This is a genomic window from Blautia sp. SF-50 (assembly GCF_900101315.1).
GTDB classification, from domain to species: Bacteria; Bacillota; Clostridia; order Lachnospirales; family Lachnospiraceae; genus Blautia_A; species Blautia_A fusiformis.
In genome coordinates this window covers 57,672-115,342 of sequence record NZ_FMUW01000001.1, presented here as the reverse complement: position 1 = coordinate 115,342, position 57,671 = coordinate 57,672, and the positions used below count along the sequence as shown (strand labels likewise).

Below are 57,671 nucleotides of genomic sequence, written 5' to 3'. Positions count from 1 at the left end.
TCAAAGTGGAGAGGGATATTCTCGTACAGAGTTTCGAGAAAGCGAAAGAGTTCATGCGAACACAGAAAAAGCAGATACAGACACTGGAAGAAGAGAAACAGATGATCTTATCCGACAGGCAGAGATTGCGAGAAGAAGTTCGGAAATCAACCGTAGAAATTCAGCGTCTGACAACCGAACTGTCCGAAACGCAGAAACTGAATCAATCGCTTCAGCAGAGCAACGACGATCTGAGAAACAGAAATGGATTAATGAGCAGGAGCGAGCAAGAGCAGCTCGAAGAAGAAATAAGAGACGTTCGGGACCAGAACTCTAAATTACAGATACAGGTGAATAAATCATCTGTTGAAGCGGTAGATGAAGCACAGAAGAAACAGAAAGAAGCAGAGAAAAAGATGGAGCAGGTAGAATCCAAAGCCCGTGACGAAAAGAAACGTGCTGAGCTGGAAATCCGTAAAGCGAAAAAAGAAGTAAAGGACAGAATGGAAAGTATGAAGTCTATAGAATATTTCTGGGGAATGGGATATATTACGGTAATCCTGTTTGCAATCATACAAAATGGTGCTTTTCAGAATGATTTCATAGATTTTTTCAGTATTCCCTTTACGTGGTATGTTCGATTTTGTGAATGGCTGATATATCCGACCTATGATAATGGATTTAACCAGAAAATAGCATATACTGGTGGAGAAGCGTGGGTTATTCGGTTTCTGGCAATCGTAGCTGTGCTTTTTATATTGGTGATTGTGATGGTAATGATTGTGGAAACAATAAAACAATACAAAAAAATGTGGGACGAAATTTCACAGATGTTTTTGATTGGAAGCCTTTCAGGGATAGCAGTGCTTGGAGATGTAATCAGAGGGTATCTACCTGTGAATTTGATCCTGTTATTTGTGTTTGTCAATATGGGAATCATGCTACTCAGAATGTATCTCCGAAAGAAACTTGATTATATGTAAGTTGTCATTTTAATGACCAGTCGAGGGGATGGGGTGCTAAACGGATGTTCAGTGAACATCCATTTAGCACTGACTGAAGTGGAACGTAGAAGATGAAAGCTCCATCAAGTTGCTGACAGCCAAATTTGCAGATGTGGATAGATGCAGAGAGTTCATTGCCAATACAATTTCTCTGAAGTGATAGCAGATAACAGGTCAGCAGGTCTTTCTAAAAAATAATCTGCTTTTATGTGCTTATTATGACTGCCCCATACTGCCAAAGCAAAATCAATTCCTGCATCTTCCGCACATTTACTGTCATATTTGCTGTCTCCAATATAAAGCACTTTACTATGGTCTGTTTTTGATAATTCCACATATTTCAAAATCGGTGCGGCATTGGGTTTATGTTCCTGTGTATCGTCTGCACATATGATTGTTTTAAAATAATGACTGATACCAAACGGACAAAAATCATGTGTAAATTCTTCCCTTGTCTTTGATGTGACAATCCCCATTTTATAATCCAGGCTTAGAAGATTTTTCAATAATTCAATGATTCCGTCAAATACTTTAATGGTATTTGTATAGTTACGCATATTTTTATCCCATAATTCTATCGCATAGGAAGTGTCTTTTATCTCAAGTTTTTTCAAAGCGTTTGTTCCTGTAATACCTAACGCAAATCTTAGTTCAGAACATGGTATCTTTCTCCCGGACAATTCCTTTATAGTTTCCTGTAAAGAATGTAATACAGCATATTCCGTATCAATCAGAGTACCGTCAATGTCAAAAACAATATGCTTATACTTCATGCTGCCACCTTTCCCTGCCTGTATCAAAATAACGTATTACCCTGCATGGATTCCCTACTGCAACACAATTAGGAGGGACAGGGCAGGTAACTACGCTTCCAGCCCCTATCACGCTGTTTTCTCCTATAGTGACTCCGGGAAGAAGAATACAGCCGCCGCCAATCCAGACGTTGTTTTCTATCTCTATCGGACGTGCATAGGTTCTGAAAAATGTTGTCTGACGTTCCATCCAATCCGGCACAAGCCTTTCCTGTGGCAAGACAGGATGTGAAGATGTATATATCTGCACATTTGACGCAATCAATACCCTGTCACCAATTCGGATAGTTTTGTTATCCACAAAGGTACAATTCATATTGATTATCACATCATTTCCCAAAAATATATTTTTTCCATAGTCACAATGAAAAGGCGTGTCGATTAACACGTTTTCTCCTATTCCACCCAACAGCTCCCGAAGAATAGAAGTGCGTTTTTCTATATCTCCATAATCAGAAAAATAATATTCCCTTGTTAATTCCCTTGTGCGGGCAATCTGCTTTAACGTATCGCTGTCTGCAGTTTCCAAAAAATCACTGGATTCGTAATACACAATATTCATCCTTAACGAAAACTGTTTTCCACAATACCCGGAAGCAGAGAATAGATAGAACAGCCGATCTGATTTTCAAACTGTTCTTTAATCTCTAAAATCCTTTTCCACCTGTCTATTGTCGCCGTGTGAACACCGTACCGTATTGTCACATCTACAAATCTCTTTTCCAAAAGACAGAATCCCGTCGGCATAGCCAATGCGTCACATAATTGTACAAGATGGTCATAATCATCATATACCGCATTTGCAACAAATTCTTTCATAAACAGGTAATCCTCATCACTAACATCAAACACACCGATAGATGTGGCAATATCCTGAATCATAAATGCGTGGGATATACATATTTGTGCAGCTTTTTCCCATCCGCGCTCCATACAGTACCGATAGCCGTCTATCAGATGCCTTTCCGAACTCACTCCGGCATAGCGGCCAATATCATGCAATAACCCGAAAATATATGCCTGTTCAGAAGATAAATCTTTACAATGTGATGCAATGTTTTTACAGGCTTCGGCTACAAACCGGGAATGATCTGCCCATGCTCCCGGATTGGATTCTGACGCTTCCCTTAATGCCAATTCTGCGGTTTGAAGGTTCAACTCCATTTTTAACTCCTTTCAAAAGGGCGGGGCCGAAAAATAAAACGCCCGGCCCTTTATAATGAAATATTTGCAGACAAATCAGCAATCCCCTGCATAGTACGAAACAATGTTCATATAGTCCGTTGGATTCGGAATTTCTAAAATAAGACACAGACAGTTTTTGTTTTGGAAGTATTGTCGCCACAAACTGTCCTGTATCTTTTCTTCCCCATTAATGTTTTGTTTTTTACCGTTCGGGCAGAGCATATATACTTTGCCAATGCAGGCATTGACAGTATCTAAAAAATTTTTCATGTTCAGAATGTTTAGTTTTATCACTTTGCGTTCACCTCCTGTAAATTGCTGATTTACTTTACAGGTATCATTATAATGCAAAAGACATAGGAAAAATATTTCTTTTCCGCCATTACATATCACTATTCTGCCATTTTTTTCTATATTCTGTAGGTGAACAATATGCATATTCCCGAAAAACTTTTCCAAAATAACTGCTGCTCACTAAACCGCACTCATGGCTGATAACGGTAATAGGTTCCTGCCCCTTTGCCAACATCTGACAGGCAATTTGTAGACGATAAGTTGTTATATACTCTACGGGTGTCATGTGTAGACAGTCATGGAACACTCTATAACACTCCCTTTCGCTTAGATATGCTGCCGCAGCAAGTTCCGGAATAGATATTTTTTCTCTGTAATGTTCATGAATGTATATCATCATCAACTTTATTTTATCGTTGCTTTTGTTATGTTCCCCTTTCTTTTCACGCATAGAGCAAGATAGTTCAAAAAGCATGAGCCATATTTCAGTTAGGGCTTCCCGCAGTTTTATTTCATATCCAAATTCATCACTGGATAAACGAAATGAGGCAGCAAGCAATTTCAAAATTCTTTCTTCTTCTGCATTGCCCGGAAAAAGCGGGATTACCTCAATCTGCGGGGCTGTTATGACAGGCGCAATATATTTTTGTTCAATCCTGCTTCCCTGTTCTCCGGCAAGTAAGGAAACATCGAAAATATGAAGTAGCTGTATATTCTTTTCTCTCTGCGATATTGCTTTTGTCATATGGAGTACATTGGGATTTATCATGCCGCCGCTTCCAGCCGGAAACAATATTTTTCCTCCTGGCGTATCATATTCAATGCTGCCGCTTTCCATATAAAAAAGTTCCACTGTCCTGTGCCAGTGCCACGGTACATAACCCCCTATATACTTGTCAAGTTCTGCCCTCGAAGCGATATAGGGAAAATCTTTTTCAAAATCTGGAAGCAATTCTTCCTTGCTTCCGGTATAAAATTCAATGCTATGGATATTTTTCATGTCTGTTCACCTGTACATCTGGGATTTTGTATCTACTTTATAGGTTAAATATACGGAAATCCATTTTAAATTTTCGGTTTGTAGTTTTAAAAGTTTTTTCGCCATTGTTTCTTAGGTTCATATTTTCCACAATCATCACAGGTATACGGCCAGTTGATTTTCCATTCAAAATATTCATCTCTGGTAATCACACCGGATTTCAGTTCATCCATTCGAACCACCCATTCTTTTAGAAAATCATTCAGAACTCCATAATCAAACCACATACAGACAGGAGCATGAGCCGGCCAGCTATCATTGTCGTGATAGTAAACGGAAGTGTCTGCTACTTCATTGCATTTTTCACCAGGAAATTTCCGAGGAAGAAACAGATGCAGGGCAGATGGATTAAATTCATCCAGCCAGAAAAGCAGTTCCATCATTTCGGAAGCGTCACGTCCAGCGGTATCATAGAGGGTATAAGGATTAACATCAAGAGCCTTAGCCATTTTATCAACCAGATCTTTTTTTGGAACACGAACACCTTTTTCATATTGTACAATTCTATGCTGATCGGTCAGTCCGATCTTCTCTGACAGTTCTTTTTGTGTCATTTTCCGGAATGTCCGGATTTTTTTTAGTTTCAGATTAAAATTCATAAAGTCACCTCTGCATTAGTCCTGATAAACATCCATAGAAGATAGTAAAATCAAGAAATGAATAACTATTTGTCCATATTATAACACAAGATAGCAGAAAATCAATAAAAAAGAGTACAAAAAAGAACCTAAAACGCATGAAGTGCTATTGACATTAGCAGTAACTGGGGATATAATGGCATTAAATCGGAGTAGGTACAAAAATGTATACTTACAAAAACTTTTGATTGTTGAACCTTGAAAATTAAATGAGCTGTATGGGTGCCTTTCGGGGCTTAAAGGTAACACAGGATTCCACCGCTGTATCAGAGAGTAGTATGTGGAAACCGAAGATACTCCGGCAACGGCTGGTATGCCCCCGAAGAAGCTGCCAGTATTCAGAAAGATTTCTGATAGAGGTCAATTGTAACGTTGACACCGCCATATACAAATGGAAGCCAACACGCTGAACGGAATGGAAAATCATCGTAAGAAATCCAAATAAAAAGTAGATGTACTGACAACGGACATAACCGCTGTCTGGGAGGTGATGCAGAAGAATACGGAGGAAAGGAGGTAGGTGCATCATGAGAAAAACAACAGAGTATAAGGCTGAGGACCGTCTGACGGTAGATATTGAAGGATTAATGGCAATGTTATCCTGCGGAGAAGTAACTGCAAAGAAAATTGCAGATTATGCAGAAGCAAGAGTGATTATTGGAAGACGTGTTCTTTATAACGTGGATAAGATAAAAAAATATATTGATGCAATGGCAGTGTAATGAAAGATGAGAGGATAAAATACAACAACTTTCCTTCGGAATGAAAAGTAAAAAAGGGAAAAATTCCTGTAAACAAGGCAGATAAAAATTAGCATTTTGCAGGAATTTACCCTTGGAAATCATAAAATATTATGTTAATCTGTGAGCAGATATCAGACAGTAAATGACTGATACCGACAGGACAAAAATCATTCCGAATAACGAAAAATGAAGTGAAAGGAATGATTGATATGGCAAGAAAAGATAATAAAGGCAGAAATTTAAAAACAGGTGAATACCAGCGCCCGGATGGACGTTATGAGTATCGCTACAAGGATGAAATTACCGGAAAGCGTAATTCGGTTTATGCAGCTGATCTGGCGAGTCTGCGAGAAATGGAAAAGAAGATCAATAAGGATATGGAGGATCTGCTTATTACAGACGCATCAGTCAAGAAGCTGACTGTAAATACGTTGTTTGAGCGATACATGGCAACAAAGAATATCAAGGAAAGAACGAAAAAGAATTATATCTGTATGTGGGACTACCGGATACGAAATACTTTGGGAAACATTCGTGTTGTAGATTTTAAGACATCTCACGTAAGGATGTTCTTTTCCGCATTGTCAGATGAAGGACTGGCACACAGTACGATCAAAGGTCTTTATGGCTTATTGAATCCCAGTTTTGAACTGGCAGTGGAAGATGGGATTATCCGTAAGAATCCGGTAACAGGAACACTTGGAGATTACGGGGCTCCGGCAAAGGAGAAAGAAGCACTGACACTGGAACAGCAGGAAAAACTTCTGAAGTTTGTTGAACAGAGTAATGTGTATAAGCCTCATCTTCCAATGATGCAGGTTATGTTTGGGGCTTGCCTGAGAGTGAGTGAAACCATCGGCTTAACCTGGTCGGATGTGGATATGAAGAACCGAGAGATCCATGTAGGTGGACAGCTTGTGTATTATGAAGGTGATGAAGGGTATTGTTTCCATGATTCAGAAACCAAAACGGATGCAGGAATCAGAGACATTCCTATGACACAGATGGTATATGATGCGTTCCGTGAACAGAGAGAGCTGAACCTGATGCTTGGTTTACAGAGTAATGTGGAGATTGGTGGACGCAGTGGATTCATCTTCAATACAAAGCATGGACGTCCGATCATGCCGGCGGGAGTGAACAGCTTTCTGAAAAATATTGTCAATGCCTATAATAAGAAAGAAGGCAAACTGGCAGAAGAAGAGAAGCGAGAGCCGGAGCTGATGCCGCCTATTTCATCGCATACTCTTCGTCATACGGGATGTACCAGACTGGGTGAGAATAATGTCAATCCCAAAGTTATGCAGTATGTGATGGGGTGCTGGATGTCCGGTGGACATCCGTTTAGCACCGACCGCAGCGGAGCGAAGAACATTCGGATGCACAGATCACAATGAATGTCTACAATCATATTGCAGAGAAGTCTCATGTGGAGAACGAGATGTCTAAAATGAACCTGCCGGAAACCGTACCTGCTGTGGTATAAACCAGAAGCCGTTGTCGTAAAATGTGGTAAGAAAATCAGACGAATATATTTTTCCAAGAATTTGTCGTAAAAATGTGGTCAAATCAAGAAAATCGAGTGCGAAAGCAAGTGAAAAATCCCTGTGAAGCCCGTAAAATCAGGGCTTCACAAAATAATTAGCACTCACCTCTTGACAGTGCTAACAAATAGTGTTATAGTTCTCCTAGAACAAGAAAAAAGCACAGCATTTCCGGTATGCGAATATTGGAAATGCTTTTCATAGAATAGGAGGAAAGCCTATGAATATCAGTAAATTTACACAGAAATCCGTACAGGCTGTCCAGGATCTTGAAAAGATTGCTTATGAATATGGCAATCAGGAGATCGAAGAGGAACACCTTCTGTATGCTTTGCTGACACAGGAGGACAGCCTGATCCTCAAGCTGATCGAGAAGATGGAAATACAGAAGGAATATTTTATTGACACAGTTAAGAGGGCGCTGGATGCCAGAGTTAAGGTTTCCGGTGGAGAGCTTCGATTTGGTCAGTATCTGAACAAGGCACTGGTCAGTGCAGAGGACGAAGCGAAGGCTATGGGAGATGAGTATGTATCGGTTGAGCATCTGTTTCTTTCCATGCTGAAGAATCCAAGCCCGAGCATGAAGAAGCTATTCAATGAATTCGGAATCACCAGAGAGCGTTTTCTTCAGGCATTATCTACAGTCAGGGGAAACCAGAGAGTTGTCAGTGACAACCCGGAGGCAACCTATGATACCCTGAATAAATACGGTGAGGATCTTGTGGAGAAGGCGAAGAATCAAAAGCTTGATCCGGTGATCGGCCGTGATATGGAGATCCGGAATATTATCCGTATCCTTTCTCGTAAGACCAAGAACAACCCGGTTCTCATCGGTGAGCCTGGCGTTGGTAAAACAGCAGCCATCGAGGGACTGGCACAGCGTATTGTGGCAGGAGATGTACCGGAAGGTCTTAAGAATAAGAAGATTTTTGCCCTGGATATGGGTGCGCTGGTTGCAGGTGCCAAGTATCGTGGTGAGTTTGAGGAACGTCTGAAAGCGGTACTTGAGGAAGTGAAGAAGAGTGAAGGACAGATCATTCTGTTTATCGATGAGCTTCATCTGATCGTGGGTGCAGGTAAGACAGATGGCGCCATGGACGCAGGAAACATGCTGAAGCCTATGCTTGCCAGAGGTGAGCTGCACTGTATCGGTGCAACAACTCTGGATGAGTACCGACAGTACATTGAGAAGGATGCTGCACTTGCCCGTCGTTTCCAGCCGGTTATGGTAAATGAGCCGACAGTGGAAGACACCATTTCCATTCTCCGTGGCCTGAAGGAAAGATATGAGGTATTTCACGGTGTTAAGATCACAGACAGTGCTCTGGTTGCAGCTGCCACACTTTCACACAGATACATTACAGACCGTTTTCTTCCGGATAAGGCCATCGACCTTGTTGATGAAGCCTGTGCGCTGATTAAGACGGAGCTGGATTCCATGCCGACAGAGCTGGATGAGCAGAGACGTAAGATCATGCAGCTGGAGATTGAAGAGTCTGCCCTGAAAAAAGAAACTGACAACTTAAGTAAAGAGCGTCTGGCTGATCTGCAGAAAGAACTTGCAGAGCTGAGAGATACTTTTAATACTCAGAAAGCTCAGTGGGATAATGAGAAGCATTCCGTAGAGAAGCTTCAGAAATTACGTGAGCAGATCGAGGATATCAATAAACAGATCCAGAAAGCAAAACAGAATTACGATCTGGAGAAAGCAGCAGAGCTGCAGTATGGCGAGCTGCCGAAGCTTCAGCAGCAGCTGGAGATTGAGGAAAAGCAGGTTAAGGAGAGTGACAGAAGCCTGGTACATGAGGCTGTCACAGATGATGAGATTGCTCGTATCATTTCCAGATGGACCGGTATTCCGGTAACCAAGCTGACAGAAGGCGAGAGAACCAAGCTGCTGGGCCTTGAGGATGAGCTGCACAAACGTGTAGTAGGACAGGATGAGGGTGTTCGTCTTGTAACAGATGCGATCCTTCGTTCCAAAGCCGGAATCAAGGATCCCACAAAGCCAATCGGTTCCTTCCTGTTCCTCGGACCAACCGGTGTTGGTAAAACAGAGCTTGCCAAGACTCTGGCTGCCACACTGTTTGACGATGAGCAGAATATGGTCCGTATCGATATGAGTGAATACATGGAGAAATATTCCGTGTCCCGTCTGATCGGAGCGCCTCCAGGATATGTCGGATATGAGGAAGGCGGACAGCTGACAGAGGCCGTTCGAAGAAAACCGTACAGTGTTGTTCTTTTTGATGAGATCGAGAAGGCTCACCCGGATGTATTCAATGTACTTCTGCAGGTACTGGACGATGGACGTATCACGGATTCACAGGGACGTACGGTTGATTTTAAGAATACGATCCTGATCATGACTTCCAACATTGGTTCTCCGTACCTTCTTGACGGTATCGACGAGAAGGGAGATATCAAACCGGAGGCACAGGAACAGGTTATGAATGATCTTCGTGGTCATTTCCGCCCGGAATTTCTGAACCGTCTGGATGAGATCATCATGTTCAAGCCGCTGACCAAGGATAATGTAGGTAAGATCGTAGATCTTATGGTCAAAGAGCTCAGCGACCGTCTGGCTGACCAGGAGCTTTCTCTGGAGCTTACAGATGCTGCCAAACAGATGGTAGTGGATAACGGTTATGATCCTGTTTACGGCGCACGTCCTCTGAAGCGTTATCTCCAGAATTATGTGGAGACACTGACAGCAAAGAAGATCCTTTCCGGTGATGTACATGCCGGAGATACCATTGTGCTGGATGTGAAGGACGGAGCGTTTACCGTCAGCACGAAGTAAAAAATAACTCCATAAAGTTATGATAGATTGACAAGGAAAAGAACTGTCGGTTCTGATAGAAATTCATTTCAGGATGAAAATCGGAACCAAGCAGTTCTTTTTTTGGACAAGGAATGGAATATTTTTATCAGATACTGAAGAAATAAAAAATCCTGAAAAATTTTTTACTGGCTCTTGACAAAAAATAAAATTGGTAAGATAGTAAATCTGATATTTCAGATCAGACAGCTATCCAGCAGCATCTGGGATATTGGATAAATATCAGACAAAAGGATGGAAACAGATTATGATACCAAAGGACCCGGTAATGCTTTTAAGTTACGTAAATACACAGCTGCGGGATTTTTACAGATCCCTGGATGCCTTCTGTGAGGACAGAGGACTTAACAGGAAAGAACTGGAGGATAAGCTTGACATGATCGATTATGCTTATGATCCGGCTGTGAATCAGTTTGTATAAGAAAATCAGGAACAGAAAGAAGTACCCGTTTCGAATAAAAAAAACGAAGCGGGTATTTTTTTGTGGAAAAATAGGAAAAACAGCAGAAAATAAATTAGTTTAACAAATTAATTAATAGATTTCAGGTGGAAATTAAAGAAGCTGTAAATCTTAAAAAAGTGTAAAATCCACAAAAATCAATTGCATTTTTTGTGCAGATGTATATTATATATAGTTAGCCGACTAATTAAAAAAGAAGATCACTGCTTCGTATATCATTAACAAAGAGCAGGTGTCTGATCGGATGAGAGAGGAGTGACAGCGTGTTTTGTAAGGAGGAAGATGAGAAAGAAAGGCAGAGCAGTTTTTTATCTCTGTTTATGAAGGTAGACCGTCATTTTATGACGAAATGCTTTGGTCAGATGCAGGAGCTTGGGATTTATCCGGGACAGATCCCGGTTCTGGGGCTTGTGTCCGGAAGGGATGGCCTGAGTCAGCGGGAAATTGCAAAGATCCTGCATATCAAGCCGCCTACGGTAAATGTATCGATACAGAGACTGGAGAAAGCAGGCTTTCTTTATAAGAAACCGGATGAAAAGGATCAGCGTGTGACCAGGATCTACATGACAGAAAAGGGAAAGGAAATCAAGGCAAAAGCACTGGAACGGATCCATAAAAATGAGGCCGTGATGATGGAAGGCTTCAGTGAGGCGGAACAGTGCCTGCTTCGGAGATTTCTGGAGCAGATCCTTGTAAATATCGAAAAGATCCAGCCGGAGGAAGCCATAGAAAAGCTTCAGCCGGAGGACATGACAGAAAGGAAGGAACAGAAACGTGATTAAACTGATGAAATATCTGAAACGATCTGCAGGTTACATCGTACTCATCATTGCGCTTCTTTTTCTTCAGGCATACTGTGATCTGTCTCTGCCGAATTACACATCAAATATCATTAATGTGGGAATTCAGCAGAACGGTATTGAAGACAGTGTTCCTGAGAAGATCAGAAAGACGTCTATGGACAGTCTGAAGCTGTTTATGGAAGAGGATGATGCGAAAACTGTGGATGGATTTTATGAGGAAGAGGGAGATGATCTGGTATTAAAGGATAAAATCTCCAAAGAAGACAGAGAAGAACTCAACGATATCTTCGGCAAACCGATGGTGATCGTTTCTACTCTGACGTCCGACAGTGAGGAATCAAAGGCAGCTCTTGCAAAAATGGGAATCCCGGAAGGGACGGATCCACTGGCGGCTCTTTCTCAGATGCCGGCAGAGGCTTTGGCTGCTATGAAGGACCAGGTCGGAGAAAAGATCGACAAGATGCAGGAATCCATCATCACACAGGCAGGTGTTTCCTATGTTCGTGTAGAATATGAAGCTATGGGTGAAGATGTGGATGCCATACAGATGGATTACATGAAAGCAACAGGTATCCGCATGGTGCTGATGGCACTGGTCACCATGATGGCTGCAGTATGTGTGGTATTTCTTTCATCCAGAGTTGCTGCATCTATGGGACATGATCTCCGTGGGCTGGTTTATAACAAAGTCATAGGTTTTTCCAGCAGAGAGTACCATAAGTTTTCAACAGCATCCCTGATCACACGATGCACGAACGATATCCAGCAGATCCAGCAGGTAATGGCTATGATGTTCCGTATCGTGCTTTACGCGCCGATCCTTGGAATCGGTGGTGTGATCCGCGTGCTTCAGAGAGATTCCTCCATGACATGGATCCTTGGGGTGGCCATTGTACTGATCATGGCATTTATGGCAATGCTGTTCAGGATCGCAATGCCGAAATTTACAGCCCTGCAGACCATGGTAGATAAGCTGAACCTGGTAACAAGAGAAATCCTTACCGGTATTCCGGTTATCCGTGCATTCAGCCGGGAGAAACACGAGGAGGAGCGTTTTGAGGATGCAAATATCACTCTGACGAAGACAAACCTCTTTGTAAACCGTTGTATGACATTTATGATGCCGGTGATGATGCTGATCATGAACGCAGTTTCCGTACTGACCATCTACAGCGGTTCTTATGCAGTAGACAGCGGAAGCATGCAGGTTGGTGATGTTATGGCGTTTATCCAGTATGCAATGCAGATCATCATGTCATTTTTGATGATCACAGCAATGTCTATCATGCTGCCGAGAGCAAATGTATCTGCACGCCGTATCAACGAGGTGCTTGAGACAGAAGTCAGTGTCCAGGATCCGGAGGATCCGGTACAGCCTTCCCAGGATGTGAAGGGGACTGTAGAATTTGATCATGTAAGCTTCGCATATCCGGAGGCAGGAGAGAATGTTATCACAGACATTTCCTTCAAGGCAGAAAAAGGTGAGACAGTAGCGATCATCGGAAGTACAGGAAGCGGTAAGAGTACACTGATCAATCTGATCCCGCGTTTCTATGATGCAACAGAAGGATCTGTGAAAGTGGATGGCGTGGATGTCCGGAAAATGACACAGAAGGATGTCCGTGACAGGATCGGTTATGTTCCGCAGAAGGGTGTACTTTTCTCAGGAACCATTGATTCCAATATCCGTTACGGAAAGACAGAGATTTCGGAAGATGCAGTGAAAAAAGCAGCAGAGGTTGCACAGGCTACGGAGTTTATCGACACCAAGCCGGAGCGATATAAGACTCCGATCGCACAGGGAGGAAGCAATGTTTCCGGTGGACAGAAGCAGAGGCTTTCCATTGCCAGAGCTATCGCAAAAGATCCGGAGATCTTTATCTTTGATGACAGCTTTTCCGCACTGGATTTCAAAACAGACAGCACACTTCGAAAAGCGCTGAAAGAACATACAAAAGAAGCAACAACCATTATCGTGGCACAGCGTATCAGTACGATCTTAAATGCAGATAAGATCCTTGTACTGGATGATGGACATATGGCAGGGATCGGAAGCCATAAGGAGCTGATGAAGTCCTGCGAGGTATATCGCCAGATTGCCATGAGTCAGTTATCAGAGGAGGAATTGGCATGAGTCAGCAGAGAAGAAGAGGTCCGATGGGCGGACACGGAATGCAGCCAACAGAGAAGGCCAAGGACTTCAAAGACTCCATGAAAAAGCTCTTTGGCTATATGGGCAGATATAAATTTCGTTTTATCCTGATGTTTATCTTTGCAGTGGCAGGTACAGCGTTTAATATTGCAGGCCCGAAGATACTTGGAAAAGCTACCACAGAGCTGTTCAATGGTCTGGTTGCTAAGGTAAACGGTACAGGCGGTATTGATTTCGGTAAGATCGGAATGATCCTTCTGTGGACTTTGGGACTGTATGTGGCAAGTGCATGCTTTTCCCTGATCCAGGGATTTGTCATGACGGGGATCTCCAATGATGTTACATACAATCTCCGAAAGGATATTTCAAAGAAGATCAACCGTCTGCCAATGAATTATTTCGAGAGCAGAACAAACGGTGAGATCCTTTCCAGGGTGACAAATGATGTGGATACCCTGCAGATGAGCATCAACCAGAGCATGACACAGCTGATCACATCCGTAACAACACTGATCGGTGTATTTATCATGATGCTTTCCATCAACGTGTGGATGACACTGGCAGCAGTGCTGATCCTGCCGGTTTCCATGCTTATCATTAATAAAGTGATGAAACACTCCCAGAAATATTTCCAGGCACAGCAGGAGTATCTGGGAAAAGTAAATGGTCAGGTTGAGGAAAATTTCGGCGGCCATGATGTGGTAAGAGTATTCAACAAAGAGCAGGATGCGCTGAAGGAATTTGAGCATGACAACCAGAAGCTTTATGAGTCTGCATGGAAGTCACAGTTCTTTTCCGGAATGATGATGCCGATCATGCAGTTTGTGGGAAATCTGGGATATGTGATGGTGGCACTTCTCGGAGGGATTTTTGCCATCAAAGGAACTATCGAGGTTGGAGATATCCAGTCCTTCTTCCAGTATATCCGTAACTTTACACAGCCGATCCAGCAGATCGCCCAGGTTACAAACCTTCTGCAGTCCTCGGCGGCAGCTTCTGAGCGGGTATTTGAATTTCTTGAGGAGCCGGAGGAAGAACTTCAGCCGGAGAACCCGGATTCCATTGAGGGACTGGAAGGAAATGTACAGTTTGAGCATGTGAAATTCGGTTATAATCCGGATAAGATCATTGTAAATGATTTTTCCGCAGATGTGCATGACGGTCAGAAGATCGCCATTGTAGGACCTACAGGTGCAGGAAAAACGACGATCGTAAAGCTGCTGATGCGTTTTTATGATGTAAATGGCGGAAGCATCAAGGTTGACGGACATGATATCCGGAACTTCAACCGCAGCAATCTCCGTGAGATGTTCGGAATGGTGCTGCAGGACACCTGGCTGTTTTCTGGAACTATTATGGAAAATATCCGCTACGGAAGACTGGACGCAACGGATGAAGAGGTGATCGCAGCAGCAAAAGCGGCCCATATCCATAACTTTATCATGCAGCAGCCCGGCGGCTATCAGATGGTCCTGGATGAGGAAACCAGTAATGTTTCTCAGGGGCAGAAGCAGCTGCTTACCATTGCAAGAGCAATTCTGGCAGACAATAAGATCCTGATCCTGGATGAGGCCACATCTTCCGTTGATACAAGAACAGAAATGCAGATCCAGAAGGCTATGGATAACCTGATGAAGGGCAGAACCAGCTTTGTTATCGCCCACAGACTTTCTACCATTAAGGATGCAGATCTGATTCTTGTCATGAAGGACGGAGATATCATTGAGCAGGGAAATCATGAAGAGCTCCTGGCACGGAAGGGCTTCTATGCGGATCTGTATAACAGTCAGTTTGAACAAAAACAGGCATAATCCTGTTTTTGTTCATGAGGAAGTAGCGAAGCGGATTCCGAATGTCTGCTTTGCTGAAAGAGGCACAGGCATAAGATAACCTGAGTATTGGGCAGGATTACAGCACCGGAAATGTACTTCCATCCGAAAAACGGATCGGCCACGTTTCCGGTGCTTTTTTTGCGGATTTTTTCAGGTTAATGTGGTGAATAAATATTGTATAATTCATATAAAAATGATGGGAATAATAATATAAATTATATGAAAATAGCACAAAATCGTAAGAAAGTACAGTCTGTTCGGAAGAATAAAGAGGAATTCCATGATTCATACAGTATAATAGGATATATCGAGTGTGTGGAAAAACTACAAACTGGAAAATGCGGAATGTTAAAGAGAAGAGAGGTATTTTTATTATGAAACAGAAAGCAATGGATATGAAACTTGTAGTAAAACCGTTGGTTGGATGTCTGACACATACACATTTCTGGGAGGGACCATGTCGTGCCGGACATAAAGAGGATATGACTGTTGAAGCTGAGACAAAAGCAGCTGATGAGGCATTCAAAAATTCAGTTAAGGGATTACAAGGGGTTATTGATGAGGTAGAATTCACGGAGCCTGTGGATGTCCGCTATAATGAGTCTTTTGTTGTAGATAAAGACCTTTTTGCAAAAATCGGAGAGGATGTTGATGAGATCGATTGCTTCCTCTGCATGGGATGGAGAATTCCTAAGCTTGAGCGTTTCGGAAAGCCGGTCGTTATCTGGCAGAACGGAAACGAAGGAATTGATTTTGCAGCATACTGCCGTTCCATCGGAGTAGAGGCATATGTATGTATGGATCTTCAGGATGTGAATGAGATCATGCATATTCTCTGGGTAAGAAAAGCAGTTCGCAATACAAGGGCGCTTGTACTGACAGCAGGATCTCAGCCTACATTCGGAATTCAGAGTCTGATCCGCGATCCGGAGATCCTTCGTCAGCGTTACGGAGTTGAAGTGGTGAAGCTTCCATTTACATCCATTTTCAAATATATGGATGAGATCACAGATGAGGAAGCAAAGCCGATTGCAGATAAGATCATTGCTGGATCTACTGATACACAGGTAAACACAGACTGGTTTATCAATGACGTGAAATATTATCTGGCTGCCAAAAAGATGATGGATATTTATGACTGCAACGCTTTCTCAACCGCATGTCATGAGCTCTGTACAACAGAAATCCCGCAAAACCGTAAATTCACACCATGTATGTGCCATTCCATCATGAAAGACGAGGGAATTCCAAGCGGATGTGAGGAAGATCTTAATGCACTGATGGCCATGCTGATCATGCAGTATGCCGGAAAACGTCCGGCATTCATGGGTAACCCGAACCACGAGACAGACGAGCTTCTCCGCATCCACCATGCAGTACCGGCTCTTCAGATGAACGGTTATGGAACAAAACCGCTGGCATACAAACTCTGGGCATTCACAGGCCAGGGATTCGGTGGAAAACTGCAGGTTGACTTCACAGAGAACGATGATGATTATATCACACTTGGACGTTTCAATCCGGCAGGCGATACCATGTGCATCAAGAAAGGCAAGGTTATCCGTTCTGAATATGCAGATACATACTGCAGTCCGTTCTACTACATCCAGATGGACGATGCAAGAGAATTCATGCACAATCTTGCAGGATTCGGACATCATCAGGTGCTGATCTTCGGTGATTACACAAAGATGATCAAGAAGATTGCAAAAATTATGAACTTCAATATTCTGGAAGGATGATTGGATGATATATCTGAACAACGGGGCAACTTCCTGGCCGAAGCCCCCTGCTGTTTTGGAAGCTGTGCAGGCGTGCCTTAGCGGCACGCCTGCTTCGCAGTTCCGGGGCGGCAGCTCGATCATGAAAAAAGATGTGGAAGTACTTTGCCGGGAAAAACTGGGACAGCTCCTTGGAATCAGGGAAACAGAGAGAATATTTTTTACATCAGGGGCAACAGAAAGCATGAATACAGTCCTTGGGGGGCTGGACTACGGTGAAAAAGGCAGTAGCATCCTGGTAACGCAGACAGAGCATAACAGTGTGCTACGTCCGGTATATAATCTGGAACAGCTGAGAGAACATCCGGTGCTGGTAGTGAAGTGTACGATAAACGGGACAGTGACGGAAGGAGCCCTGGAAACAGCAGTACGACCGGACAGCCGTGTGCTGATCGTGAACCACTGTTCCAACGTGACAGGCTGTGTGCAGGATATGGAGATGATCCGGGAATTTGTAAAGAGACATGGACTGATCCTGATCGTGGATGTGTCGCAGAGTGCTGGCTGTATCCCTGTTGATGCAGATAAATGGGAAGCAGATGCGCTTATTTTTACAGGCCACAAAAGTCTGATGGGAATTCAGGGAACCGGCGGATTTTATGTCAGGAGCGGAATTGAGCTGAAGCCTCTGAAATATGGGGGAACCGGAAGAAACAGCGCACAGCTTACCTACGAGAACAAAGATTATGAGTATGAGGTAGGAACTCAGAACATGCCGGGAATCACAGGACTTCTGGCTGGGGCGGAGTTTATTGAGCAGACAGGACTTGCGGCAATTATGGAAAAAGAAGCTCGTCTGATGGAAATGCTTTATTGTGGTCTGGAACAGATAGAGGGTGTAAGGAGCTACGGAAACCATGACGTATGCAGAGGACCTGTGATGAGCCTGAATTTTCAGGGACTGAAAGCTTCGGATGCCGCGTATATTCTGGAAAGCGGATATGGGATCATTGTCCGTTCAGGGCTTCACTGTTCGCCATTGATCCATAAGGCAATGGGAACAGAAGAGGGCGGAACTGTGAGAGTAAGTGTTTCGTGGTTTACGGAGGAGAAGGATATAAAGGAATTTTTAGGAGCTGCGAAGGAAATAGCAGCATCTGTGGCACGGAATATTTAGCAGGCAAGTTACAGAGCAAATTTATACGGATGTATTACGAAGAACGATCACAGGAATCAGTCATATAGGGCAGACAGCAGATCCACGGGAAATCTGCCTGTAAAGGAAAGGGGAATACACGATTATGAAAATAATAGGAAAACAGCCTTCCAGGGAAAAATGTGCAGAATCCGGCTGGTTTGCCTGGGATTATCTTCTGGATGAACCGGTAGAGCGGGAATTCATTCTGAAGCTGAGACCATTGGGTGGATTCACATATCTTGATATTCTGAAACAGCCGTTTTTTAAGATTGACAGCGATTACTATATGATAAAAGGAATTCAGGGTAATGATTATTTCCGCATTGCTGTCCATGGGAAGCACGAAGATCAGCTGGAAGAGTTAGAACGAACTATCACAGATTGCATGGAAAAATAATATCTGCTATAATATTGTGAGCGTAAGAAGACACTGGAAAGGCTGCCGGTCCTGCCGGAAACAGCTGATGCGATGACAGTGTCTGCGTTTACAGGAGGCAGAATTTGCGATTAGAGAGAGACAACATACCCCTTGACAAAGAATTTCCTTTTCAGATTTCAGAGGTGGAACTGACACCGGAGAACAGTCGGCCTGGAAGTTATCACTGGCACAGCTATTTCGAGATCACCTGTGTGTTGGGGGGCAAGGGAAATTATTTTGTAAACGGGCAGGAATATACAATGGAAGAAGATGACATCATCATCTTCAATAATGTGGAGCCTCATGGATGGAAGCTGATCGGTGGAGACATGAAGCTTCTTGTGATGATCTTTTCACCGGAATTCGTGGCCGAAAAGCTGAGTATTTTTGATACGGAATATCTGAAGCCTTTTGTTGAGAGAGGAAGTAATTTTAAGAACCGTATCGGCAGGGAAGAAGAGGTAAGCGGAGAGATCCGTTCCAGTATCTGGGAGATCTATCACGAATGGCAGCAGAAAAAAGAAGGCTATCCGCTGATGATCAAGGCGAATGTACTTCGCATCCTTACCATGCTGATCCGGGCTTATCAGGATGAGAGCAAGTCAGGGGAAATGCTCCGTGAGAAGAAAAATGCAATGAAGCGTCTTGAGCAGGCTTTTAATTACATAGATGATCATTACTGTGAGAAGATCACTCTGGAAGAAGTTGCTTCTTCCGTATATATGAGTTCCAACTATTTTTCTTCTTATTTCCGTAAGGTGACAAATATCAGTTTCAGCGATTATGTCACAAGGATGAGGATCAACCATGCGCGTGAGCTTCTTCGGGAAACAGATAAAAATGTTACGGAAATCGCCATGGAATGCGGATTTAATAATATTTCCAATTTTTACAGACTTTACAAAAAACACGTGGGGAAACCGCCGAAAGATGAGAAGCAGAAGAAACAGTAAAAATAGTTAAAATTCATGAGCGGATAAGTCATAGACGGAAATCAGGCTTCGATGTTAGGATAAAAGTAAGAAATTTTGTCCTGATATCGGAGCTTTTTTATTAGAAAGGCTCCGATATCAGAAACGGAATATTAATGTCTGATTTACCGGACAGATAAGGAGAAGGGAAATTATGGTTAAAACAGATAGCTATGTACAGTTTGAAGCAGGAAAGCTGACATACCGGGTGGTTCCGGTGACAGAGGAGATCATCCGCATGATCGTTTCCGGAAAAGAGATCAAAGAGGCACAGGACTCCCTGATCATTGAGAAAAAAGAATATCCTGAGGTTGATTTTTCAGCAGAGGAAAATGCAGGAAGTATCATTGTGAAAACTGTGAAAGTTTGTGCAGAGATCAACACTGCATCCGGTGATATCATCTGGAAGCATGCAGACGGAAGCAAGTGGCTTTCCCAGAAGAAACCGGAACTGACTGAAACAGATGTGATCCACTATAATACAGGCGATGAGGAGCCGATCATCAACCGTGTAAAGACAGTTGACGGTGAGAGGAATTTTATCCAGAATCTGAAAGCTGAGAAAGTAAGAACAGCATATCGTGGAAAACTGTTCTTCACATGGAAAGAGGATGAGGAAATCCATGGGCTTGGCCAGGCAGAGGAAGGTATTTACAATTACAGAGGTCACTGCCAGTACTTATATCAGCATAACATGCGTATCCCGATGCCGGTTTTGGTTTCCACAGAAGGATATGGAATTCTTGTTGACTGCTGTTCACTTATGACTTTTAATGATGATCTGAAAGATTCCTATCTGTTTCTGGATACTGTAGATCAGATCGATTATTATTTTATGGGCGGTCATACTATGGATGAGATCATCCATGATTACCGTTATCTTACAGGCAAGGCGCAGATGCTGCCGAAATGGGCTTATGGCTATGTACAGTCCAAAGAGCAGTATTACACGGCAAAAGAGCTTCTTGAGATTGTTCGCCACTACCGTAAGATCGGGGTTCCGCTTGACTGTGTGGTACAGGACTGGAATACCTGGGATCCTGGAAACTGGGGCGAGAAGATCCTGGATCAGAAGCGTTACGGAGATATGAAAGAATGTGCGGAGGAAATCCACAAACTGAATGCCCATACCATGGTTTCCGTATGGCCGAATATGAATGCAGGCGGCAAGAACCATACAGAGTTTTTTAAGACTGGTCATCTTCTTTATGATTATGCGACTTATGATGCTTTTAATGAAGAAGCGAGAGAAATGTACTGGAAACAGGCACAGGAAGGACTTTTTGACCAGGGCTTTGATTCCTGGTGGTGCGATTCCACAGAACCGTTTTCCGGTCCTGACTGGAGTGGTGCAGCAAAGAGAGAGCCATGGGAAAGATATGAGCTTGTCGGCGGTGAGCACAAGAAATATCTGGATCCTGCTGTTGCCAATGCTTTTGCACTGATGCATGCAAAGGGAATTTATGAGAATCAGAGAAAAACTACAGAAGAGAAACGAGTTCTTAACCTGACACGTTCCGGCTATGCTTCCGGCCAGAAATATTCTGCAATGCTGTGGTCAGGCGATACCTGTGCATCCTGGGATAATCTTAAGACACAGATCGTGGAAGGCCTGAATATGGGACTGAGTGGATATCCATACTGGACACTGGATATCGGCGCTTTCTTTACAGTTGCTGATAAGTGGCAGAACCGTGGATGCGGCTGCAACACAGATCCGGAGCCGAAATGGTTCTGGCAGGGCAAATATAACGAAGGTGTGAAGGATAAAGGATACTGTGAGCTGTATACAAGATGGCTGGAGATGGGAACCTTCCTTCCGATGTTCCGTTCCCATGGAACTGATACACCAAGAGAAATCTGGAACTTTGGTGAAAAAGGAACCATGTTCTATGATGCCATCGAGAAGTTTATCAAGCTCCGTTATCATCTGATGCCGTATATTTATTCCCTTGCAGGTGCTGTACATTTTAATGATTATACGATTATGAGAAGCCTTCTCTTTGACTTCCCGGAGGATAAAGAAGCACGCAAGGTTGAGAATGAGTTTATGTTCGGACCGTCCCTTCTGATCTGTGCTGTTACAGAGCCGATGTATTACGGACCGGAGAGTACTGAGCTCCATAGAGAGAAAACATGGAAATGCTATCTCCCGGCAGGTACGAAATGGTACGATTACTGGACAAACAAGGAGTATGAAGGCGGCCAGTACGTAACCGTAGATGCTCCGATCGACCGGATGCCGATCTTTGTAAAAGTAGGAAGTATCCTTCCTGTTGCAGAGGGACTTGTTTATGCATCCCAGAAACCGGAGGAGCCGGTGAAACTTATGGTATATCCAGGTGAAGACTGCAAGTTCACTATTTATGAGGATGAGGGAAATAACTACAATTTTGAAAACGGTGCTTATGCAACAACAGAGCTTACCTGGGATGATAAAACAGGAACTCTGACTGTTGGCGGGCGTCAGGGAAGTTATCCGGGAATGGAAGAAGTTTCCTACGTGACTGAAGTTGTAAAATAAAATAATCGATAATAAGGAAAGACTGTCTGAAAAGGTGCCTGGCATCTCTTTGGGCAGCCTTTTTTTACTCTATACATCGTGACGGCTTTCGGGTATAATTCTGTAATAAGGCATTTTTATGCCTGAGAAAAAACAACAGAAACGGGAGGATTTTACCATGATCATAACAACAACGCCATCTGTAGAGGGAAGAGCAATCCGTGAATATAAAGGAATCGCATTCGGAGAAGTGATCACAGGAGTAAATTTCATGAAAGATCTTGGAGCAGGTCTTCGGAATTTCTTTGGCGGCAGAAGCGCCGGTTATGAGGAAGAACTTCAGAAAGCCAGAGGAGAAGCCCTGGCAGAGCTGGAGCAGCGTGCAGGTGCAATGGGAGCTAATGCAGTGATCGGTGTGGATATTGACTACGAAGTGCTTGGTGCAGATAATGGAATGCTGATGGTAACAGCAAGCGGAACTGCTGTAGTGGTGGATTAAGGCTTATGGCAGCGGTAAAAAACGGACGTGAATACCTTTCACATGTGACAGAGTCATTAAAGCACAGGATCGCACAGCTGGATGAATCCATAGAGGCCGGACAGAAAGAAATCGAAGGTATGCATGAGTACTACTGGGAAAACTATACAGAGATGGACCAGTACGGATATGAGAATTTTGATAACCAGCAGGCACTTCTCCATGAGATCAATGCCAGCAATGAGAAGATCGAACTGCGTCGGAGATTCAGGAAGATGATGGATTCACCGTTTTTCGGAAGGGTGGATTTCTGCTATGAAGGAGAAGATGAGCCGGAGATATTTTATATCGGAATTGCGAACCTGGCTGAGGAGAACGGCGGACTTCCGCTGATCTATGACTGGAGAGCACCTGTGTCCGGACTGTTCTATGATTTTGACAAGGGACCGGCTTCCTACCAGGCTCCGCTTGGCGAGATCCACGGGGATATTGCTGCCAAGTGGCAGTACAAGATCCGCGGTGGAAAAATGATCTATGAGTTTGAGAGTGATGTGAAGATCGACGATGAGATCCTGAAGGCAGAGCTTGGAAGCAACGGTGATGTACAGCTGAAGAATATTATCCGCACGATCCAGAAGGAGCAGAATGCGATCATCCGAAACACTTCGGATCGTATCATGGTGATCCAGGGAGCAGCAGGAAGCGGAAAGACTTCCATTGCCCTGCACAGGATCGCTTATCTCCTGTATCATGACAGGAAAAATCTGAAATCTTCTTCTGTGCTGGTGCTTTCACCGAATGGGGTGTTCTCGGACTATATTTCCCATATCCTGCCGGAGCTTGGCGAGGAGAATATCCGGGAGATGAGCTTTGACCTTTTTGCATACAAGAGACTGAAAAATGTTGTTTCTGACTGTGAAGATAGATATGATCTGATCGAGCGTCAGATTGCAGGATTATGCGATGAAAAGCTTCTGAAAGAGAAACTGTCACGGGATTTTCTGGATCGTATGGAAGGATATCTGGTGGAGCTTGAGGACAGCCTTATGAACTTCCGTGATGTGGAACACAGAGGCGTGGTCAAAAAAGAGCAGGAGATCATAGAGCTTTTTTACTTTAAATTCATGGATATCCCGCTGCTTTCCAGAATGGATGCAGTAGCAGAATATTTCATTGATGAGGTGGAGACTCTTAAGGGATTCGATCTTCCGGATGAGGAAAGGGAGGCTGTGAAGAGCCGTTTCTACAGGATGTATGAGACAAGAGATCTCTATGTGCTGTACAACCGTTTCCTGAGACAGGAAGGTTTTCCTTCTCTTCCACAGGTTCAGTATGAAAAAAGAAAGCTGCGCTATGAGGATGTGTATCCGGTTTTGTATCTGAAATATCGGCTGGAAACTCAGCAGGAGGATTCCGGTGTGCGCCATCTGATCGTGGATGAGATGCAGGATTATTCCATGATCCAGTATCTGATCATTCAGAGACTCTTTAAATGTAGGATGACTATTCTTGGGGACAGAGAACAGACTATGGACGGCGAGCAACAGGATGTGCTGACATTTCTGCCTAAGATCTTTGGAAAAGATATACGCAGGATCGTGATGAACAAGAGCTACCGTAATACTGTTGAGATTGCGTCTTATGCCAATAAACTGGCGGGAATTACGGAAGTGGAGCTTTTTGAACGTCATGGAAAACCTGTTGTGGAAAAAGAATTTCCGGGGCTTGAGGAGGCACTGGAGAGCGTAGTGAGAGAGCTGCGGCTTGAGAAGCAGGCAGTCATAGCTGAGAATGCAGATGAAGGTGTTGAAGATATTATTTCATATGAAACAGCAGCAGTGATCGCAAGAACTGCAGATGAAGCAAGGGAAACTTACTACATTCTGAAGGAGAAGCTGGAAGCAGAAGGCTTTGATACCAAGGAGCGTTTGTCCCTTCTTCACAGAGACAGCACAAACTTCCAAAAAGGCCTGACTGTCACAACATTCTACATGGCAAAGGGGCTGGAGTTTGATCAAGTATTTTCTGTATTTCCTGGGGAAGACCGAAGTCCGATCGTGGAGCGGGCGAGATATATTGCGGCGACGAGAGCTCTTCATGAATTGTATATGTATGAAGTTGTGAAATAAAATATAAAAAGTCATTTCAGAAGCCGGATGCTTTGGGAACAGAGCATAACCGGACGTCGTGAAATGACTTTTTTGTTTATATATACCTGGAAAATTTATTAACTGATCTGCTGGCGCTCTCCCTCATCTTTATATTCCAGAGGGCTTTTCCCTGTATGTTTCTTAAAGATCCTGCTGAAATATCCCTGGTCGTGATAGCCGCACATTTCACCGATCTGTTTTACAGAAAGGGAAGGCTCATGGATCAGCAGCTTCTGTGCATGGCTCATCCGGAGATTGATCAGATATTTGGTAGGGGTGCAGTCATAGACCTGACAGAAGATTTTGGTCAGGTAGCTGGGACTGTAGTTCATGGTTCCTGCAATCAGGTTCAGGTTGATATCCTCTGCATAATTCTGTACCATGAAGTTCTTGAGAAGCTCTGCAATCTGTCCCGGTGACATGCAGGAAGCACCTGGGGCGAATACGGTTTCGTAGTCATCACGTTTGATCTGAAGTTCCTGTTTGATCTTAAGGAGAACATTTTGGAGTTCGTCCGGATCTACAGGCTTCAGAAGGTAATCAGAAACCTTCAGCGTGATGGCTTTTTTTGCGTATTCAAAATCAGAAAATCCGCTGGTGATCACAAATTTCGTAAAGGGAAACTGATCACGGATCCTGGTGAGCAGGGTGATTCCGTCCATGACGGGCATCTTGATATCCGTAAATACCACATCCGGGCTCATCTGTTCCACCAGCGAGAGGGCCTGTGCACCTGTCTGTGCTGTGCCGATCACCTGAAAATCAGGATCTGCTTTTTCAATCTTATGTACCAGATTATTCAGAAGAAGTTCTTCATCTTCTGCCACAATAACAGTATAGTTCATAGTATTATTCCTCCGCATCTGTCTGAAAATACCGTCCAATAGAAACAATTCCGTGGCCGTCCGCTGTATTTCCATACCTGAAAATGATGTCATCTTTGCAGAAGAGTTTCCAGCGGAGAAATACATTGACAGTGCCAAGACCGTTGATCTTCAAAGCAGGCATGCCGGGATTTCGAATGGCATTCATGATATCTGAATTTATTTTTTTCTTGGCTTTTTCAGTGAATCCCGGTCCGGTGTCTGTAACATCGATCTGCCAGCTGTTTTGGTTTATTGTACTGCTGATTGTGATAGTCCATGGCGGTTCGCAGTCAGAACCATATTTGATAGCGTTTTCCACAATAGGCTGGATGATCAGCTTCGGAACCGGCTGATCCAGAAGAGATTCATCCACATCAATGGAATAATTCAGACTGGACTGGTAGCGGACCTTCATGCAGTAGAGATATTTCTGGACATAATCAAGCTCTTCGCGGAGTGTTACAGTTGTTTCAGCAGTATTGGTAATATAACGCATGATCCTGGAAAGATTGCGGCACATTTTTTCCACGGTATCCGTATCTCCGTTTTCTGCAAGCACCATAATGCTGGAAAGAGAGTTGTAATAAAAATGAGGATTAATCTGACTCTGCAAAGCCATGCTGCGTGCTTTCATTTCCTGCTCCTTGGCTTCGTTAAGCTGAGTCATGGAATCTTTTAGGTTATCGCTCATCAGCTGGAATGCCTGATACAGTTCTTCCAGTTCATTGACGGAAACCGGATAGGAAGTGACTTTTTCCTGGCCGAGAGTGTCCAGTTCCATACGTTGGATAATGTGCTTCAGGTGTTTCACCGGTTTTACTACAGAACGGGAAAGCCTGTAGGAAACGATTACTGCTGCGGCAAGAAAAGCAGCAACAACAGCCAGAAGGATCTTCAGCATTTTGTATACAGGGGCAAGGATCACAGATTCCGGCTGGATAGTCAGATAAGTGTAGCCTGTATATGCGGAATTCAGTCTGGAGACGTATTCTTTCTGATCTGTGACGGGACTCTGTACGGTAAGGGTATCCTGGTCAGAATCAGTAAGTTTGTAATATTTTGAAATATCATTGGCATCGTCGGCTGTGATATCATAAGGATAGATAAGATCGCCGGAATCATTGAAAACATAGACACTGGCAGCGTTTCCGTGATTTTTTTTCTCATAGGAAATGATGCTCTTAAAGATGGATTTACATTGTTTAGCGGTTTCAATCACGCCGACACCACGGCCGTACTGGTTGGTGAAGGAGCGGTACAGGGAGATGAACCACTGGGGATAGCGGGCAGATTTGGAATAGACGTAAGTGCTGTAAGGAGCTGTCAGGACTTTTTTTCCGTTGGCTTCACGGGCTTTCTGGATCCATTCATTATGAGAGTCGTCGCTTTTTTTGACCATGGTGGAAAGGCCGGCCTGGAGCACATATCCGGAGAAATCATAAAGATTTACCTGATCAGCTTTCAATTCGGTGCCGCTTAAGGAGATAAAAAGATCGGACATGGCAGAAAGCATTTCATCGGAAATATTAAGGTCAAATTTCTGGTCGAGAACGGATTTCGACATGTTGCTGTAATTGATGTTTACAGATACAGTGTCAAGATTCTGGATTGCAGAGTCTACCTGGGACTGAAATGTGGAATTTAAGGTGCTCATGGCACTGATCTGGCTTTTCTTCAGCTGCCCGGATGCAAAAACATAAAAGAATATGGCAAAAGAAAAAAGGATCAGGCAGGCCATGCCAAGATAGGCGATAAAAAGTTTGGACTGCAGACTGCGTGTTTTCATATTGGTAAGCCCCCTGTGTGTGAAATGGTCGTGCAAAACATTGGCTAAAAGTATAGCACATTTGTAAAAAAAGTACAAACCGTAAAAATGTAATTCTGAAATAGTGCTTGAAAATGTCAATAGAAACTTGTGTATAGTTACGGAAAATATGAAAAAAGTATAATGAACTGTGAAAAAAGTACAAATACAGGGCAGGAATATCCATGGCTTTTAAAATGATCAGATGATAAACTAATATCATCAAGAGAGAACGAAAAATCAGTTCAAAAAAAGGAGGAAACATTAATGAAAAGAAAGAGATTTCTGGCAGTAGCCTGTGCAGCAGCAATGATCGCTTCCATGACGACAGGACTTGCAGTGAACGTATCTGCAGCGGATGAGAAGAGCGATTTCGCAGGCGAGGAGCTCAGCATCCTGGTTTCAGCAGGATGGATGGACAATCGTTACGATGAGACAATTAAACGTTTTGAGGATACCTACGATGTTACCGTAGACCTTCAGACGATTCCGGCTGATCAGTATTCAGATCTTCTTCAGTCCAAACTTGCTACAGATTCCTGTGCAGATATCTTCTGGATCCAGTCCAACCCGTTTGCAATTGAATCTACCATCGTTGATCCTGAGAAATACTGCATCGACTTTACAGGAGCTTCCTGGGAGAATGTTATGCCGGAGACAAGAAAAGAGTCCTGCGTATACAATGACAAACTGTACGGACTTCAGATCTGGAACGCATCTCCGGAGTATGTAATGGTTTACAACAAGACACTGTTCGAAGAGAACGGCTGGGAAGTACCGACAACATATGATGAGCTGAAAGAACTCTGCGGTAAGATCCAGGATGCAGGAATCACACCTTGGTTCATGCCTGGTGCAGATGGATGGCAGCATCAGCTGGCATTTTTCCAGATCGGCGGCGTTTATGAAGAAGCAACACCTGGTCTATATGACGAATTAAATGAAAACAAAGCAACATTTGCAGATAACGAGAAGATGCTTGAAGTTCTGAATGAGTTCAAAGAACTCTCTGATGCAGGATACTTCGGAGAAGACTGGATCGGAACAGACAGTACAAACATGTCCAACGAATTTGGTGACAGAAACTGTGCAATGGCACTTGCAAATTCCAGTTTCATCAAACAGATCCAGGAAGACACAGGCACATCTGATGAGTTTGGAATGTTCCTTGAGCCACTTGGCGACAATACCTGGTATCCAAGCAGCAACTCCGGCCCGACAATGTTTGGTTACAAGGGAACAGAGCATGAGGATCTTGTAAAAGAGTTTTTCAACTTCGTTACAACAACAGAGAGCCTTCAGGAAATTCTTGACAACTCTCCGGCATACACAAACCTTGACGTTAACGATGACAAGCTTGAGCAGCACTGGCTGCCGGAGGAGCAGGAGTTCCTTAAAACAGTTCCGGATGACAAGAAGGCTGTTGTAACACTTCAGACAGGTACAAAATATACAAACGATTACTGGACACAGTTTGGTCAGGATATGGTTGCATTCTGCCAGGGCGAGATGGAAGCAAACGATGTTCTTAAGAACATGGATACCAACCGTGCTGAGGCAGCAAAAACTGTAGGCGACGAGAACTGGAAATAAATAACAGAACTTAAAACTAGTTGACCCGAAGGCAGAGCCGGTATTTGCCGGCTCTGTTTTAACTTAAAACAGGAGGTGCTTTCTGTGAATAAGAAGAGAATCTATCCACAGTGGTTTCTGATACTGCCGTTGGCATTATATATCATTTTTTTCCTGCTTCCCAGTGTAATGGGTGTTGGTTACTCCTTTACAGACTGGAACTCCAGAAGTGTTCTTAATGGTACTCATTTTGTGGGACTGCAGAATTTTGCTGAGATTTTTACATCAGATAAGTCTTATCTGAGCGGTATTGGCAATACATTGAAGTTTACTATCATTTCCAACATCGTTAAGCTGATCCCGGCTCTTCTGATCGCGATTATGCTTCAGGAGGGACTTAAAGGCAAAGGGCTTTACAGAACATTGCTCTACCTGCCGTCTATTCTGCCTTTTGTAATCATTGGTCTTGTATTTAAATCCATCCTGAATTATAATAACGGACTTTTAAACACACTTCTTGATGCATTCCATCTTGGAATTTTCAAACAGAAATGGCTGTCTGATCTGGCTATTGTATGGAAATCCATCTATGGTGTAGATGCATGGCGAGGTATTGGTTATGTTATGACTATCTTTCTTGCAGGTCTGAATACGATTCCGAAATCTTATTATGAGGCTGCGCAGATCGATGGTGCAAACTTCTGGCAGAGACTTCGGTATGTAACACTTCCGATGCTGAGAGGTGCTATCATGATCAACCTTGTATTTGGTATTACATATGGTCTGAAAGTATTCGATATTGTTTATGTACTTACAAACGGCGGTCCTGGACATGCAACAGAGGTTCTTACAACTTATGCATTCCAGCTCTATTCCAGAGGCCAGTATGGAATGTCTTCTGCATTGAATACTGTTCTTCTTGTAATTACAGCGATCATAGGTGTATTTATTGTTAAGACATTAAGTAAACAGGAGGTACAGCAGTAATGGCAAAAAAAAGAATTCAGAATTTATTAAAACATGTTGTATGTATCCTGCTTTGCTTATGTGTCGTGCTTCCATTTTATATGGTATTGATCAACTCTTTTAAGACAAAAGCAGAGGCAGCCAGAATGAGTCTGGCACTTCCTACAGAGTGGGTATTTTCCAACTACTCTGAGGTTATTGAAAAAGGAAGCCTGATCCAGGGATTCCTGAACAGTTTTGCATATGCGCTGATCGCTACAACACTTGGCGTTGTACTTTGCTCCATGGCTGCATTTGTTATGTGCCGTAAGAGAACAAAATTGAATGTATTCCTGTATTACTTTGTACTTTGCGGACTGTTCTTCCCGGTCAACTATGTAACATTGGTACGTGTACTCAGTACACTGCACCTGAACGATACAAGAGTTGGCATTATCATGGTATTTACCAGTGCAATGATTCCGTTCTGTGTATTTACCATCCGTAACTTCGTAATCTCTGTCCCGGTTGAGCTGGACGAGGCTGCTGTTATCGACGGCGCAGGCCCGTTAAGCCTGTTCTTCAAGATCATCATGCCGCTTCTGAAACCAACTATGGTAACATGTTTTATCCTTCAGTTCATGACAGTATGGAGTGATTTCCTCACACCTTTGTATCTGTCAAGCAAGAGCCGTCTCTTCCCGATGACAATGGCTGTATATCAGTTCTTCGGAAAGAACAAGAGTTACTGGAACTATATTTTTGCTGATATCGTACTTACCTGTATCCCGGTTATTATTGTTTACATGATCGGCCAGAAATACATCGTAGGTGGTATGACATCCGGTGCGGTAAAAGAATAAAGAAAAATATTATAAGAATTATAAAAAAGCACTGCGAGATGAAAAGTTGGATTCATCTTACAGTGCTTTTTACTATTGAAATCTCAGAAATTACTGCATGTTTTTGCAGAAGATATCCTCCATGGAAGCCTTAAGCGGAACGCCAAGCCTGCGTAAAGTCCCGTCTAGGGCTGCGAAAACTTCTCTTACATTATAGAATGTAGCGTTGTTTCCCATATGTCCGATGCGGATCACTTTGCCAGCCAGGACATCGAAGGAACCTGCTAGCATAATGTTGTAGTCTTTTTTTACTCCCTCAAGGATCGCTTCGGCTGTTGTGCCCTCCGGTACTTCAAAAACAGTAACTGTACTGGAATATCCGCTGTGCAGGTAAAGGTTCAGGCCTGCTCCTGTAATGGCCTTTCGGGAGGCTGCGGCGATTTTGGCGTGGCGTGTAAGGATCCCGGGATCATCGGCAATGTTGTCAATAGCAGCCCGCAGGCCATAGATATCGCTGATCGGCATGGTATATGGAAACCATTTTTCTTCATAATAATGTGCAAAGGTTGTGAGATTTGCGTAGAAAGAAGCGATGGGTGCCTTTCTTTCAGTCATTGCCTTCTTTGCATCGCTGCTGACTACAACAAAGGTAAGTCCTGGAGGTGCAGATACCACCTTCTGTGATCCGCCGCACATGATATCGATCTGGCATGCATCAATGTTCAGAGGCTCGCCGAAGGAAGCGGAAACAGAATCTACAACGGTAAGGATCCCGTATTTTTTAAGAAGCGGGCAGATGGCAGCTACATCGTTGAGCATGCCACTTGGAGTATCGCCGTGTACTACGGTTGCATATTTGTAGTCATGGTTATCCGCAAGGAAGGCTTCCAGTTCCTTTACATCGAGAGTGTTCTGATAATCTCTGGTATAAAGCTCCGGTCTGCCTCCGTACATGGAAACAAAATCGGCAAAGCCTTTTCCGTAGATACCATTGTCCAGAACAAGAACCTTATCTCCGGGCTCAGTCATGGAAGCAATGGCAGCCTCCAGTCCAAGGATACCCTCACCGCTTAAGATGAGAGTTTCGTTGGAGGTATGGAGAAGCGAGCTGATCTTCTCGCAGGTTTCTTTATAAAATTCGACAAAATCTTCGTCCAGATCCGGATTTGTGCATTCCATGCTTCTTGCCAGACGGACATTCTCTGCGACCTGTGTAGGTCCCGGTGTCATGATCTTATACATAAGCTCACCTCTTGATCTTTATATTATTTCCGCAAATTACGGCAGCTGTTACAGCTGTTTTTTTAATCCGGTTTTTCTTGCTGCAAGGTTTAAGGGGGTGATCACTACGAGAACGATGACAGCTGCAACACCGATCTGGACCAGGTTTCCCGGGATGGAAGATACCGGTGCCAGTGGATTTCCATAGATGATAACCTCTGCAAGGTAGTATCCTGCAACCTTGATCACGCAGGCTGCGGCAATGGCGATCACATACCATTTCATGTTCTGGTGCCGGGAATCCTCTGTGAGCTTACCTACTGTGAAGCCCATGATCCCTACAATGATCAGAGTAAATGGTGCCCATAGGGTCCAGCCGGAGAGAAGGTCAAAGAGCCCCATTCCGATCCCACCGGCAATGGATCCGGTTTTCTTTCCAAATAAAATGGCACCGATGAATAACGGCACATTTCCAAGGTGGATCAGTCCGCCGTTGGCTGCGATCGGAAGCTTAACATTAATAAATGCGGTGAAGATGTAAGTCAGTGCAACAAATGCGGCTGTAATGGTGAGAAACTGAACAGACGAAAGCTCCTGGTCAGTTCTCTGAGATGTCTGAACTGCTTTTTCCATAGTGATAGATCCTTTCCTGAAAACATCGATGTATGGATGTCCTCTTTTCATATATTTTTGGTTGGGTATACTTTACAACATGAATGTACATGAATAAAGACACAATTATAGAAAAAAAAGAGGGGACAGATTCAGGGGGATATTTGTCATTAAAACAGGAGGCTTACTTGGTGGGGAATAAATCAGAACTTTCGTAATGAAGGCGTAAAACGGGAAATACAGGATCAGCATAAGAAGAGAATAAGATAGGTATATCTGGGAAAATTATAATGTTAGAAAAATCCTGTACGGAGCAGGATATCTGCTTACAGGATATTCATAAAGTACAGGGAGAAATCAATTGACAAAGCTGTAATAAAATCGTAAACTATAGCAAAGAGTGTGTTCAGGAGTGAATGTTCCGGACACACTTTGTGACTGATGATGATTATGAGGAGGATACTATGAAGAATAAAAAATTTATTGCACTTTTAGCTATGACTGTTGCTCTTTCTGGTGTCATGACGGCATGTAGTTTCGGAGGAGGAAAAGAGGACAGCGTGGTTGTGGAGTCTACTCCTACTCCGACACCGGCGAAAAAAGCGAAGGTTACACCGACTGTTGCAGCAGACGCACAGAATACAACCTATACATCCAAGGATAAATCCGTAGCGATCAAGCTTCCGGATGCAACCTGGGCCAACAAGTCCGATGAGACAGATATGGTAAGCTTCGAGTCTCCGGACCAGGGCAGGATCCTGATCCTTCACGGCTCCGGTGCAGATCTGGAATCTGCAGTGATCCCGAACTCCCAGGATATGGCAGTTTCCATGACACAGGCAGAGAACATGGTAAATGGAACCGATTTTGAGATCCAGGATTACAAGGCAGATCAGAAAGACGGAATCAACATTTATTCCTATACTGTGAAATATAAGGATACGACCAAGAGTGACGGTTATGTATATGCTATCAATAAATACTTTGTAAATGACAGTGAGTATTACAGCCTTGTGGCATCTGTTAAAAAAGAGGATGCTCTGAAAAAGGTTCAGGAGTCTGTCGACAGCTTTGCAATCCTTGGTGATTCCACTCTGAAGAGTGCGGCAAATGGTTCCGCAGCCAAGACTGCCGGTAAAGGTAATGCAGCAGCTTCCTCTGACGGAAGTGCATCTGCAGATGGTAATGCAGCAGCTTCTTCTGACGGAGCAGCAGATGGAACTACAGCTGCCGACGGAAGCACAGCATCTGACGGAACATCTACAGACGGAAGTAGTACATCTGATGGTTCTTCCAATGGAACTGCATCCACTGACAGCAGCTCCTCCGGTGCTATCGTAAATGGCGGATTTACAGATGAGCAGCTTGGCAACACAGATGAGACAAGAACTATTTACAGAAACTCCGATGGTAAACCACGTGTTATCGTTCCGGACGGAAACGGTGCATGGATGGATAACGAAGGAAACCGTTTCACCTTCTCTTCTCAGTATGACTGTGATGTATATGAAGAGGATGGAACAAGCTTCTACTGGCACGGTGAGGCTGCAGACGTATACTATATGCCTGTACAGTAAAGCCTGGAGTAGCAGGAGATTCGGTTAGATAAGAAATCCGGGATCACAGCTTTTGTGGCTGCGGTCCCGGATTTTTTGTGTCATATTATGTCAGAGGCGTATACTTATACAGGAAGACATGGTATAATGTGAACGCTGCGGGCGATGGAACGCCCGGAAAATATTTGGAGGTTTTTATGGAAGCATACAGTGATTTCGCCAGAGTTTATGACATTTTCATGGACAATGTGGAATATGAAAAATGGGCGGAATATCTTATAGGAAGTCTTAAAGAATACGGAATTGAAGACGGGATCGTGCTGGAACTTGGCTGTGGGACCGGAGTGATGACAGAGCTTCTGGCTGAGTCCGGTTATGATATGATCGGTGTGGATAACTCTGAGGAAATGCTTGGCGAAGCCATGGAAAAACGTGCAGAATCCGGTCATGAGATCCTTTATCTGGAACAGGATATGCGGGAGTTTGAACTTTATGGAACGGTACGTGCTGTCGTCAGCGTCTGTGACTGTATGAATTACATCACAGAGGAGGATGATCTGCTTACTGTATTTAAACTGGTGAACAATTATCTTGATCCGGATGGAATTTTCATATTTGATATGAACACCCCGTATAAATACCGGGAAATGCTTGGAAATACGACTATTGCAGAGAATCGGGAAGAGGGAAGCTTTATCTGGGAAAATGAATTTGATGAGGAGACCGGGATCAATGTGTATGATCTGACTCTGTTTCTTCCGAGAGAAGATGGTCTTTATGAGAGAGACGAGGAAATTCATTACCAGAAGGCCTATGATCCGGAGAAAGTAAGGGAACTTCTTGAAAAGGCAGGCCTGATCCCGCTGGCGGTTTATGACGCATACACCAAGGATGCACCGAAGCCGGACAGCGGAAGACTGACTTTTGTGGCCAGAGAACATGGAAAGGAAATTCCGTCAGACGAGAAATAAAGGAGGAAATTTTTTATATGAGTGATTATATTGTAAGAGCAACAGCGGCAAACAGCCAGATCCGTGCATTTGCGGCTGTTACAACCGATATGGTGGAGACAGCGAGAAAGAATCATAACACCAGTCCGGTGGCAACAGCGGCACTGGGACGTCTCCTTACCGGCGGTGCCATGATGGGAGCTATGATGAAAGGGGAAAAGGATCTCCTTACACTTCGGATCCATGCAGGCGGACCACTGCAGGGAATCACAGTAACTGCGGATTCTCACGGAAATGTAAAGGGCTATGTGGGGAATCCGGATGTATGTATCCCGGCAAACAGCAAAGGCAAGCTGGATGTTGCGGGAGCTGTCGGCGTAGGCTTTATGGATGTGATCAAGGATATGGGACTGAAAGAGCCATATGTGGGACAGGTTGCTCTTCAGACCAGCGAGATCGCAGAAGATCTCACTTATTATTTTGCAACCAGCGAGCAGGTTCCGTCTGCGGTAGGACTGGGTGTGCTGATGAATAAGGATAATACAGTCCGTCAGGCGGGAGGCTTTATTGTACAGCTGATGCCTTTTGCAGAGGAAGAGGTGATCGCAAAGCTTGAGGAAAACGTATCAAAGATCGATTCTGTTACCAATCTTCTGGAGCAGGGACACACACCGGAAAGTCTTCTTGAAAAAGTACTGGAAGGCTTTGACATAGAGGTCAATGATACACTGCCCACACAGTTCCATTGCAACTGCTGCAGAGAGCGTGTGGAAAAAGCGCTGATTAGCATCGGAAGAAAAGAACTTAACGAGATGATCCAGGAAGGCAAGGACATTGAGATGAACTGCCATTTCTGCAATAAGAATTATAATTTTACCGTGGAAGATCTTAAGAGGATCATAAGAGAGTGCAAGCGATAAAACTCGGGAGGAAGAAAAAATGAAGCATGGTTTTATCAAGGTGGCAGCGGCAACGCCGAGAGTTACCGTTGCAGACTGCAAGGCAAACGGAGAGGAAATCCTGAAGGCCATTCATGAAATGGAAAAGGAACATGTCAAGCTGATGGTATTTCCGGAATTTTGTATCACAGGATATACCTGTCACGATCTTTTTCTCCAGAGATGTCTTCTGGACAGTGCGTGGGATGAGCTTCTGCATATTGCAGAGGAGACAAGGGAGACGGACGCCCTGATCTTTGTGGGACTCCCGCTGCGTCACAGAGGCAAGCTCTATAATGTGGCAGCAGCTCTGAATCATGGCCGTATCGTGGGATTTGTGCCGAAGACTCATATTCCGAATTATAATGAGTTTTATGAGCAGAGACAGTTTGCAGGTGCAGAGGAAGAAGATGTGGAATTTGTGGACTTCCTGAAGTGCGAGAAAAATGAGGAGGATGAGTTCTGGGATGAAATTCCTTTTGGAACAGAGTTGATCTTTGAATGTAAGGAATTTCCGGAATTCACCGTTGCAGCAGAGCTTTGCGAGGATCTCTGGGTCCCTGCGCCGCCAAGTATCCGTCATGCCGTCAACGGTGCGCATATCATCGTTAATCTTTCTGCCAGTGATGAGATGGTAGGTAAGGATTCCTACCGGAGAACTCTGATAAGCGGGCAGTCAGCACGACTGATCTGCGGATATATTTATGCCAGTGCAGGGGAAGGGGAGTCTACCCAGGATCTCGTGTTTGGCGGACAGAATATGATCGCAGAGAATGGTTCCATGCTTGCGGAAAGCAGGCGCTTTGAGAACGGCATCATTTACAGTGAGATCGATGTGCAGAGACTGGCTGATGAGAGAAGAAGAATGTCCACGTATCCGGCAGTTTCTACCTGCAGTCATACAAGAGTTGATTTTTCCGTAGCAGAGGAGGAAACAAGACTTACCAGAAAATATCCACAGTATCCCTTCGTTCCGTCTGTGAAGGAAGAGCGTGATGAGCGCTGCGAGGAGATCCTGAACATCCAGGCTATGGGACTTAAGAAACGTATGGAGCATATCCACAGCAGGAGTGCGGTGGTAGGACTTTCCGGAGGACTGGATTCTACCCTGGCGCTTCTTGTAATGGCACGTGCCTTTGACCGGATGGGAATGCCGAGAGAACAGATCCACTGTGTGACCATGCCATGCTTTGGAACCACAGACAGAACCTATCAGAATGCCTGCAAGTTAAGCCGCTGCCTTGGTGCAAGGCTTACCGAGGTAAATATTAAAGAGGCGGTAAATATCCATTTCCGGGATATCGGACATGATCCGGAGATCCACGATGTGACGTATGAGAACAGCCAGGCACGTGAGCGTACGCAGATCCTGATGGATACGGCAAACAAGGAAGGCGGCGTTCTTGTGGGAACCGGAGATCTTTCCGAGCTGGCTCTTGGCTGGGCAACCTATAATGGCGATCACATGTCCATGTATGGTGTAAATGCTTCTGTCCCGAAGACACTGGTACGTCATCTGGTACGTTATTATGCGGATACCTGCGGAGATGAGGAACTGAAGGAGGTTCTTCTGGATATCCTGGATACTCCGGTAAGCCCGGAGCTTCTTCCTCCTAAGGATGGCAAGATCGCCCAGAAGACGGAGGATCTGGTAGGACCTTATGAGCTTCATGATTTTTATCTGTATTACATGCTGCGTGCAGGATTTACACCGGATAAGATCTACAGGCTTGCCTGCCTGACCTTTGAGGGGATTTATGATAAAGAGACGATCCTGAAATGGCTGAAAACCTTCTATCGGAGATTTTTTGCCCAGCAGTTCAAGCGTTCCTGTCTGCCGGATGGCCCGAAGGTAGGTAGTGTGGCACTTTCTCCAAGAGGAGATCTCAGAATGCCAAGTGATGCAAGTGCAAGGATCTGGCAGGATGTGCTGGAGAAGATTGAAATCTGAATGTAGATCACAAAGAGGAATGTGAATGCTGTTACAGGATCAAATATATCTGATATGAGAAAAAAGCGGAGAGCTTAAGTGTTCTCCGCTTTTTTTACTGCATCCGTGATAGCTGAAAGGAGTACCTGGGAGGTATATTTCCGGTCTCCTGCATACTGAATGTCTTCCAGGGACTGACTGGAATAGATCTGACTTGCCAAAGAATCCAGAACCGGTTCCATAAGAGGATAGGAAGCTTTTGTGGCTTCATTTAAATTCACCAGACGGATGGCCTTGATCCTGTCAGCATTTACAGTAACTTCCACATCGAAGGTATTCTCGTTCAGGGTGATGGAAGAGGTATAGACGCCCGGCTTGTAGCGGGATTTTTCGCTGGCTGTATGACTGGCATTTTTTCCGGGACCGAACATGAAGAAAAGAACGACAGCCAGAACAACAGCGAGAGCCAGAAAGACAGCTGTGTAAATGATCTCTTTCATATGTAGGACGATGATCCTGGTTTTGGAACTCATGGCGCACGCCTCCCAAAGCTTTTTATATAGTTTATTATCGGGATGGAGGATTTATGCCACAGCTGTGCGCAGGTCATTCGATACTGTGCCTGGAAAAATAAGGAAAAGAGCAGGCAGATATTTCAGAATATAGAGAACGACCGTTCTATAGGAGTAGAATTTGTGGTATGATAGGAATACTTCAGGCGCAGGATGGCGCCGGAATGACTGAAAATCTGCAAGTGATCGGGAGGATGAAGATGTCATTACAGTTTATCATAGGAAGTTCCGGAAGCGGAAAATCCTGTTATGCTTATCAGAATATCATAGAACAGGCAGGGCTGCATCCTGAGAAGCTTTTTTATGTGATCGTGCCGGAGCAGTTTACCATGCAGACCCAGAAGACACTGGTGGAGATGAGTCCGGGCAGGGGAATCCTGAATATTGATATCCTGAGCTTTGAGCGTCTTGCATACCGTGTTCTGGAGGAAGTTGGAGGAGACAGCCGCATCCTTCTGGAAGAAACCGGTAAGAGTATGGTGCTGCAGAAGATGGTACAGCAGCATGGAAAGGAGCTTTCCTATCTGGGAGGTCAGATGCGTAAAGCGGGATACCTGGATGAAGTGAAGTCTATCCTGTCGGAGTTTATGCAGTACGATATCCGGGACAGTGAGATCCAGGAGATGATCGAGGATTCCGGTGACAGAGCGTTACTTCAGATGAAGCTGAAGGACGTAGCTGTTCTTTACCAGGCATTTACCGGATATCTGAAGGATCATTATATGACAGGAGAAGAAGTAATGGATGCGCTGGAAAAAGCTCTTCCGTTTTCTGAAAAAATGAAAAACAGTGTACTCCTTCTGGATGGTTACACCGGTTTTACGCCTATTCAGATGCGTGTTGTGGGAGAACTTCTTGCTGTCTGTGAGAAGGTGATGGTAACGGTGACCATGGATGCGGATGAGAATCTGAGCATGAGAGGAAAACCTTATCAGCTTTTTTATATGAGCCGTCAGATGATCCACGGGCTTTCGGAGCTGACCAGGGAGATCGAGACACCGGTTCTTTTGAAGGATGTGGGAAAATCCCGCTTTTCCCAGGCACCTGCCCTTCATTTCCTTGAAAAAAATATCTTCCGTTACCGAAAAAATATATATAAAAAAGCGCAGGATGAGATCTGCATGTTTTCGGCAGTGAACCCGCAGAAGGAGATGGAAGAAGCTGCACGCCGGATCGCCAGACTTGTAAGGGAAAAGGGCTGCCGTTACGGTGAGATCGCCGTGATCACAGGTAACCTGGAGGAGTATGGAAATCTTGCAAAGCAGGTATTTACAGCAGCAGGGATCCCGTATTTCATTGATGAGAAGCATACGGTCCTGATGAATCCGTTTGTAGAATATTTCCGGGCAGCACTTGAGATGGCAGTGCAGGATTTTTCCTATGAGAGTGTATTCCGGTATCTCCGGTGCGGAATGTCCTGTGTGACCAGGGAGGAAGCAGACCTTCTGGAGAATTATGTGCTGGCTCTTGGTATCCGTGGATTTAAGAAATGGGATGAAGTGTGGGTGCGTATTTACCGGGGAATGCCGCCGGAAAGCATTCAGAGGCTTAATGAGATCCGGCAGCGGTTCGCAGATGAGACCAGAGAGCTTGCGCTAAGCTTTAAAGGTGGGAAAAAGACGGTGCGGGAATACTGTACTTTTCTCTACGAGTTTGCAGTGCGGAGCCAGGTGCAGCAGAAACTGAAGCATCAGGAACTGAAATTCAAGGAACAGGGCGACAAGGCCATGGAAAAGGAATATGCCCAGATCTACGGAATTGTTATGGAACTTCTGGATAATATGGTGGAGATCCTTGGAGAGGAAACCGTGAACCGCCAGGATTTCCGTCAGCTTCTGGAAACAGGACTGAACCAGGCCAAGGTGGCTCTGATCCCGCCAAGTATGGACCAGGTACTTGTGGGAGATATGGAGAGAACCAGGCTGAAGGATATCCGTGCACTGTTTTTTGTGGGAGTAAATGAAGGGAATATTCCGAAGAATACATCCGGTGGAGGAATGCTTACGGAGATTGACAGAGAATTTTTTAAAGATCAGGGGATCCAGCTTGCACCGGGGCCAAAGGAACTGATGAACATGCAGCGATTTTATCTGTATCTGAACATGACCAAGCCAAGAGAACTGCTCTGTCTGTCCTTCTGTCAGTCCGACAGCCAGGGAAAAGCCCTGAGTCCGGCCTTTCTTGTCAGTAATATCCGGGAGATGTTTCCGGAAATGGAGATCCGGCAGTGCGGAGATATGCAGGAACCTATGGAATTACTGGAGCTTCCGGGAATCAGCCTGGATTATTTCCTGAGAGGGCTTGCAGGAGAAGCTTACCAGGATAATGCGGTCTTCCAGGAACTGTACAGCTGGTATCTTCAGAGCCCGGAATACAGGATCCTTGTAAAAAAGCTTACAGAGGCATCTTTTTCAGAACGACCGTCAGATAAGATCGGAAAAACAGTGGCAAAGATCCTCTATGGAGAAATTTCCCCGTACAGTGCTACCCGGCTGGAGCGTTTTGCGGCCTGTGCATTTGCACATTTTCTGCAGTATGGACTGAAGATTACAGAACGTGCAGAGTATGAGTTCCGGGCTATGGATATGGGAAATGTCATGCATATGGCACTGGAAAAATTTGCGGCGGAAGTCCGAAAAGAGGGACTGGACTGGGCAGAGCTTACGGAGGAAGAGCGAAACCGTATCATAGACAGCTGTCTGGATCAGGTTTCCGCAGATTACGGAAATACGATCCTTAAAAGCAGTGCGAGAAATGAATATATGATCGAACGGACCAGACGTATTTTGCGGCGTACCGTGTGGGCTTTGCAGGAACAGCTGAAGCATGGAGCATTCCGGCCGGAAGGATTTGAGGTGAGGTTTCAGGGCGGAAGGATCGACCGTGTGGATATCATGGAAGAGCCAGAGAACAACCGGGTCTATGTGAAGGTGATCGATTATAAAACCGGAAATACTTCGTTTGATCTGCTGGCGTTGTATCATGGCCTTCAGCTTCAGCTGATGGTCTATCTGGATGGAGCATTACAGGTGGAAAAACGGAAGTATCCGGATCGCGAGATCGTTCCGGCCGGTGTGTTTTATTATAATGTGAAGGATCCTATGATACAGGAGAAGATCCATGCGGATATGGAAAGCATCAATGAGCAGATGCTGAAGAAAATGAAAATGAACGGGCTTGTACAGGCAGATGATGATATGAGTACCAAAATCGACAGCACTATGGCCTCCATACCGGTATCCCTGAACCGGGACGGAAGCTTCAGCAAAAGATCTTCTGTTGCCTCAAGGAAGCAGTTTGATGCTCTGGGAGCGTATGTGCGGAGAAAGATCTGTGACATCAGGGAATCGATCCTGGATGGAAATGCGGCAGTGGAACCCTATGAACTTGGAAAAAAGAATGCCTGCACATATTGTCCGTATCTTACTGTGTGCGGCTTCGACAGGAAGATACCGGGATATGAGTTTCACAGGCTGTCGTCCATAGAAGAAGATGCACTGTGGAAAAAGATCATGAAGGGAGAGGAAGAGAATGGCAGTGAAATGGACTGAAGAGCAGAAAAAGGTCATCACGCTCCGGGACCGGAATATTCTGGTCAGCGCAGCAGCCGGTTCCGGTAAAACTGCAGTGCTGGTGCAGAGGATCTTAAGTAAGATCATGGATCCTTTGAAACCGGTGGACATTGACCGTCTTCTGATCATGACATTTACAAGGGCGGCAGCGGGAGAGATGCGGGAACGTATCGAACGTGGACTGGATCAGGCACTGGCTGAAGATCCGGATAATGAGCATCTGCAGAGACAGATGACGTTGATCCATACGGCACAGATCACTACCATTGACGGCTTTTGCGCCTATGTGATCCGAAATTATTTTCATCTGATCGGACTGGATCCGGGTTACCGGACTGCAGATGAGGGTGAACTGAAGCTTTTGCAGGAAGATGTGCTGAAGGAGCTTTTTGAGGATCATTATGCAGAAAGAAAGGCAGATTTTACTGCATTTGTGGAAAGCTATGCGCCAGGAAAAACGGATGAAGGACTGAAGGAACATGTGCTGGAGCTTTATAATGCTGCGATGAGTAATCCATGGCCCGAAAAATGGCTGGACAGCTGTGTGGAGAATTATCATCTGGATCCGGAAAAAGGTCTTGAGGGAACGCGATGGTTCCGATATCTGTGGGAGGCTGCAGACTGCGCACTGAAAGAAGCGGAAGAGCTTACAGAAACCGCAATGAAGACCTGTCAGCTCCAGGATGGACCGGAGCTTTATCTGGAGGCTCTGGAAAAGGATATGATACTGATCCGGCAGTTAAAACAACTGTCCGTTAAAAGGGATTATGATGAGATAGCGCAGAATCTCCGGAATCTGAAGTTTGCAAGACTTTCCTCAAAAAAAATGGAGGGAGTATCGGAGCAGCTGAAAAATCTGGTAAAAGCTCTTCGCGAAGATGCAAAAGATAATCTGAAGGAACTGGGAATCCGATATTTTTACGGAAATCTGGCTGAGCTGACGGAACTGACAGAAGCATCTGCACCACCGCTGGAGATGCTGGTAAAGCTGACAAAGGATTTTACAGAACGTTTCCAGGCAAAGAAGCGTGAAAAAAATGTTCTGGATTTTTCAGATATGGAACATTTTGCCCTGGACATCCTTCTGAAAAAGGAAGGAGAAACCTATGTGCCCAGCCAGGCGGCAAGAGAGCTTTCTGAAAAATATGATGAGGTCCTGCTGGATGAGTATCAGGACAGTAATCTGGTTCAGGAGATCCTGATGCAGACAGTTTCCGGCTGGGTCAATGAACGCAAAAATATCTTTATGGTAGGAGATGTAAAGCAGAGCATCTACCGTTTTCGTCTGGCCCGTCCGGAACTGTTCATGGAAAAATATAAGAGCTATTCACTGGAAGACAGTCCGGAACAGCGGATCGACCTGCACAAAAATTTCCGAAGCAGACCGGAAGTCCTTGAAAGTGTCAACTTTATTTTCAGGCAGATCATGGGGGAAGATCTGGGAGGAATTGCTTACGACGAGTCGGCAGCTCTGTATCCCGGAGCTTCTTTTCCGGAGGGCCAGGATCCGGAATTTGTAAAAACCGAGATCCTTCTTGTGGATAAATACAGTCCGCTGCTGGAAGAGGAGGATGAAGAAGTAACGGAGAATGAGAGAGAGCTGGAGGCCCTTGCCATTGCAGGAAGGATCCAATCTATGGTAGGGCATGAACGGGTGCTGGATAAGGAAACGGGAGAGTATCGACCTCTTCAATATGGAGATATCGTGATCCTGCTCCGATCTGCTTCAGGCTGGGCTGAAACCTTCGGGGAGGTTTTGAGTGCAAGAGGGATACCGGTATATACGGCCTCCAGAACCGGATATTTTTCTGCAACAGAGGTTGTGACACTGCTGAATTATCTCCGGATCCTGGATAATCCGCTGCAGGATATTCCCATGACCGGCGTACTGCGTTCACCGATCGTTGGATGTACCACAGAAGAGCTGGCTGAGCTTCGGATCGCATATCCGGAAGGAATGATCTATGAATGTGTGTGCAGGTTTGTGGAGGACTACAGAAAGCATGGGAGCTTTGAGGAAAACAAAAAAATCCTCGGAGAGAAGCTGTCCTGTTTTATGGACACCATGAATACACTTCGTGATAAGGCGGCTTACACGCCGGTCCATCAACTGATCCTGGAGGTACTTGCACGTACCGGATATGGAGACCATGCAAAGGCAATGCCAAATGGTGAACAGAGGAATGCAAACCTGAACATGCTTGTGGAAAAGGCAATGGAATATGAGAAGACAAGCTATCGAGGCCTTTTTAATTTTGTAAGATATATCCAGAAGCTTCAGCAGTATCAGGTGGATTACGGGGAGGTAAATCTTTCCGGAACCGGGGAAAGTGCAGTACAGATCATGACGATCCATAAGAGCAAGGGACTGGAGTTTCCGGTAGTGTTTGCAGCAGGAATGGGAAAACGCTTTAATTTCCGGGATATGAACACAAGTATCCTGATCCATCCGGAGCTGGGGATCGGTGCGGATGCGATCCTGCCGGAGAAGAGGATCATTGCTCCATCCCTGTGTAAGCAGATCATACGGAGAGCGCTTCTGATGGAAAGTCTCGGTGAAGAGCTGAGAGTACTTTATGTAGCGCTTACGCGTGCAAAGGAAAAACTGATCCTCAGTGGAACCATTGGAGCTCTGCATCCGGAATTGGGAGAATTGTCCGCATTAAGGGACAGTGAGGAACCATTGCTTTCTCTGGGCAGGAGGCTTGGCGGGAAGACTTACTGGGATTATGTGCTTCCGGCACTGGCAAGACATCGCTGCATGGCACCATTATTTCATGAATATGGCATCTTTATGAATACCGCAAATCCTCTGTACAAAGATCCGGCAGAATTCAAAGTTACACGGGTCACAGCACGGGAACTGACAGAAAGCGAGGTTATGGAACAGGCAGAGCGGGAAATGAAGAAGGAAACACTGGAGAACTGGAATCCGGGCAGAGTTTTTGACAGTGAGATCCGGGAGGAGATCCAGAGACGTTTTTCCTTTGTATATCCCTATCACTATCTGGAAGATCTTCCTGTGAAGGTGAGTGTATCAGAACTGAAAAAGCGAAGCTACCACAGTGAGCAGGATCTGGAAGAAACGGTGGATTATGAGACGGAAGAAGAGATCCAGCCGCTGGTTCCCCGATTTATCGAGGAGAAGAAAGAGGAAGGGTATACAGGGGCACTTCGTGGAACGGCTTATCATCGTGTAATGGAATGCCTGGACTATCAGAAGACAGCAAGCAGGGATGAGATCCGCAGACAGCTGAGAGAATGGGTTGACGCCAGGAAGATGGAAAGAAAAGAGGCTGAGTCGGTTCGGGTAAAGGATATCTGGAATTTTGTGGAAACACCTCTCGGACAGCGGATGAAAGCAGCTTCAGAGAAGAGACTTCTGTTCCGGGAGCAGCCTTTTGTGATCGCAAGAAAAGCTTCGGAGCTCGATCCGCAGTGGCAGTGTGAGGAAAATGTTCTGGTACAGGGAATTATTGATGCGTATTTTATAGAGGATGAAGAAATCGTTCTGGTGGATTATAAAACGGACTTTGTGAGACGTGGAGAAGAACAGAAGCTGATCGACCGTTATCATGTACAGCTGGAGGATTACGCCCAGGCGCTGGAACGGATGACAGGCCGGAAGGTGAAGGAACGGTATATTTATTCGTTTACTCTTGGAGAAGCGTTCAGTCTCTGATCTGAAAATGAAATGATATGTTAATGTGGGCTGATATCCTGCGGCGGAGAGATTACACTCTCCAGCCAGCAGGATATTTGTTTTTCAGGATCCCGTTTACAAGCTTTCCGAAGCCGAGAGGATAACCGTCCACACAGAGAAGGTGCCAGCCTTTTTTGTGAGCGGCCTCTTCCGGCTCGATCATAAGAGTTTCGCCTTTCAGATAACGGGTAAGCCGCTCGTCGGAAACCGGCAGGGAGATAACTGCTTCCACATCTCCTTTGTGAAGCGCCAGCGCCAGAGGCTGAGACGGCTCAAAACGGTTTTTCTTCAGATTACCCAGGTAGAGGCCGTTTCGAAGAAAGGAGATTCCGCGGAGATCCAGAGGGAAGGGCAGCTGATAGTATACTTTATCTTTGCGGACTTCCACACGGTTCCAGTCAAATTCCTGACCGCCAATGGTTTTCAGGCCGATCTCAGAGAAAAATTCCTCCAGCCATTTCCGGGTATTTTTGTCCGGTCCTTTTGCGGAAAAGCGGAAAACAGGTGGAAGAGAGTCACCTTTTTTGCGGAACAGGGCGAGAAAATGACCTTCGCCATCCATTTTGTGTGGAAAGATTCGGACGCATTTTTGAAGTTCTTCCGGATTAAATGCATTTAAGCTTAACGCGATTTCGGAATCGGAAGTGTCTGCTGTGCCGGCATATTCCGGGCGGCCGCTGGAGAAGCCTTCATATCCTGGCATTTCCATAAGTTCCATATCCGAGCGTTGTCTGAGAAGATAGGCTACCACTTCTTCGTCTTCACATGGGGAAAAAGTGCAGGTGGAATAAAGCAGCATTCCGCCCGGACGGAGCATATCGGCAGATTTTAAGACCAGGTCTTTCTGGATATCAGAAAGCTCAGCGGATTTTTCCGGTGTCCAGTCGCGGGCAAGGGCTTCCTCTTTTCGGAACATGCCTTCCCCGGAGCATGGAGCGTCCAGAAGGATCTTATTGAAGAAAGCAGGAAAACGCTGGGCAAGTTTGGCGGGCTTTTCGTCGGTGACGAGCATATTTTTCATGCCAAAAAGCTCCAGATTCCTAAGAAGGGCTCTGGCTCTGGAAGTACTGATATCGTTGGCAAGGAGAAATCCGGTGTCATTTAAGGCTGCACCCAGGGCAGTGGCTTTTCCTCCGGGAGCTGCGCAGAGATCCAGGACAAAATCTCCAGGTTCGATGGGAAGCCTGGAAGCTGGTGTCATGGCACTTGGTTCCTGGAGATAATAAAGACCCGCCTGGTAGTAAGGACATCGTGCAGGGCGGCTTTCCTCCTCGTAGAAGTATCCGGTATTGATCCACGGGATCGGCCGGATAGGGAAAGGGGAAAGCGCCTGAAAATCCTGGCAGGAGAGCTTGGCGGTGTTTACACGTAGACCGTAGGTGCGGGGATTTTTGTAGCTTTTCAGGAAAGCATCATAATCATCTCCCAGCATTTCTTTCATACGCTCCAGAAAAGGAAGCGGTAATGTCTGTATTTTATCTGAATCTGTCATAATTTCCTCCATAATATAAACTTGACTCTTTCGGATATTGTGTGAAAAGAGTGGTTTCCGAAAAATATTATAAAGTATAGAGGGATTTTTCTAAATACTATTGACAAAACTATATTATACGATATATAGTATTATTCACAGAACAATATTACATGACTTATCATGTGAGCGTTGGATCGTGAAGTGATCGCGTTCATCAGCATGTAGTAAGACGGAATGTGAATGTCCGTTTTACAGGTCATAGAGAGGTGAGCAGATGGTATTTAATACAGGAGCAGCCCTCCTGGATGCGATCGTTCTGGCTGTTATTTCCAGAGAGAAGGACGGTACCTACGGGTACAAGATCACCCAGGATGTGCGAAGTGTTCTGGAGGTTTCAGAATCTACGCTGTATCCGGTCCTTCGCAGGCTTCAGAAGGATGAATGTCTGGAAGCCTACAATATGGAATATGCAGGCAGAAACCGGAAATATTATAAGCTGACAGATAAGGGCGCAGCGCAGCTGAATCTTTACAGAAGTGAATGGGAGATCTATTCATCCAAGATCACCAGGATGTTTGAGGAGGGAGTTTGATTATGAACAGAAAGCAGTTTATGGAACAGCTTGAACGGCTGCTTTCCGATATTTCAGAGGCAGAGAGACAGGAAGCACTGGAATATTATGAAGGATATTTTGATGATGCAGGTCCTGAGAATGAAGGAGAAGTGATCCGGGAACTGGGAAATCCGGGGAAGGTTGCTGCGATCATTAAGGCAGATCTTCAGGAGAACAGTGAAGATTACGGGGAATACACAGAGAACGGATATCAGGATACCCGTGTGAAAGAGAACGGGGAAATGCCGGACCATTATACAGAAGTAACCGTATACGGAAATGGACAGGGAGAGGCCCATCGTGATACGGGAAATACAGAAAATTTCGAAGACCGCAGGAAAAGACGTGCCCAGCGCGGCTATCACGCAGAGAAAAAGCAGAATAAGGCAGGAATCATTCTTGCGCTGATCGTTCTTGTTTTTGCGGCTCCTCTGATAAAAGGATTATTTGGCGGAGTACTGGGGATTTTGGTGACACTGGCATTGCTGCCTTTTCTGCTGACATTTTTTGCAGGAGCGGGATCGATCATCCTTGTGATCGGTGCAGCTGCGTGCATTGTTGTTGGGATTGCCATGACGGTGTCTCTTCCGCCGGCCGGGATCCTGACTATCGGTATCGGATGCCTGATGATGGCATTTGGACTTTTGTTACTGTTACTGACGGTGTGGTTTACAGGTAAGATATTGCCTGCGATCCTGCGGAAATTTACGGGATTCTGCAGCAATCTCCTGAATGGAAGAAAGGCGGAAAAAGTATGAAACGTTTTCTGAAGGTAATTCTGATCCTTGCAGCAGTATTCGGTGTAGCAGGCCTGGGACTTACTGCCGGCGGAGCTGCCATGGGAGCGACTATGGGAGATGTGAGTGTTCTGGATCATGGAATCACGCAGGTGCTTCGTGTTCTGGATCATGAAGACAGCTGGGAAGTGGAAGATTCCGAGGAAGATATGGATGAGCAGGAGGACGATTTTCAGGCAGCTGCAGAGAGCGCGGTAACTGAGAAGGGCGTTCTGGCAGACAGTGCAGACAGTTCCGCATATACGAAAATATATGAGGCCTCGGCTGTGTCAGACCTTTTCTGTGATCTGAGATACGAAGAACTGGTTTTGAAAACATGGAATGAGGATAAAGTCCAGGTGAAAGTTTCAGGGAAGGATCACAATCGCATTCAGATCAGCAATAACAACGGTAGTCTGAGAATTGCAAGCAATCAAAAAGTGAGAAACCGTTCCATAGAAATTTTTTGCCCGGAAAACTTAAGCTTTCAGAAGATAAAGCTTCAGATGGGAGCCGGAACCATCGAACTGGATGGTGATTTTAAAGCGGAGCAGATGGAAGTAAATGTGGGGGCCGGAACCATTGAAAATTCCAGCAGCCTGGATATAAAGGAAGCAGATTTTACAGTCGGAGTGGGAACTGCTGACATCAGTGAACTTCAGGTGGAGAATTTAAAAGGAAGCTGTGGTATGGGAGATATGGAGCTTACACTTACAGGAAAAGCTACTGAGTATAATTATGAGCTGAAATGTGGTCTTGGAAATCTGGAGGTGGATGATTCTCTGGAAACATCCATTACTTCCGGAAATAAACAGATCACAAATGAAGGTGCCACGAAAAATATAAAACTGGATTGCGGAATGGGAAACGTTGAGGTTGAATTTGAAGAAGATTAAAGGAGGAAGCATTATGAGTAACAAAAAACTATACAAATCATCAGTAAACCGTATGTTATGTGGTGTCTGCGGCGGAATTGCGGAATACTTTAATATCGATCCGACTCTTGTCCGGCTGGTATGGGTGATCATCACGCTGATGGGCGGAGCCGGAATCCTGGCGTATATCATTGCGGCGATCATTATCCCGGATTAAAAATGACAGTACCCATAAAGGACGGACATATTTTTCAGAATGCATAATTTATCCGGAAATTGTCCATACTCCATAAAAAAGATGAGGAGTGTGGAAGATGAACAGGGAGAAAGAAGTAAAAGCATATCTTGAGGGAAAGCTTTCCCAGGCGGAAAAACTGAAATACGAGATTGCCGATGAGATGGGAGTTCTGGATAAAGTGATCAAAGACGGGTGGAAAAGCCTTTCTGCAAAAGAAACCGGACGGATCGGTGGTCTTATGACAAAAAAGAAGAAACATAAAAAGTAAAATACAGCCTGAAGGAACAAGGCGAAATGACGCCGGAAAAGTCCTTCGGGCTGTATTGAATTATAAGAATATTTTTCTGGAAAAAAGAAATTTTTTTGACGGTTCAGGGTGGACTGACCAGTGGAAAAGAGCTATACTGTTGGAATAACAGAGGAGGTATGAAGGAACATGGGTGAAAAAATCAACAACATTCTAAAGGGTGAGATCATCTCCTCAGTATTTTATATACTGCTGGGACTTTGCCTGATCCTGATCCCCACGCAGACGGTGGACGTGATCTGCAAAGTAGTATTCGGGCTGATCCTCATCGGAGTTGGCATTTATCATATCTATATTTACATACGTGGAAAAGCGAAAGCTACGATCATGGATCTTCTAAGTGGTGTGGTTGTTTTTGTGCTGGGGGTGTTTCTTTTTATGACACCGTCTATCGTGATCAAACTGCTTCCATGGATGCTCAGCGCATTTGTACTGGTTGACAGTCTGTGGAAGTTTAAAGGAGCCTTCCTTCTGAAAAAAGGAGGAAACGGCGCATGGAGCGTGCTTCTGATCGGAAGTCTTGTTTTCATTGCACTTGGAATCGTGATGCTGTTTGGAAGATTTCCGAAGATCATGACTCTGCTGATTTTTTCCGGCTGGGTGCTGGTGTGTGACGGAGCTGCGGATATCGTATTCTATATTATTATGAAGCTGGGGCTTCGAAAGATCGCAAAAAAGGCGGAGACAGAGAAGGAAGATTCTGGTGCAGACAGTTCAGATGCTGTAAATGAAACGGCAGATATGGATGTGCCAAATGATACAAGAACCCAGGATGAAAACGCGCCGAGTGAGCAGCAGAGTGGGAAGGAAACAGAATATCCAACAGAAACTACAGCAGAGACTACAGCAGAGACTACAGCGGCTATGCCGGCGCAGGATGCAGACGGATATTCTGCGGACAGAAAAGAGACAGAAGAATCCACAGAACCGGAAGAAGAGCAAAAGCAGAAGAATTCCCGATGGGAAAAAGAACCGGAGAATGTGGAGATGAAGCTCTGGGCTGTAGGCAAAGACCAGGCGGAAACCGGCAGCCTGAAGGATCTTCTGGACGGTCCCGATGAAGAACTGGAAGAGTGGAAGGACTGACCCTTCTCTTGCATCATCTGCCATTCCGTGGTAAGATGTGCACATGAAAAATACAGATAAAAATATAAAGATACTGATGATGGATTTTTCCGGAATATATGAGGATCAGCAGTTCTGGAGGGGAAAAGAAGTATCCCGGGTGGAGGCCAGGGACATTCCCGGAACCAACTGCTACTGTGATGAGGATGCGATGAATGCCATTCGCAGCCGTATTGCCCCTTATTCTTCCGGAGGAATCCATTTTATTGATTCTGGAAACTATCACTATATGACAAGGATCTGGCTGGAAAAGATATCGGAGCCTTTCTCGCTTCTTGTATTTGACAATCACACGGATATGCAGCCGCCGGCATTCGGAGGTCTGCTTTCCTGCGGAGGATGGATCTACGATTCTGTTATGGAACTTCCATTGCTTAAAAGGGTGATCCTGATCGGCCCGGATGAGGAAGCTTTTTCCAGAGTGGAATCGGAGATTCAGGAAAAGGTGGAATTCTTGAGCAGAGAGAAGCTTCTGGAAATGGAAGAGGCGCAGGTGTGTGCGTTTGTAAGCAAGCATGTGGGAAAGCTGCCGCTGTACATTTCTGTGGATAAAGATGTTCTCTGCAAGGATGATGCGGACACGAACTGGAGCCAGGGGGATATGCGCCTGAATACGATGCTGGAATGTCTGAAGAGAGTCAGAGAAATATGTGCAGAGGGAATCCTGGGCGTGGATATCTGTGGTGAATGTGATGTAGCAGAATCTGGAAACAGCGCCTTGAATGACCGGGCCAATGCTACATTGCTGGAGTGTTTTCTGTCCGCATACGGGAGCGAAGATCATGACGGAAATAAGAATGAGATAACAGGAGGAAACCGATGAAAAATGAACTTCTTACCATTGGGCCATTTACGGTATACGGTTATGGTCTGATGATCGCCATTGGAATTTTGGCAGGCTGCCTGACTGCAGAATATAGAGCCGGAAAACAGAAGCTTGACAGTGAACAGATCTTTCCAATGATCCTGTGGTGCCTGGTGGGTGGATTTTTCTGTGCAAAGCTTCTCTTCTGGATCACAGAGTGGAAATCAATTGTTCAGGATCCGGGATTTATAATGGAAACTTTAAGCTCCGGTTTTGTGGTGTTTGGCGGTATCATCGGCGGTATACTGACGGGGCTTCTGTATTGCAGGATCAGAAAGCTTGTATTTTTTAAATATGCGGATGTGATCCTGCCATCTGTGGCACTGGCCCAGGGATTTGGACGGATCGGATGTTTCCTGGCGGGCTGCTGTTATGGAAAAGAGACAGAGAGTGTTTTTTCTGTGATATTTCAGAATTCCGAATATGCGCCCAATCACGTGGCGCTGATCCCGACGCAGTTGTATTCCAGCGGACTGGATTTTCTGCATTTTCTTTTGTTGTTGCTGATCGCACGGAACAAAAAAGAAGATGGTCAGGTTACTGCCTGTTATCTGATCTTTTATAGCATTGGACGGTTTGTGATCGAGTTTTTCCGTGGGGATATTATCCGTGGAAGTGTGGGAATTTTGTCGACTTCCCAGTTTATCAGTATTTTTACAGGGATTGCGGGGATCGTGCTGCTGATACGGATCAGGAAAAAAAGAGATAGCAAGAGCAGTGTTTAAATGGATCAGGGAAGTCCCATGTATCAGGAAAAAGTTGGACAATAGTGGTATAAGGACAGGTTTTCGCTGCATACATCTATGAAAAAGGCGAAAGCAGGCCTGTCATGCTCAGAAAAGAAGATTTTGAACCAAATATGAAAACAGAGGATAAGATCCCCGGAGCGCAGACGGAAAATCCGGCACAGAGTCAGCGCTTCGGGGATTTTATCGTGAAATATATGCAGAATGTCCAGGATACTATGGAACTTTTTCCGGGGGCATCTTTTCGGGCGATCAATGAAATTTTCGGGGTTCTTTATGTTCCGCTGGAAAGTATGGGAGAAATTGAGGTCACGGGAACCTCCTATAATTCGATCCCGAAATGTTATACCTACATGGATATGGAGGCAGCAGGGGAATCAGGGATCAACAGGCTGCACGATCACCCTTATCTGAAGCTGCGTGGAAAAGGTACTGCGGTGGCGGTGATCGATTCGGGGATTGATTATCAGAATGAAGTGTTTCGAAATGCAGGCGGCTCCAGAATCGCTTATTTATGGGATCAGTCCATAGAAGAGGAAGAACAAAATCAGTCTGGACGGGAGTTGGAAGCTGAAAATGGAGATGCAGATAATTTGCCGGGGGATGATATAGCAGATACAGAAGTTCCATATGGCAAATTATTCCGGAAAAAGGATATCGACCGGGCACTGGCTTCCGAGGAGCCGTTTGCCATCGTGCCATCCAGAGATACCAACGGCCATGGCACGGCACTGGCGGGTATTGCTGCCGGAAATATGGTACCCGGAGAAAATTTTACCGGAGCAGCGCCGGAGGCAACCCTGATCATCATCAAGGTAAAGCCGGCAAAGCAATATCTCCGGAATTTTTATCTTTATCCTCCGGAGGCAGAAGCTTTTCAGGAAAATGATGTGATGATGGCCATTGCTTTTGCGATTTCCCAGGCCAAAAAGCTGAAGATGCCACTTTCTATCTGCCTGGGGATCGGAAGCAGCCAGGGCGCGCATCTGGGGACCAATGCGTTAAGCCAGTATGTGGACTATGTGGCAAATTTTTCTCAGGTATCCGTATCTGTGGCAGCAGGAAACGAAGGAAATACAAGAAACCACAGTACGGGGATTTTTTCTCAGGGAAGGGAACAGATCGTGACAGAACTCCGTGTAGCGGAAAGAGAGCAGGGCTTTACCATAGAATTCTGGGGAGAACCGCCGGAAATCTATGAGCTTTCCATCCAGTCACCAACCGGTGAGATACTGGAAGTCAGCAGTTCCATCGGTTCCAGAACCCAGGAGCTGTCATTTGTTTTTGTGGAAACAAAGGTGTATGTGAATTATATCTTGATCGAGCGTCAGACCGGATATTCCCTGGTGTATATCCGATTTTTCCATCCGGCGTCCGGTATCTGGAAAATTTTTACCAAGGCAAGAAATCAACAGAACGTACAGTTCCATATATGGCTTCCTGTGGAAGGGCTGATCTCCCAGGATACCTATTTTCTGGAACCATCCCCCTATACCACGGTGACAGCGCCGGGAGACGCCAGGAACAGCATTACGGCAACTGCCTACCAGCATCGTGACGGAAGCATCTACATTGCAGCAGGCAGAGGCTATACGCCAGATGGCATGATAACTCCACATCTGGCAGCTCCTGGCGTTAACGTAAAAGTGCCGCTGGTACGAGGCGGCTTTGGAACCCGCTCCGGAACCAGTATCTCCGCCGCACAGACCGCCGGTATCGCGGCACTTCTGTTTGAATGGGCGATCATACGGGATAACCAGCCGTTTTTTACTGGGAGCAGCGTGAAATATTATCTGCAGAGAGGCGCAAGAAGAGAAGAAAACATGCAGTACCCAAACCCGGAGTGGGGGTATGGGAGGGTGGATCTGTATCATACCTTTGAACTGCTGACGTGAGAGGATGAGAGCTGGAAAAAATATGAAAAGCAGAAACAGATCATTTCCTTTGGAAAGAGTAGATGCATAGATATTACATTTGGAAAAATAATAAAAGGATACGAAAGTACTAGTTTTGGAAAAAATATTCATATAGATAATTCACTTTGTATCGTGTACTATAAATATATGGAAAAATCATATAATGACACAACAGGGAGGAATTTTACTTATGGAGCTTTCAACTTTGGTAAAAATGTCAAACACTTACGGAAGCAATCCGGCCTATGTTCTGGCAGGAGGCGGTAATACTTCTGTAAAAGACGATACAACATTGTATGTAAAGGGATCCGGTACACAGCTTGCTACCATTAAGGCAGAGGAATTTGTCAAAATGGACAGAGCCCGTCTGAATGAGATCATGAAAACGGAATATCCGGCGGATGATGTGAAACGTGAATCTGCATATCTTGCAGATGTAATGGCGGCAGTGACCGATGAGGATAAAACCAAACGTCCCAGCGTGGAAGCACTGCTCCACAATCTGTTTGCTTATACGTATGTCCTGCATGTTCATCCGACACTTATCAATGGACTGACCTGCGGAAAGGGCGCAAAGGCTCTTTGCGAAGAGCTTCTTGGAAAAGATGTACTCTGGATCGATATCTGCAAACCGGGATACACACTTGCCCGTATCTGCTTCGAGAAAATGAATGCCTATAAAGAAGAAACAGGAAAAGACGTGCAGGTTCTTCTGCTTCAGAATCACGGAATTTTTGTTGCGGCTGATACTGTAGAGGAGATCGGCGTTTTATTCGATGGTGTGATCGGAAAGCTGGAAAAGCAGGTAAAGAGAACTGCGGATGTAAGTGATGCAGTTACACCTGAAAAAGAGCAGGCAGCACAGAAGCTTTCCAGTCTGCTTGGACATGCGGTGGAAGTCGTACCGGCTGCGGAGGCGAATAATTTTGTAAAAGATAAAACTGCTGCGGCACCTCTTCTGAAGCCGTTTACTCCGGATCATATTGTATATTGCGGACCTTATCCGTTATTTGTAGAAAATATTGATGAGGCGAAAAATGCGATGGATGCATTTATGGCAGAGAATGATAAAGAGCCAAGACTGATCCTGGTACAGGGCGTTGGCGCATTTATCATGGAAGATGACAAAGGAAAGGCTGCAAAGGCACAGCTTCTGGTAAAGGATGCGATCAAGCTTGCAGTGTATGCAGAGAGCTTTGGCGGCCCGCTGCAGATGACCGATGAGATCACATATTTTATCACACACTGGGAAGCAGAAGCATATCGCAGTAAGAAATAAAAAAGAAAAATATATAGAGAGAAATAAAGAAAATGCATCGGGAACTATTAGGAAATTCCCGGTGCATTTTTTATCGAATGACGGATAAACAGTTACTCAGGACAGAGTTACGCAGCAAATGTGGATATTTTTATCCGCATTACCACAAATCTTATTTCCGATACACGAACGCCGGCAGTCCATCCTCACCAACCGGAACATTTACAGTTCCCTGGATCAGCGGGCGGGCATAGCGGATAAAGTCTTCGGTGACATCGGAGCCGTCTTCTGTGATCCATTCCACAGGGACCGTCTTTTCTTCGTTGCAGATAACATTGACATCCTCCAGTGTACATTTCATGGAGTACGGAGAATCACTCTGACGTTTAAATGCGATCATCTTTCCGGTTTCGCCGTTCAGGGCAGCCTGTACACCAAATTCACCGGCGAGGATGCCTTCTTGCTGGTCTGTTCCGGCGAGCATAGCTGCAGAGCAGCGCTGGCTTACATTGAGCTCTACGGAGCGGGCTTTGACACCAAGACGGCTGCGTACAAGATTCTCAAGATATTTACCACAGCCAGCCAGCATCTTGTGACCGAAGGCGTCGGTTCCGGCAGCGCTGTCGTATTCGCAGATGAAAGTGCCGTCTTTATCATGGATTCCCTCAGATACACAGACTACGACGTTGCAGTTTTTCTCGAAGGCAGCATGAACTTTCTGGAGAAATTCTTCTACATCGAAATCGGTTTCCGGAAGATAAATGAGAAGCGGATTGTCTCCAACGTATTTCCGGGCAAGGGCAGCAGCTCCGGTGAGCCAGCCAGCGTGACGTCCCATGATCTCGATGATAGTGACGGATTTTTTCTCATAGACACAGGCGTCCAGGGTGATCTCACGGACGGTGGAGGCTACGTAGCGGGCAGCACTTCCGAATCCGGGAGTATGGTCGGTGTTTACAAGATCGTTATCAATGGTCTTCGGCTCACCGAGGATACGGATGTCGCTGCCGATCTTTTCAGCATAGCGGGAAAGCTTGCTGACGGTATCCATGGAATCGTTGCCGCCGATATAAAAGAACCAGCCGATGTTCATCTCCTCGAATTTCTGAAAAAGCTTCGGATAAACCGGATCCTCCAGGGATTCCGGAAGCTTGTAACGGCAGGAGCCAAGGTAAGCGCCGGGGGTCCAGGTAAGAGCGAGAAGCTGCTCTCCCGGAAGTGCTTCCTGGAAATCAAGGACTGTTCCGTTTAAAAATCCCTCAATGCCGTTGACCATACCATAAACATGGTCGATCTCTTCTGTATGTTTAAGTGCTTCAGATACCACACCGTAAAGACTGCTGTTGATAGCTGCGGTCGGTCCGCCGGACTGTCCTGCGATAAGGTTCTTTTTTGACATTCTGATACCTCCTGGGTGTTGTTTTTTTATATTGTAACAGAAATAGGAGAAGATAACATCTAAAAAAATCACCTTTTTTATAAAAAAATTACTCTATACAAATAATTATATCATAGTAAAATAGTAGTATAGATAGAGAAAAGAGGTGAAAAAAACGATGACAGTAAAAAAAGTACAGTTTGAGAGCATGGATGAAGTGAACCGTTTTCTTGATGTGACGGAGCATTTTC

48 protein-coding genes and 1 pseudogene (2 of these 49 cut by a window edge) are annotated in these 57,671 nt (G+C 45.0%); 36 read left to right on the top strand and 13 right to left on the bottom strand.

Translation table 11 applies throughout. The features are described 5' to 3' along the window. Both BLP57_RS00520 and BLP57_RS00515 read left to right on the top strand, forming a co-directional pair. Positions 1-316, top strand: partial view of a relaxase/mobilization nuclease domain-containing protein gene (locus BLP57_RS00520; RefSeq protein ID WP_175442929.1) — the 3' end only. 926 nt of this gene lie to the left of the window's left edge; only the last 316 of its 1,242 coding nucleotides appear in the window; its start codon lies beyond the left edge, outside the window; the stop codon is at positions 314-316. A 13-nt stretch (positions 317-329) separates the two neighbouring features. Continuing rightward, a complete protein-coding gene (locus tag BLP57_RS00515; RefSeq protein WP_242872528.1) occupies positions 330-962 on the top strand; it encodes a DUF6040 family protein in 633 nt (210 codons plus the stop codon). A 152-nt stretch (positions 963-1,114) separates the two neighbouring features. On the opposite strand, the gene BLP57_RS00510 is transcribed toward BLP57_RS00515, so the two are convergent. From BLP57_RS00510 to BLP57_RS00485, 6 genes are all read right to left on the bottom strand, one after another. Continuing rightward, on the bottom strand, positions 1,115-1,756 hold the full coding sequence (locus BLP57_RS00510; RefSeq protein WP_092068430.1) for an HAD family hydrolase: 642 nt from the start codon (positions 1,754-1,756) through the stop codon (positions 1,115-1,117). Further along, a complete protein-coding gene (locus BLP57_RS00505; RefSeq protein ID WP_092068738.1) occupies positions 1,746-2,348 on the bottom strand; it encodes a sugar O-acetyltransferase in 603 nt (200 codons plus the stop codon). The genes BLP57_RS00510 and BLP57_RS00505 overlap by 11 nt, the downstream gene beginning before the upstream one ends. A gap of 11 nt (positions 2,349-2,359) precedes the next feature. After that, a complete protein-coding gene (locus tag BLP57_RS00500) occupies positions 2,360-2,959 on the bottom strand; it encodes an HDOD domain-containing protein (protein ID WP_092068427.1) in 600 nt (199 codons plus the stop codon). A gap of 75 nt (positions 2,960-3,034) precedes the next feature. Then, positions 3,035-3,274: a ribonuclease HII gene (locus tag BLP57_RS00495; RefSeq protein WP_041254354.1), complete on the bottom strand. Its 240-nt coding sequence runs from the start codon at positions 3,272-3,274 to the stop codon at positions 3,035-3,037. 88 nt (positions 3,275-3,362) lie between these two features. Next, positions 3,363-4,274 carry a helix-turn-helix transcriptional regulator gene (locus tag BLP57_RS00490; RefSeq protein ID WP_092068422.1) on the bottom strand — a complete coding sequence of 304 codons (912 nt, stop codon included), beginning with the start codon at positions 4,272-4,274 and terminating at the stop codon, positions 3,363-3,365. Positions 4,275-4,360: 86 nt separating this feature from the next. Further along, complete coding sequence (locus BLP57_RS00485) at positions 4,361-4,912, bottom strand: helix-turn-helix domain-containing protein (RefSeq protein ID WP_092068419.1); 552 nt, start codon at positions 4,910-4,912, stop codon at positions 4,361-4,363. Positions 4,913-5,478: 566 nt separating this feature from the next. On the opposite strand from BLP57_RS00485, the gene BLP57_RS00480 reads away from it, so the two are divergent. The 14 genes and pseudogenes from BLP57_RS00480 to BLP57_RS00410 all read left to right on the top strand — a co-directional run bounded on the left by BLP57_RS00480 (position 5,479) and on the right by BLP57_RS00410 (position 24,745). Further along, positions 5,479-5,673: a hypothetical protein gene (locus BLP57_RS00480; RefSeq protein ID WP_092068416.1), complete on the top strand. Its 195-nt coding sequence runs from the start codon at positions 5,479-5,481 to the stop codon at positions 5,671-5,673. 230 nt (positions 5,674-5,903) lie between these two features. Continuing rightward, positions 5,904-7,180, top strand: a pseudogene (locus tag BLP57_RS00475) (tyrosine-type recombinase/integrase). A gap of 278 nt (positions 7,181-7,458) precedes the next feature. Beyond that, positions 7,459-10,041, top strand: coding sequence for an ATP-dependent chaperone ClpB (clpB, locus tag BLP57_RS00470; protein WP_092068413.1), 2,583 nt, complete (start codon positions 7,459-7,461; stop codon positions 10,039-10,041). A gap of 286 nt (positions 10,042-10,327) precedes the next feature. Beyond that, positions 10,328-10,501, top strand: coding sequence for a DUF4250 domain-containing protein (locus BLP57_RS00465; protein WP_044961487.1), 174 nt, complete (start codon positions 10,328-10,330; stop codon positions 10,499-10,501). A 302-nt stretch (positions 10,502-10,803) separates the two neighbouring features. Next, complete coding sequence (locus BLP57_RS00460; protein ID WP_242872526.1) at positions 10,804-11,322, top strand: MarR family winged helix-turn-helix transcriptional regulator; 519 nt, start codon at positions 10,804-10,806, stop codon at positions 11,320-11,322. Further along, positions 11,315-13,477 carry an ABC transporter ATP-binding protein gene (locus BLP57_RS00455; protein WP_092068410.1) on the top strand — a complete coding sequence of 721 codons (2,163 nt, stop codon included), beginning with the start codon at positions 11,315-11,317 and terminating at the stop codon, positions 13,475-13,477. Before BLP57_RS00460 ends, BLP57_RS00455 begins: the two co-directional genes overlap by 8 nt. Beyond that, a complete protein-coding gene (locus BLP57_RS00450) occupies positions 13,474-15,306 on the top strand; it encodes an ABC transporter ATP-binding protein (RefSeq protein WP_092068407.1) in 1,833 nt (610 codons plus the stop codon). The genes BLP57_RS00455 and BLP57_RS00450 overlap by 4 nt, the downstream gene beginning before the upstream one ends. Positions 15,307-15,701: 395 nt before the next feature. Then, the gene (locus BLP57_RS00440) at positions 15,702-17,069 is read left to right on the top strand and encodes a hypothetical protein (RefSeq protein WP_092068733.1); all 1,368 of its coding nucleotides are present in this window, start codon (positions 15,702-15,704) and stop codon (positions 17,067-17,069) included. A gap of 4 nt (positions 17,070-17,073) precedes the next feature. Then, positions 17,074-18,225: an aminotransferase class V-fold PLP-dependent enzyme gene (locus tag BLP57_RS00435; protein ID WP_015527231.1), complete on the top strand. Its 1,152-nt coding sequence runs from the start codon at positions 17,074-17,076 to the stop codon at positions 18,223-18,225. Between the two features lie 124 nt (positions 18,226-18,349). Next, a complete protein-coding gene (locus tag BLP57_RS00430) occupies positions 18,350-18,643 on the top strand; it encodes a hypothetical protein (RefSeq protein ID WP_015527230.1) in 294 nt (97 codons plus the stop codon). A gap of 104 nt (positions 18,644-18,747) precedes the next feature. Next, a complete protein-coding gene (locus tag BLP57_RS00425) occupies positions 18,748-19,617 on the top strand; it encodes an AraC family transcriptional regulator (protein ID WP_092068404.1) in 870 nt (289 codons plus the stop codon). A gap of 172 nt (positions 19,618-19,789) precedes the next feature. After that, the gene (locus tag BLP57_RS00420; RefSeq protein WP_092068401.1) at positions 19,790-22,159 is read left to right on the top strand and encodes a glycoside hydrolase family 31 protein; all 2,370 of its coding nucleotides are present in this window, start codon (positions 19,790-19,792) and stop codon (positions 22,157-22,159) included. A gap of 157 nt (positions 22,160-22,316) precedes the next feature. After that, the gene (locus BLP57_RS00415) at positions 22,317-22,637 is read left to right on the top strand and encodes a putative heavy metal-binding protein (protein WP_015527228.1); all 321 of its coding nucleotides are present in this window, start codon (positions 22,317-22,319) and stop codon (positions 22,635-22,637) included. 5 nt (positions 22,638-22,642) lie between these two features. Further along, positions 22,643-24,745 carry a HelD family protein gene (locus tag BLP57_RS00410; protein ID WP_092068398.1) on the top strand — a complete coding sequence of 701 codons (2,103 nt, stop codon included), beginning with the start codon at positions 22,643-22,645 and terminating at the stop codon, positions 24,743-24,745. A 98-nt stretch (positions 24,746-24,843) separates the two neighbouring features. On the opposite strand, the gene BLP57_RS00405 is transcribed toward BLP57_RS00410, so the two are convergent. Both BLP57_RS00405 and BLP57_RS00400 read right to left on the bottom strand, forming a co-directional pair. Then, on the bottom strand, positions 24,844-25,611 hold the full coding sequence (locus BLP57_RS00405) for a response regulator transcription factor (protein WP_092068395.1): 768 nt from the start codon (positions 25,609-25,611) through the stop codon (positions 24,844-24,846). A gap of 4 nt (positions 25,612-25,615) precedes the next feature. Then, the gene (locus BLP57_RS00400) at positions 25,616-27,418 is read right to left on the bottom strand and encodes a sensor histidine kinase (protein ID WP_092068390.1); all 1,803 of its coding nucleotides are present in this window, start codon (positions 27,416-27,418) and stop codon (positions 25,616-25,618) included. 285 nt (positions 27,419-27,703) lie between these two features. Here BLP57_RS00400 and BLP57_RS00395 point away from each other — a divergent pair, with 285 nt between their 5' ends. The 3 genes from BLP57_RS00395 to BLP57_RS00385 all read left to right on the top strand — a co-directional run bounded on the left by BLP57_RS00395 (position 27,704) and on the right by BLP57_RS00385 (position 30,816). Continuing rightward, a complete protein-coding gene (locus tag BLP57_RS00395; RefSeq protein ID WP_015527223.1) occupies positions 27,704-29,029 on the top strand; it encodes an ABC transporter substrate-binding protein in 1,326 nt (441 codons plus the stop codon). Positions 29,030-29,113: 84 nt separating this feature from the next. Further along, positions 29,114-29,995, top strand: a complete 882-nt coding sequence (locus tag BLP57_RS00390) for a carbohydrate ABC transporter permease (RefSeq protein WP_242872525.1) — start codon at positions 29,114-29,116, stop codon at positions 29,993-29,995. After that, positions 29,995-30,816 carry a carbohydrate ABC transporter permease gene (locus tag BLP57_RS00385; RefSeq protein ID WP_092068387.1) on the top strand — a complete coding sequence of 274 codons (822 nt, stop codon included), beginning with the start codon at positions 29,995-29,997 and terminating at the stop codon, positions 30,814-30,816. Before BLP57_RS00390 ends, BLP57_RS00385 begins: the two co-directional genes overlap by 1 nt. Before the next feature lie 90 nt (positions 30,817-30,906). Here the strand turns inward: BLP57_RS00385 and BLP57_RS00380 are convergent, their stop codons facing one another. Together BLP57_RS00380 and BLP57_RS00375 are read right to left on the bottom strand one after the other, a co-directional pair. Further along, the gene (locus BLP57_RS00380) at positions 30,907-32,037 is read right to left on the bottom strand and encodes a pyridoxal-phosphate-dependent aminotransferase family protein (RefSeq protein WP_092068384.1); all 1,131 of its coding nucleotides are present in this window, start codon (positions 32,035-32,037) and stop codon (positions 30,907-30,909) included. Between the two features lie 48 nt (positions 32,038-32,085). Next, positions 32,086-32,649 carry an ECF transporter S component gene (locus BLP57_RS00375; protein ID WP_092068381.1) on the bottom strand — a complete coding sequence of 188 codons (564 nt, stop codon included), beginning with the start codon at positions 32,647-32,649 and terminating at the stop codon, positions 32,086-32,088. A 443-nt stretch (positions 32,650-33,092) separates the two neighbouring features. Between BLP57_RS00375 and BLP57_RS00370 the strand changes: the two genes are divergently transcribed. From BLP57_RS00370 to BLP57_RS00355, 4 genes are all read left to right on the top strand, one after another. Continuing rightward, positions 33,093-34,205, top strand: a complete 1,113-nt coding sequence (locus tag BLP57_RS00370) for a hypothetical protein (protein ID WP_242872524.1) — start codon at positions 33,093-33,095, stop codon at positions 34,203-34,205. Between the two features lie 176 nt (positions 34,206-34,381). Continuing rightward, positions 34,382-35,155, top strand: coding sequence for a class I SAM-dependent DNA methyltransferase (locus BLP57_RS00365; protein WP_022426586.1), 774 nt, complete (start codon positions 34,382-34,384; stop codon positions 35,153-35,155). 17 nt (positions 35,156-35,172) lie between these two features. Then, the gene (hslO, locus tag BLP57_RS00360) at positions 35,173-36,054 is read left to right on the top strand and encodes an Hsp33 family molecular chaperone HslO (RefSeq protein WP_022426587.1); all 882 of its coding nucleotides are present in this window, start codon (positions 35,173-35,175) and stop codon (positions 36,052-36,054) included. A gap of 19 nt (positions 36,055-36,073) precedes the next feature. Further along, complete coding sequence (locus BLP57_RS00355) at positions 36,074-38,023, top strand: NAD(+) synthase (protein ID WP_092068377.1); 1,950 nt, start codon at positions 36,074-36,076, stop codon at positions 38,021-38,023. Positions 38,024-38,097: 74 nt separating this feature from the next. On the opposite strand, the gene BLP57_RS00350 is transcribed toward BLP57_RS00355, so the two are convergent. Next, a complete protein-coding gene (locus tag BLP57_RS00350) occupies positions 38,098-38,535 on the bottom strand; it encodes a hypothetical protein (RefSeq protein ID WP_022426589.1) in 438 nt (145 codons plus the stop codon). A 167-nt stretch (positions 38,536-38,702) separates the two neighbouring features. On the opposite strand from BLP57_RS00350, the gene addB reads away from it, so the two are divergent. Beyond that, positions 38,703-42,125, top strand: a complete 3,423-nt coding sequence (gene addB / locus BLP57_RS00345; protein WP_330389274.1) for a helicase-exonuclease AddAB subunit AddB — start codon at positions 38,703-38,705, stop codon at positions 42,123-42,125. Continuing rightward, on the top strand, positions 42,106-45,828 hold the full coding sequence (addA, locus tag BLP57_RS00340) for a helicase-exonuclease AddAB subunit AddA (RefSeq protein WP_092068374.1): 3,723 nt from the start codon (positions 42,106-42,108) through the stop codon (positions 45,826-45,828). The genes addB and addA overlap by 20 nt, the downstream gene beginning before the upstream one ends. Before the next feature lie 52 nt (positions 45,829-45,880). On the opposite strand, the gene BLP57_RS00335 is transcribed toward addA, so the two are convergent. Then, positions 45,881-47,341, bottom strand: coding sequence for an RsmF rRNA methyltransferase first C-terminal domain-containing protein (locus BLP57_RS00335; RefSeq protein WP_175442928.1), 1,461 nt, complete (start codon positions 47,339-47,341; stop codon positions 45,881-45,883). Between the two features lie 256 nt (positions 47,342-47,597). On the opposite strand from BLP57_RS00335, the gene BLP57_RS00330 reads away from it, so the two are divergent. The 10 genes from BLP57_RS00330 (at position 47,598) to BLP57_RS00285 (ending at position 56,063) form a co-directional block, all read left to right on the top strand. Then, positions 47,598-47,915 carry a PadR family transcriptional regulator gene (locus tag BLP57_RS00330; RefSeq protein WP_015527209.1) on the top strand — a complete coding sequence of 106 codons (318 nt, stop codon included), beginning with the start codon at positions 47,598-47,600 and terminating at the stop codon, positions 47,913-47,915. A 2-nt stretch (positions 47,916-47,917) separates the two neighbouring features. Continuing rightward, positions 47,918-48,694 (top strand): DUF1700 domain-containing protein, encoded by a 777-nt coding sequence (locus BLP57_RS00325; protein ID WP_092068371.1) that lies wholly within the window; start codon positions 47,918-47,920, stop codon positions 48,692-48,694. Next, complete coding sequence (locus BLP57_RS00320) at positions 48,691-49,608, top strand: DUF4097 family beta strand repeat-containing protein (RefSeq protein WP_092068368.1); 918 nt, start codon at positions 48,691-48,693, stop codon at positions 49,606-49,608. Before BLP57_RS00325 ends, BLP57_RS00320 begins: the two co-directional genes overlap by 4 nt. 13 nt (positions 49,609-49,621) lie before the next feature. Continuing rightward, the gene (locus BLP57_RS00315) at positions 49,622-49,804 is read left to right on the top strand and encodes a PspC domain-containing protein (protein ID WP_015527206.1); all 183 of its coding nucleotides are present in this window, start codon (positions 49,622-49,624) and stop codon (positions 49,802-49,804) included. Between the two features lie 97 nt (positions 49,805-49,901). Next, the gene (locus tag BLP57_RS00310) at positions 49,902-50,093 is read left to right on the top strand and encodes a small, acid-soluble spore protein, alpha/beta type (RefSeq protein ID WP_015527205.1); all 192 of its coding nucleotides are present in this window, start codon (positions 49,902-49,904) and stop codon (positions 50,091-50,093) included. 168 nt (positions 50,094-50,261) lie between these two features. Next, a complete protein-coding gene (locus BLP57_RS00305; protein WP_092068365.1) occupies positions 50,262-51,218 on the top strand; it encodes a DUF308 domain-containing protein in 957 nt (318 codons plus the stop codon). A gap of 43 nt (positions 51,219-51,261) precedes the next feature. Then, the gene (locus BLP57_RS00300; RefSeq protein ID WP_021651344.1) at positions 51,262-52,080 is read left to right on the top strand and encodes an arginase family protein; all 819 of its coding nucleotides are present in this window, start codon (positions 51,262-51,264) and stop codon (positions 52,078-52,080) included. After that, positions 52,077-52,847 carry a prolipoprotein diacylglyceryl transferase gene (locus BLP57_RS00295; RefSeq protein ID WP_015527202.1) on the top strand — a complete coding sequence of 257 codons (771 nt, stop codon included), beginning with the start codon at positions 52,077-52,079 and terminating at the stop codon, positions 52,845-52,847. Before BLP57_RS00300 ends, BLP57_RS00295 begins: the two co-directional genes overlap by 4 nt. 104 nt (positions 52,848-52,951) lie before the next feature. Further along, positions 52,952-54,763 carry a S8 family peptidase gene (locus BLP57_RS00290; protein ID WP_092068363.1) on the top strand — a complete coding sequence of 604 codons (1,812 nt, stop codon included), beginning with the start codon at positions 52,952-52,954 and terminating at the stop codon, positions 54,761-54,763. Positions 54,764-54,974: 211 nt separating this feature from the next. Next, positions 54,975-56,063, top strand: coding sequence for a class II aldolase/adducin family protein (locus BLP57_RS00285; RefSeq protein WP_092068360.1), 1,089 nt, complete (start codon positions 54,975-54,977; stop codon positions 56,061-56,063). A 151-nt stretch (positions 56,064-56,214) separates the two neighbouring features. Here the strand turns inward: BLP57_RS00285 and BLP57_RS00280 are convergent, their stop codons facing one another. Continuing rightward, positions 56,215-57,441 (bottom strand): 6-phosphofructokinase, encoded by a 1,227-nt coding sequence (locus tag BLP57_RS00280; protein ID WP_015527199.1) that lies wholly within the window; start codon positions 57,439-57,441, stop codon positions 56,215-56,217. 157 nt (positions 57,442-57,598) lie between these two features. Here BLP57_RS00280 and BLP57_RS00275 point away from each other — a divergent pair, with 157 nt between their 5' ends. After that, positions 57,599-57,671 carry the 5' portion of an HPr family phosphocarrier protein gene (locus BLP57_RS00275; protein ID WP_015527198.1) on the top strand. 158 nt of this gene lie beyond the right edge of the window, so 73 of the gene's 231 nt are visible here — the first part of the coding sequence; its start codon is at positions 57,599-57,601; its stop codon lies beyond the right edge, outside the window.

Excerpts from the sequence above, each read along its gene's own strand:
- BLP57_RS00510 (WP_092068430.1), bottom strand. The coding sequence starts at position 1,756 with ATGAAGTATAAGCATATTGTTTTTGACATTGACGGTACTCTGATTGAT.
- BLP57_RS00500 (WP_092068427.1), bottom strand. The coding sequence starts at position 2,959 with ATGGAGTTGAACCTTCAAACCGCAGAATTGGCATTAAGGGAAGCGTCA.
- BLP57_RS00490 (WP_092068422.1), bottom strand. The coding sequence starts at position 4,274 with ATGAAAAATATCCATAGCATTGAATTTTATACCGGAAGCAAGGAAGAA.
- BLP57_RS00485 (WP_092068419.1), bottom strand. The coding sequence starts at position 4,912 with ATGAATTTTAATCTGAAACTAAAAAAAATCCGGACATTCCGGAAAATG.
- BLP57_RS00480 (WP_092068416.1), top strand. The coding sequence starts at position 5,479 with ATGAGAAAAACAACAGAGTATAAGGCTGAGGACCGTCTGACGGTAGAT.
- clpB (WP_092068413.1), top strand. The coding sequence starts at position 7,459 with ATGAATATCAGTAAATTTACACAGAAATCCGTACAGGCTGTCCAGGAT.
- BLP57_RS00465 (WP_044961487.1), top strand. The coding sequence starts at position 10,328 with ATGATACCAAAGGACCCGGTAATGCTTTTAAGTTACGTAAATACACAG.
- BLP57_RS00450 (WP_092068407.1), top strand. The coding sequence starts at position 13,474 with ATGAGTCAGCAGAGAAGAAGAGGTCCGATGGGCGGACACGGAATGCAG.
- BLP57_RS00440 (WP_092068733.1), top strand. The coding sequence starts at position 15,702 with ATGAAACAGAAAGCAATGGATATGAAACTTGTAGTAAAACCGTTGGTT.
- BLP57_RS00435 (WP_015527231.1), top strand. The coding sequence starts at position 17,074 with ATGATATATCTGAACAACGGGGCAACTTCCTGGCCGAAGCCCCCTGCT.
- BLP57_RS00430 (WP_015527230.1), top strand. The coding sequence starts at position 18,350 with ATGAAAATAATAGGAAAACAGCCTTCCAGGGAAAAATGTGCAGAATCC.
- BLP57_RS00420 (WP_092068401.1), top strand. The coding sequence starts at position 19,790 with ATGGTTAAAACAGATAGCTATGTACAGTTTGAAGCAGGAAAGCTGACA.
- BLP57_RS00415 (WP_015527228.1), top strand. The coding sequence starts at position 22,317 with ATGATCATAACAACAACGCCATCTGTAGAGGGAAGAGCAATCCGTGAA.
- BLP57_RS00410 (WP_092068398.1), top strand. The coding sequence starts at position 22,643 with ATGGCAGCGGTAAAAAACGGACGTGAATACCTTTCACATGTGACAGAG.
- BLP57_RS00405 (WP_092068395.1), bottom strand. The coding sequence starts at position 25,611 with ATGAACTATACTGTTATTGTGGCAGAAGATGAAGAACTTCTTCTGAAT.
- BLP57_RS00400 (WP_092068390.1), bottom strand. The coding sequence starts at position 27,418 with ATGAAAACACGCAGTCTGCAGTCCAAACTTTTTATCGCCTATCTTGGC.
- BLP57_RS00395 (WP_015527223.1), top strand. The coding sequence starts at position 27,704 with ATGAAAAGAAAGAGATTTCTGGCAGTAGCCTGTGCAGCAGCAATGATC.
- BLP57_RS00385 (WP_092068387.1), top strand. The coding sequence starts at position 29,995 with ATGGCAAAAAAAAGAATTCAGAATTTATTAAAACATGTTGTATGTATC.
- BLP57_RS00380 (WP_092068384.1), bottom strand. The coding sequence starts at position 32,037 with ATGTATAAGATCATGACACCGGGACCTACACAGGTCGCAGAGAATGTC.
- BLP57_RS00375 (WP_092068381.1), bottom strand. The coding sequence starts at position 32,649 with ATGGAAAAAGCAGTTCAGACATCTCAGAGAACTGACCAGGAGCTTTCG.
- BLP57_RS00370 (WP_242872524.1), top strand. The coding sequence starts at position 33,093 with ATGAAGAATAAAAAATTTATTGCACTTTTAGCTATGACTGTTGCTCTT.
- BLP57_RS00365 (WP_022426586.1), top strand. The coding sequence starts at position 34,382 with ATGGAAGCATACAGTGATTTCGCCAGAGTTTATGACATTTTCATGGAC.
- hslO (WP_022426587.1), top strand. The coding sequence starts at position 35,173 with ATGAGTGATTATATTGTAAGAGCAACAGCGGCAAACAGCCAGATCCGT.
- BLP57_RS00355 (WP_092068377.1), top strand. The coding sequence starts at position 36,074 with ATGAAGCATGGTTTTATCAAGGTGGCAGCGGCAACGCCGAGAGTTACC.
- BLP57_RS00350 (WP_022426589.1), bottom strand. The coding sequence starts at position 38,535 with ATGAGTTCCAAAACCAGGATCATCGTCCTACATATGAAAGAGATCATT.
- addB (WP_330389274.1), top strand. The coding sequence starts at position 38,703 with ATGATAGGAATACTTCAGGCGCAGGATGGCGCCGGAATGACTGAAAAT.
- addA (WP_092068374.1), top strand. The coding sequence starts at position 42,106 with ATGGCAGTGAAATGGACTGAAGAGCAGAAAAAGGTCATCACGCTCCGG.
- BLP57_RS00335 (WP_175442928.1), bottom strand. The coding sequence starts at position 47,341 with ATGACAGATTCAGATAAAATACAGACATTACCGCTTCCTTTTCTGGAG.
- BLP57_RS00330 (WP_015527209.1), top strand. The coding sequence starts at position 47,598 with ATGGTATTTAATACAGGAGCAGCCCTCCTGGATGCGATCGTTCTGGCT.
- BLP57_RS00325 (WP_092068371.1), top strand. The coding sequence starts at position 47,918 with ATGAACAGAAAGCAGTTTATGGAACAGCTTGAACGGCTGCTTTCCGAT.
- BLP57_RS00320 (WP_092068368.1), top strand. The coding sequence starts at position 48,691 with ATGAAACGTTTTCTGAAGGTAATTCTGATCCTTGCAGCAGTATTCGGT.
- BLP57_RS00315 (WP_015527206.1), top strand. The coding sequence starts at position 49,622 with ATGAGTAACAAAAAACTATACAAATCATCAGTAAACCGTATGTTATGT.
- BLP57_RS00310 (WP_015527205.1), top strand. The coding sequence starts at position 49,902 with ATGAACAGGGAGAAAGAAGTAAAAGCATATCTTGAGGGAAAGCTTTCC.
- BLP57_RS00305 (WP_092068365.1), top strand. The coding sequence starts at position 50,262 with ATGGGTGAAAAAATCAACAACATTCTAAAGGGTGAGATCATCTCCTCA.
- BLP57_RS00300 (WP_021651344.1), top strand. The coding sequence starts at position 51,262 with ATGAAAAATACAGATAAAAATATAAAGATACTGATGATGGATTTTTCC.
- BLP57_RS00295 (WP_015527202.1), top strand. The coding sequence starts at position 52,077 with ATGAAAAATGAACTTCTTACCATTGGGCCATTTACGGTATACGGTTAT.
- BLP57_RS00290 (WP_092068363.1), top strand. The coding sequence starts at position 52,952 with ATGCTCAGAAAAGAAGATTTTGAACCAAATATGAAAACAGAGGATAAG.
- BLP57_RS00285 (WP_092068360.1), top strand. The coding sequence starts at position 54,975 with ATGGAGCTTTCAACTTTGGTAAAAATGTCAAACACTTACGGAAGCAAT.
- BLP57_RS00280 (WP_015527199.1), bottom strand. The coding sequence starts at position 57,441 with ATGTCAAAAAAGAACCTTATCGCAGGACAGTCCGGCGGACCGACCGCA.